This window comes from Pseudoalteromonas sp. T1lg21 (assembly GCF_002964625.1).
Classification (GTDB): domain Bacteria; phylum Pseudomonadota; class Gammaproteobacteria; order Enterobacterales; family Alteromonadaceae; genus Pseudoalteromonas; species Pseudoalteromonas gelatinilytica.
The window spans coordinates 57,672-111,248 of sequence record NZ_PQBX01000001.1 but is presented as its reverse complement, the minus strand read 5'-3'; the positions used below and the strand labels follow the sequence as shown (position 1 = coordinate 111,248).

Genomic DNA, 53,577 nt, shown 5'->3' with positions numbered 1-53,577 from the left:
CTGTTTTGTATGAGCGGAGTGGATTTTCTTAATTTTGTGTCCATGCAATAAGCAAAAAGCCCCGCATTGCTGCGAGGCTTTTTATGTAATGTGGTGAGTCAGCCAATAAGCCGGGTTCTGTCTTGGATAATCATTCGTCTAGGCCATAAATCGCTCTATGGCTCAAGCAACCTACCCGGTTCCAACGTGGGCCACGCCATAAGGAACCCTATTTGGTCTTGCTCCGGGTGGAGTTTACCTTGCAACCAACTGTTACCAGTGGCCCGGTGCGCTCTTACCGCACCCTTTCACCCTTACCAACCGAAGTTGGCGGTCTCCTCTCTGCTGCACTTGTCGTAGGCTCACGCCCCCCAGCCGTTAGCTGGCACCCTGCCCTGTGGAGCCCGGACTTTCCTCCCCCTGCGCATTTTCGTTGCAGGCAGCGATTATCTCGGCTGACTCGGCGCGCAGTATACCTGAGCGCGCACGTCTATGCAGTAAAGAATTAGTCTTTTTCGTCAATAATTGCTTTATAAAGTGCGTTTTTCTTCAAACCAAAATACTCAGCCACAACACCACAGGCTTTTTTCAGTGGCATTTCGGCTTCAAGTAAACCGAGCATGCGGCGCGCATCTTCTGGAATATCGTCACTTTGCTTCGCTTTACCCGGTAGCATCAATACGATTTCACCGCGTTGCTTAGTTGGATCATCCGTTAAAAACTGTTTTAACTCGGCAACCGTACCATTGAAAAAGGTTTCGAAAGTTTTAGTCAGTTCTTTGGCAAACACCACTGGCTGTTCTGCACCGAGTGCTGCTTCTAAATCATCAAGGCTCGCCATGATACGGTGGGTACTTTCATACATGATGCTAGTAATACCTGAGTTTACCGCTTCGATAAAAAAGCTCTGTCTTGCTTTACTCTTTGCTGGTGTAAAACCAATAAACTGAAAACGATCAGTCGGCAAACCAGAACAGCACACAGCGGTAATCGCAGCACATGCTCCCGGCACCGGAGTAACATGCGCGCCTTGTTCACGGCATAAATTAACCACCGCATACCCTGGGTCGCTAATCAGTGGCGTGCCGGCGTCAGATACCAGCGCAATATTCATTCCTTGCTCTAACCAATCAACAATCTGTTGCGCTTTTTGTTTCTCGTTATGGTCATGTAAAGCAAAGGTTTTTGCTTTGATATTAAAATGGCTTAACAACTTTCCTGTGTGACGAGTATCTTCAGCGGCTATTAAGTCAACCTCAGATAGGGTTTGGATGGCACGCTGGCTGATGTCATCAAAGTTACCAATAGGCGTGGCAACAATGTAAAGAGTGCCGATTTTATCTGAATTGTCCTCATTTAACATTGAGGTCTCCTGCGTCAGTCAGTAATATAAGCAAATCGCGTTAACGTATCGGGAAATCATTGTGCGACTTAAACTTGTTAGTCTATTAATTGTATTGTCAGGGTTATCGGCTTGTAGCACAACCGAAAAACCTCGAAATAGTGCAGAAAATCAATCGAGCCAATCGAGTATTGCGCTATCACAGCTAACCGACGCACAATCTATGTACCAAGCGGCGCTAAATCGACAAGGCGCCGATAAAATCCAGCTTTTATACACTGCACGTGATGCAGCAATTAGTGAAGAACGTTGGCCGCTACTCGAAAAAATTTGCCTTGAGCTCGAAGCGACTCCAAGTGTCGACCAAATTCAAAACAAACTTTACATTGCCCTTGCTCAAGAACATCAAGGCAAAAGCGACTTAGCTTTAGCTCAGTTACAACAACTTGAACCACAATTGAGCCAACCTGAGCATCAAGCTTGGCACCAATACTTAACTGCGCGCGTTTATGCCTCGCAAGGTATGCCAAAACAAGCGATGCCTTTTTTCTTTACAGCATCAACCCTTAGCAGCGAAAATAACTTTACTGTTGCAAATTTAAACAAAGATTTATGGCAAAGCTTAACCCAGCTTTCATCTTATGCACTTGAGCGCTTTAATCGTGGTTCTGTAGTGCAGCAAGGTTGGGTTAACCTAGCGCTTTATCATCAAGTGTATTTAGGTGCGCCTGTTGAGCTTCATCAAGCAATGAATAACTGGCTGCGTCGTTATCCAGGCCACCCAGCTGCTGAAGTACTGCCAAAAAAAGTAACTGAGCTAGTTCAGATTGAGCCATTAAATGTAAACCGTTTAGCTGTGCTTATTCCTCAATCTGGCGCTAATGAACGTTTAGGTGATGCCTTAAAAGCCGGTGTGCTTGCGGCCCTAGATGGACAGTCATTAGAGCAAACATTATTTATTGATGAGTCGCTATCAGCCGCTGAAATTTCACTTAAGCTCAGTGAATTTAATGCTGATTTTGTTATTGGCCCACTACTAAAAAGCAATATCGAAAAGCTGACTAGCGCACAAACACTGGTTGATTACCCGGTAATGCATTTAAACACCTTTGATGGTGAGCGTATTTCACAGCAGCACTTTTTCTTCGCTTTAAGTCCTGAACATGAAGTTCAGCAAGCATTAGAGCGATTTTTAACGGCAGGCTATCAAAAGCCGATGCTATTGGCCCCAAATAACAGTAATGGGCAACGCTTAGTTGAATACTTCAATACACAATGGCAACGTTACAGCGAAGTAAAACCGCAAATTGGCTTTTACGCTGGCAAAGAAGATATGCCAAAAACCATTACGGGCTTATTAGAAGTAGACCAAAGTAAAGAGCGCATCAATGTAGTTAAGTCTTTATTTAAGCAAGAAGTTGAAAGCGAAACTCGCTCTCGCAGCGATGTTGATGTGATTTATATTTTAGGTGATGCAACCGAAACGCGCTTAATCAAACCTTATTTAGACGTTAACGTGAGTACTTTTGCTGAGCGTATTCCGCTTTATGCCAGCTCAAAAAGCCACAGTAAACAAATCGATAGAACCGATAAAGGCGATTTAGATGGCCTTTATTTTACGGAACTACCTTGGATGCTAGACGGTCAAATCTCACAACATAATTTACGCCAGCAGTACGAAAGTTTATGGCCTGAGAATGCCGATATAAGTCAACGTTTATTCGCTATGGCATTCGATGCAGCCAGCATGCTCGGTGATGTAAAACAACTGAGCATGGTACAAGGCAAACGCTTTAGCGGTATTAGTGGGCAGTTAAGCATTGCCAGCAATGGTTACGTTACTCGTTCTTTGGATTGGGCGCAGTATAAAGACAAGCAAATCATTGCGGTTGATTTGGCAACGGAGCAGCCAATCCCATTATTTATGCAATCTGCTATTGGCATCAATGCCGCCGAGTAAACAGTTTAGAATGTGGTATTAGCTCAAGGATGAAGCTATGTCGTGGTTTAAGCAATTGTGGCAAAATAGCCGCGAAAAAGGCCTGTATTACGAACATCAGGCAGAACAGTATTTAATACAACATGGCTTAAAAGCCATTGAGCGCAATTACTTATGCAAGTACGGCGAGCTCGACCTAATAATGCGTGACGGGCAAACATTGGTTTTTGTAGAAGTAAAATTTAGAAAAAACGCCCTGCGTGGTGGTGCAAACTATGCGCTCAGCAAACAAAAGCAGCAACGATTAAGGCGTACTATTAGCCATTATCTTGCCGAGAAAAAGATCTCAAACCAGGCAATGCGGATAGATTATGTTGCTATTACAGGAGAGCTTAACAGCACCCTAAACTGGTTTAAAAATGTTTACTAACGCCGTTTGGCGTCGGCTTAATTTGGTAGGTTATGCAAGAAACGATTAAAAAAATCTTTACCGAAAATATTCAGGTTCAAATAGCAGCGGGTGAAGTGTTGCCAAGTGCACTTGAGTCAGCAGCGTTCACCATTGCACAAAGCCTTATTAACGGCAATAAATTGCTCTGTTGTGGCACCCCAAGCTGTCATATGTTGGCACAGCACATGGCAGGGCTATTAATTAACTTTTATGAAACCGAACGCCCTTGCCTACCCGCTGTTGCGCTCGCACAAGAGCAAGTTAACTTAGGTGCAATCGCAAACAATGATGAGCACGAAACTTTTGCAAGACAAATTCGTGCATTTGCACAGCAAGGCGATCTTTTACTAGCAATTGCCGTGAATGGTAATGAAAAGCAAATTATCTCAGCGGTCGAAGCGGCGCTAACCCGTGATATGAAAGTGATTGTGCTTGTTGGCGATGATGGTGGTGAATTAGTTGGCTTACTTGGCCCAAATGACGTTGAAATTCGTGTGCCATCAAAACGCCCAAGCCGCATTGTTGAGTCGCATTTAGTGAATTTACACTGCCTAAGTGAGCTTATCGATTTAACCTTATTCCCACAGGAAGAAAATTAATGTTTAAACAGTCTTTACTAGTATTTGGTACCGTTTTATTGCTGCAAGGCTGTGCAGCTGCTGTTGTCGCCGGTACAGCGGGTGCTGTAACTGCCGCGAATGATCGCCGCACAATTGGCTCGCAAATTGACGATAACAACATCGAAATAAAAAGCTCTATCGCTATTAGTGAAAACGAGCGCCTTCATAAGTACGCCAACGTTAACGTTATCAGCGTTAATGGTATCGTGCTAATGATCGGCCAAGTAGCTAACCAAGAAATGAAAGATGAAGCACAACGTGCTATTGAAGGCGTTGATGGTATTCGTAAAATTCACAACCAAATTCGCATTGGTTCGAATATTGGCATGAGCACGCAAACGCACGACTCTTGGTTAACCTCTAAGGTGAAAACGCAATTACTCACCACAGAGAGCATCAGCAGCAATAACATCAAAGTCGTAACAGAGAATGGCGAAGTCTTTTTAATGGGCTTAGTGAGCGATTCTGAAGCGAATTTAGCGGTTGATGTAGCACGTAACGTATCAGGCGTTGAACGTGTTATTAAAGTGTTTGAATATCTGTAACGCTAAACCGTAATTAATAATAAAAAACCCGCTTAATAGCGGGTTTTCTTTTGTCTGAATAAGGTTACTTAATCACTCGTAAGTGAGCACCTTTTTTCTTCTCTGGCTTAGTTGGTGGTTCATCATCTGGCGTAATATCGTCAGCTGTTTCAACACTTTCTAATACCGGAGCAAAATCGTCTTCGTCCTCGATGAATTCTTCTGCAGTAAATACAGTCCCTTCACCATTCTCACGTGCATAAATTGCGAGCACAGCACCCATAGGTACATACACTTGCATTGGTTGACCACCAAAGCGCGCATTGAAGCTAAGCTGTTGGTTGTCCATTGCAAATTGTGTTACCGCTGATGGGCTAATGTTCAAAACGATCTGACCGTCTTGCACAAACTGTGTTGGTACTTGTACAGCAGGAAAATCAGCGTTCACCACTAAGTGAGGTGTGCACTGATTATCAACAATCCAATCAAAGAAGGCGCGTAGTAAATAAGGACGATTAGGCGTCATTATAAACGGATCTCACGCTCAGCTTCAGTTAGTGAAGCTTGGAATGATTCACGCTCAAATAAACGCAACATGTATTCTTTTAGCTCTTTTGCTCCTGCGCCTGTAAGCTCAATGCCAAGCTCAGGTAAACGCCAAAGTAGCGGTGCTAAATAACAATCAACTAAGCTGAACTCTTCGCTCATGAAGTAAGGTGCTTCAGAGAAGATTGGTGCGATTGCAAGTAACGCTTCTGTCAGCTCTTTACGTGCTTGCGCAGCTTCGCTGCTACCGCTAGTGATTTTGTTAGCTAGGCTATACCAATCCGTATCGATACGATGCATCATCAGACGACTACGGCCACGCATAACCGGATAAACTGGCATTAGTGGAGGATGAGGGAAACGTTCATCAAGGTATTCCATGATGATGTTTGCCTGATATAAACCAAGCTCACGATCGATCAGTGTTGGTACTGTACCGTAAGGGTTAATCTCATGAAGTGCTTCTGGCAGGTTATCCTTTTCAGCCAGGTGAATGTCAACACTTACACCTTTTTCAGCAAGTACGATACGTACTTGGTGGCTATACATACAGTTAGCACCAGAAAACAGGGTCATTACAGGGCGCTTATTGGCAGCTACGGCCATGCCTACCTCCATTATATTACAAAAACAGCAATAGGGGCTTAAGCCCCTATTACAAAATTACCTTTCAAAATGCCCAGGATTAGTGAACATCTCTCCAGTATTCTTTCTTCAGCATGAATGCCAAGATAAATAGAATCACTAGGAAACCAATTACCTTAATACCTATCGCTTCTGACTCTAAACGTGACGGCTCGCCAACGTAAGCTAAGAAGTTAGTTAGGTCGCGAGCAGCGCGATCGTACTCGTCGTCACTCATTTCACCAGAACCATCTGTTTCAGTGCCAACAACTTTAGTCACTGTGTGACCGTGTTCTTCCACTTCTTCAGTGATTGGTGTTGGTAAACCTTGTAGTTCTTGAAGAACGTGTGGCATACCTACCGATGGGAAAACAACGTTGTTTACGCCAAACGGACGAGATTCATCTTTATAGAATGACTTCAGGTAAGTGTAGATCCAGTCAGTACCACGAACTCGCGCTACAAGCGTAAGATCCGGTGGTGCTGCGCCAAACCATTTAGCTGCGTCATCTTTAGCAATCGCATTCTTGATGTGGCTACCTACTTTAGAGCCATCAAAAATTAGCTGCTCTTGACCAATCTCAGTAGGAATACCGATATCGCGGAACGTACGCTCATAACGTTGATACTGCATTTGGTGACAACCAAGACAGTAGTTCATGAACAATTTAGCACCACGTTGTAAAGACGCGTTGTCTTTCAGGTCAATGTTCGCATCCATTAAAGGAACCGAAGGACCTGCTGCCATTGTCAACGATGGCAACAATGCGAATAAACCGATAATTAGCTTTTTCATCATTTCGTCAACCTCGTTGGTAATGGCTTAGTTTTCTCATTCTTGCTGTAAACAAATAACAATACGAAGAACATGAAGTATGTCACAGTCGTGATTTGTGATAACAGCGTTTTGAAATCAGTTTGTGGTGTAGCACCAACCCAACCCAAGATAACGAACGTTACCACGAATTGTGCGATGTTAAGTTTATGGAAACCACAACGATAACGAATAGAGCGAACCGAACCACGGTCAATCCAAGGTAGTAACGCAAGCACTACGATAGATGCACCCATCGCGATAACACCGATTAGTTTATCTGGGATAGCGCGCAGAATCGCATAGAATGGCGTAAAGTACCAAACAGGGAAAATGTGCTCTGGTGTTTTCAGTGGGTTAGCAGCTTCGAAGTTTGGCGCTTCTAAGAAGAAACCATTCATCGCAGGCATAAAGAACACAACCCAACAGAATAAGATTAAGAAACCAACCACACCCACAATATCTTTCACTGTGTAGTAAGGGTGGAACGGGATTGCATCAACAATGTCTTTCTTGTTGGTGTAATACTCGTGGAATTTAAATTTAGGCTTATCTTCTTCAGCAACAGTGCCTTTCTTACGCTTGATTTCAACACCGTCTGGGTTGTTTGAACCCACTTCGTGTAGTGCAACAATGTGTAAGAATACTAAGATAACGATTACTAAAGGTAATGCAATTACGTGTAGTGCAAAGAAGCGGTTTAGCGTTGCACCTGAAATTACGTAGTCACCACGGATCCAAAGCGTTAAGTCATCACCAATTACCGGAATCGCACCGAATAGTGAAATGATTACCTGTGCACCCCAGAAAGACATTTGTCCCCAAGGAAGTAAGTAACCCATGAAAGCTTCAGCCATAAGCGCTAAGAAGATGAACATACCGAATAACCACAGAAGTTCACGTGGTTTTTGGTAAGAACCGTAGATCATGCCACGGAACATGTGCAGATATACAACGATAAAGAACGCTGATGCACCTGTTGAGTGAAGGTAACGTAGTAACCAACCGTATTCAACATCACGCATGATGTATTCTACCGATGCGAAAGCACCTTCAGCAGATGGTACAAAGTTCATTGTTAACCAGATACCAGTTACGATTTGGTTAACAAGTACTAACATGGCTAGTGAGCCAAAGAAGTACCAGAAGTTAAAGTTTTTTGGTGCTGGATACTGTGCAATGTGCATGTTCCAAACACGTGTCATTGGAATACGATCGTCGATCCAACCAATAATTTTACCAAACATTACGCCACTCCTTTTTCTTCACCGACTAGAATAGTCGTGTCATCAAGGAAGGTATACGGAGGGATTTCTAGATTTAATGGTGCAGGTACAGATTGGAATACACGACCAGCCATATCAAATTTAGAACCGTGACACGGACAGAAGAAACCGTCGTCTGTGCCCTCTACTTTTTCACCAAAGCCACCTTGTAGGAAGCTAGGTGAACAACCTAAGTGCGTACAAATACCAACAGCAACGAAGATCTCAGGACGTTGAGAACGGTATTCGTTTGTTGATGATTCAGGTTGTTGAGGCTCTTCAGATGCAGGATCACGAAGTTGACCTTCATGTTCTTTCATCTGTTCAAGCATTTTTGGTGTACGATTAATAACCCAAACAGGTTTTCCTCGCCACTCAACACGTATTAATTGCCCTGGCTCAAGCTTGCTGATATCTACTTCTACAGGCGCACCCGCAGATTTAGCTCGCTCACTTGGATTCCAAGACGCAATAAAAGGAACAGCAGCCCCAGCCGCACCAACACCACCAACAACAGAGGTAGCTATGGTTAAAAAGCGACGTCGGCCATTGTCTACAGGCGCATTGCTCATCCACTTATCTCCACTATGATTCCCAACACTTGCCATATTGAGAACATCAGTTACAGCAGGTTAATTTTTAGAAATTTCAAAATAGACGCGATCATAATTAAAACCCTTGATTAAAACAAGGTTATTCACAGTCTCATGCTCGAATAAACCCGATTTAATGAATTATTAATTTAGGTTAGCTCGAGTATGAAGCCGCTGGTTATGATAACGCATATAAAAAAACAATATACTGACCAAGATCAACCTCACTAAGAGGAAACAGAATTCTGCATTAGCTGTTGTTGAACTCACTCACATTACTTGCCCCCCAATTGTAGCAAAAAATTTCATCAATTAACTGATGGATTTAAGCTAATTTTGCTAAATCTTGAAGTTTTTTTACTGTTATACGTACTAATTATTAACAGTGGTTAAATATCGAACGAAAAAAGGTAGGTTTTTGTACATCTGCGAGATGCGAGATGCGAGATGCGAGATGCGAGATGCGAGATGCGAGAAAGCGTATGGGAATATTATGCCTTGGCAAGAACTTGTTCATTCAAGCAGTAAGCTCACCTCTCATTCAGCTAGAAACTGACGGCTGACAGCTCCAAGAAACAAAAAACCCAGCCGGAGCTGGGTTTTTGGTATTCTGATAAACGTAAATATTAACGTTTTGAGAATTGTGGACGCTTACGTGCTTTCTTAAGACCCACTTTCTTACGCTCAACTTTACGTGCATCACGTGTAACGAAACCTGCTTTACGAAGTGTAGGACGTAGAGACTCGTCAAACTCCATAAGTGCACGAGTGATACCGTGACGGATAGCACCAGCTTGACCAGTAGTACCACCACCAGAAACAGTGATGTGTAGGTCAAACTTTTCAGTCATTTCTACGTGCTCTAATGCTTGACGAACAACCATGCGAGCAGTTTCACGACCGAAGTACTCTTCTAGAGAGCGCTTGTTGATTACGATGTTACCAGTGCCTGGGCGTAAGAATACGCGAGCACTTGAACTTTTACGACGACCTGTACCGTAGTATTGATTTGCCATGATAGTGCTCCTTAAATGTCTAGAACCTGAGGCTGTTGTGCAGCATGGTTGTGCTCAGTACCTGCGTAAACTTTAAGTTTACGGTACATAGCGCGGCCTAAAGGACCACGTGGCAACATGCCTTTAACAGCTTTTTCGATGATCATTTCAGGCTTTGCAGCTTGAAGCTTGTCGAAAGTAGTAGACTTAAGACCACCTGGGAAACCAGTGTGTGCGTGGTACATTTTGTCTTTTGCTTTATTACCAGTAACAGTAACTTTCTCTGCGTTGATAACGATGATGTAATCACCAGTATCTACGTGAGGAGTGTACTCAGCTTTATGCTTACCGCGTAGGCGACGAGCGATTTCAGTAGCGATGCGACCTAAAGTTTTACCTTCAGCGTCAACTACGTACCAGTCACGTTTTACTGTTTCTGGCTTAGCAACAAACGTTTTCATTTATTAAAATCCAATGTTTTTTAATTTAAAACCACAGGTAATTATTATTAATTACCGCTCTAAGTTGAATGCTTTAACCCCTTCGAGTTTAAGACTTTGAGCCGTCAATTAGAGGCTAAACTAATATCTGGCAATAGAACGCAACGTGGCAGACGCGGGAGTATACCAGCACTTAAACCACATTGCTATATGATGGTTGTTTTTTATTCGAGAAAATCAGCTATCAGCTAAGTGCGCGCGAAATAAATTTCACGCCTACATCAATCGTAGGCGTCACGCTTGCTCGGTGCGCCTTACATTCAACACCGTTCGGCTAAAAACTGAAAGCTGACGGCTGGAAGCTGACAGCTCACTAAGCTAGATGCTCTTTAGCTAGATATTCTAGCGATTGCATTTCTTGTAGTCGACTAATACAACGCTTAAATTCAAAATTTAAGTTACCTTCGCTGTACAGCTCAGTAATTGGCTTTTCTGCTGAGATAATCAAGGTTACATGGCGCTCGTAGAATTCATCCACTAATGCGATAAAACGACGTGCCGCATCATCATTGGCTTGACCAAGTGCTTTTACATTCGACAAAATCACCGTGTTATAGAGTCGGCTTATTTCCATGTAATCAACTTGGCTGCGAGCTGTTTCGCACAATTCGCTAAAATCAAACATAGCAATACAGTCTGACACTTTACGGGTTTTGATCATACGCCCTTCAATTTCGATAGCCTTATCGAGCACACCTGGCTCTGGCGACAGCTTATCGAAATAATCAAATAAGTTATCATCAGCTTGCTTATCAAGCGGGCTATGGAAAATTTCTGCTTGCTCAAGGGTACGTAAGCGATAATCAACACCCGAATCCACATTAACAATCTCAGTGTTGGCTTTTACCAATTCAATCGCAGGTAAAAAGCGCGCCCGTTGTAAACCGTTTCGATACAGCTCATCAGGCACAATGTTTGATGTCGCAACCAGCACGATACCGCGCTCAAATAAGGCTTCCATCAAACCACCTAGCAGCATTGCATCTGTGATATCTTGCACAAAAAATTCATCAAAACAGATAATGTCTGTTTCAGATTTAAAGATATCTGCAACCACATTTAATGGGTTACTAGTATTTTTTAACTTTTTAAGCTCATCGTGCACGCGATGCATAAAACGGTGAAAGTGCACACGCATTTTACGGTCAGTGGGTAAAGCTTCGTAGAAAGTATCAACTAAATAGGTCTTACCTCTGCCTACTCCGCCCCAAAAATACAGCCCTTTTATACTCGGCGTGCTATCTTTAGAGAATAGTTTGGCAAACCATCCCTTCGCGGCGGGTTTGTCTGCCGTTAGGTCATCATAGAGTCTTTGCAAATGGCGCACTGCATTTTCTTGCGCTGCATCATGTACGAAGTCTTCACGTTGTAAATCTTGTTGGTATTTCTGCCAAGGAGTCATAGGTCGTTACAATAAAACACAGTTAAATTTGCACAGTATATTAACACGCATCGTATCTCAGGGTATATTAACCCGCAGTATGATTTCACAATCAAATTAAGCATATTTTAATAATGATTGGACTATAAAGTATTTGTTTTTGTTATTTTTTCCCAAAGGGGTAGGTTTATGGGCACAATTACCTGGGTAGGTATTCTAATTATCGTTGCAATTTCAGCATTCTTCATTGGTGCTTTTGTAACCAAAAAACAATTTAAGCAAGACGAACTAGAACAACAAGTCGAGCAAGCAAACAATGCACTTGAGCAATACCGCCAAGATGTAGCTGATCACCTAGCAAGCACAGGTAAACTAGTATCTAAAATGAAAGATAACTACGACCAGCTGCTAAACCATGTAGAAGAAACAAACAAACTATTACTTGCTGATAAAAAACAGCACCCAAATGAGCCGTTCTTTTCTAAAGAAACGACTGAGCAACTACAAAACTCACTGCAAGACCGCAGAGGCGATCGTTCAAGCGCAGAAGCTCAACCTGCTGACTATGTTGTCGGTGAAACAGGCTTATTTACCGGTTCACAGAAAGTTTCAGAACATTCTAAAGCCTCTTGATGAACTTTTTTTTGACCCCATAGTCTTTAGATATAACAGCTTTATATCTAAACCAAGAAAAGGGCTGCTTATGCAGCCCTTTTTAGTTTTTGCTTTATCTCTGAAGTGGAGTAAACCCAGACTATGAAAATGAAATTATCTGTTATCAGTGCTGCTATTTTATCTTCAAGCTTATTATTAAGCCCTGCAATTTCAATGGCAAAACTTCCTGTTGCTGTTAATGGTCAACAATTGCCAACCCTCGCGCCTATGCTTGAGCAAATCACACCAGGTGTGGTGAGTATTCAAGTATCAGGTTCAAAAGAAGTCCGCCGCCGTGCGACACCATTTGATGATTTTTTTGGTGTTCCTCGTGGGGGCAGTCAAAAGCGTGAATTTAGTGGCCTAGGCTCAGGTGTGATCATTGATGCTAAAGAAGGTTACGTGGTAACTAATAACCATGTTATCGAAGATGCCGAAAAAATGGTGGTAACCTTAGAGGATGGCCGAGAATACGAAGCGACCAAAATTGGTAGCGATAAAGAATCAGACATTGCTTTACTACAAATTGACGCTGAAGATTTAACGGCCCTTAAAATTGCCGATTCAGATCAATTACGTGTAGGTGATTTTGCTGTGGCCATTGGTAACCCATTTGGTTTAAGTCACACAGTTACATCAGGTATCGTTAGTGCGCTTGGCCGCAGCGGTTTAAATATAGAAGGTTATGAAGACTTTATTCAAACCGATGCCGCTATCAACCAAGGTAACTCAGGCGGTGCGTTATAAATCTAAATGGTGAGCTTATCGGTATTAACACCGCTATTTTAGGCGCATCTGGCGGTAACGTGGGGATCGGCTTCGCTATTCCTTCTACCATGATGAAAAACCTAGTTGACCAAATTATCGAACACGGTGAAGTGCGTCGTGGCTCGTTAGGTATTTCGGGTCGCCCACTTGACGCTGGCCTTGCTAAAGCACAGCAGCTTGACGTAAAACAAGGCGCTTACGTTATGCAGGTAATGGATGATACAGCAGCAAGCAAAGCGGGTATCAAAGCCGGTGATGTAATTATCAGCGTCGATGGCACTGAAATTAGTGGCTTCCATGAACTGCGCAGTAAAATTGCCACCCTTGGTGAAGGCAAAAAAGTGAAACTTGGCCTTTATCGAGATGGTAAAGTGAAAACCGTTAGTGTCACGCTAGATGGTGCATCAGCAACCACTGCTGCTGGCGAAGAGACACACCCAGCATTCCAAGGTGCAACCCTTGAAAATACACAAAAGAGTGATGGTAAAGGTGTTGAAGTAACCGGTGTTGAAGCACGCTCTCCTGCTGCTCGTGTTGGCCTTGAAGAAGGTGACGTGATCATGCAAGTGAACCGTCAACGTGTTGAAACAATTCGCGACATGAACAAGATCATCGAAAATACCAAAGGTAACATAGTACTAGGTGTTAAACGTGGTAGAGAGCTTGTTTTCGTACTTATTCAGTAAACCTAATTGATAAATCATGAAAAAATAACAGCGGTGCTTGCCGCTGTTATTTTTTTTGTGCCATCATTAAGGGATTGCTCATTGATAATAAGAATACCGTGCTAAAACTTTTTAAATTTATTCTTCCCCCGCTTTTCACTGGTTTAGGCATTGCCTTTTTAGTGGTGTTATTTAACCCAAGTCTTCGTAGCACGCTATTACCGAGTATGAATCTACCCGCAGCGATGTCTTCTGAGCATATGAGCTTTGCTGATGCGGTACAAAAAGCGGCGCCGTCAGTCGTTACTATTTTTTCAGAAAGCATTTCGAATCAACCTCGCTATAAACGTCAAAATACCGTTCAAGCCCTTGGTTCGGGCGTGATCATGACTCAAGACGGTTATATTCTGACTAACTACCATGTGATCAAAAATGCCGATCTCATTATTGTCACGCTGGCTGATGGTCGTCGTTTTTATGATGTACAAGTGATTGGCTTTGATACCCAAACAGATTTAGCACTTTTAAAAATCAGCGCAGAACATTTACCTAAAATACCTGTTAACGATAGCTTCAAGCCCCGTGTTGGCGATGTTGTATTAGCGATTGGTAACCCACTTAATTTAGGTCAAACCATCACTCAAGGTATTATCAGTGCAACAGGGAAGCAAAACTTAATCGACAGCCCTTACAGTAGCCTTTTACAAATGGATGCTGCGATTAACGTAGGTAACTCAGGGGGGGCGCTAGTCAATTCACGAGGTGACTTAGTAGGTATCACTTCGGCACAATTTAAAACCCATGAGAACCTCGATATTCAAGGTATCTTCTTTGCAGTGCCTTACTCGATTGCCAAAGATGTGATGGATAAACTAATAAAGCATGGCCGTGTAGTCCGTGGCTATTTAGGCTTTAGTGGCACAGGCATTGATAGCACAGGTAAAGATGTTAGCGATAACTTTACGCCTGTTGCAGGTATGCGTATCTCGCAGCTTGATCCATTTGGCCCTGCTTGGAAAGCCGGTATTAGAGAAACCGACATTGTGATTAAAATTGGCGGTATTGCTGTTGCAAACCCACAACAAGTACTCGAAAAATTAGCGAATACAGAACCAGGGAAAGAACTCGAATTTGAGATTTACCGCGATGGTAAAATCTTAAAAGTAATGGTGACTGTTGCAGAACTCGAAGACGAGCAGTAGTTACTGGTAATACAGATACAAAAAAGGCCTAACAAATGTTAGGCCTTTTTTATAAGTCTTAGCGATTAGCTTGAACGGCGCTTGATATTAGCACCCAGCGCACTCAGCTTATCTTCAATGCGTTGATAACCACGGTCTACGTGATAGATGCGGTCAACAATAGTCTCACCTTGAGCAACGATGCCAGTAAGAATTAGACTTGCAGATGCACGTAGATCTGTTGCCATTACTTGTGCGCCCGATAAGCGTTCTGTATCACCACAAATTGCCGTATTCCCTTCTAAGCGAATGTTAGCACCCATACGCTGTAATTCAGGCACGTGCATAAAACGGTTTTCGAAAATCGTTTCTGTGATGGTTGCACTGCCCTTCGCTACCACATTCAAAGCTGTAAATTGCGCTTGCATATCGGTAGGGAAACCTGGGTGTGGCATCGTTTTGATATTCACTGCCTTTAACTCACGGCCTCGCATATCAAGGTAAATGCTGTTATCTGTGACTTCAACCAAGGCATTGGTAGCGCGTAGCTTTTCAATCACAGGGTCAAGACTATGGTGGTCTGTATTTTTACAAAGCACTTCACCGCCTGCCATTGCCGCAGCAACCAAGAAAGTACCTGTCTCAATGCGATCTGGAAGAATGCTGTACTCACAACCCGATAGTGACTCAACCCCTTCGATTTCGATACGGCTAGTGCCGGCACCGCTGATCTTCGCACCCATCGCAATTAAGCAATTAGCAAGATCCGTAATTTCAGGTTCGCGAGCTGCATTTTCAAGAACCGTTTTACCGTCAGCCAGCGTTGCAGCCATAAGTAGATTTTCTGTTGCGCCAACACTGACCATCTCCATAAAGATTTCAGCGCCTTTTAAGCGACCATCAACCTTGGCATTGATATAACCATTTTCAACTTTGATGATAGCGCCCATGCGCTCAAGACCTTGAATATGAATATCAACCGGACGAGCACCAATCGCACAACCACCAGGCAGTGATACTTGTGCTTCACCAAAACGAGCAACCAAAGGACCTAAGGCAAGCACAGAGGCACGCATTTGCTTTACTAGCTCGTACGGAGCAAGTGTTTTATCTACCGTCGCGCCATCAATAACGAGCTTGTCTTGCTGCCACTCGACATTCGCGCCCAGCGTTTTTAACAAGGCTTCGGTGGTACCGATATCACGCAAGCGAGGAACATTACTAAAAGTGCTTTTACCTTGCCCTAAAAGCGCAGCAAAAAGAATTGGAAGAGCGGCGTTTTTAGCGCCAGAAATAGTGACTTCACCTGCCAGCGAGGTGCCACCTTGAATAACAAATTGATCCATGAGGAGGCCCTGCGACTATTGAGGTAAAATGAATTTTTGTTCGCGTTTCCATTCAGTCGGTGTGAACGCTTTAATAGATACTGCGTGAATTGTACCGTCTGAGATTGTTGACATTAACGGACCATAAACCAACTGTTGCTTCTTCACGCGAGATAAACCATCAAAACACTCACCAACAGCAATCACTTCGTAGTGGCTACCATTTGCTTTAACAATCACTTCATCTAGTTTTAATTCGTCGCGTAATAACGTTTCGACTTGGCTTGTTTCCATAAATCTCACTCAAATAGGTTTGTGACCTGACCCAACTGCATTAAATTTTGCAATTGTTCAGGGCTATTTTGCAGTTCAAGGTGAATACCTTGCTGCTTTAATTCTGCGAAAGAGTGAATTAACCAAGCTAAGCCCGCTGTGTCAACCCTAGATAGCCCAGAAAGGTCAAAATACCATGTTTTATGTTTAGAATCTGGCTTGACGTTCAGAAGGCGTTCACGGCCAATTGAATTTCGAGTCAGTTCACCACTGACCCGAAACTGGTTATCTTCAAGTTGAGTAATGTCGATTTTACTCATCGCCACCATCGCCTCTAAATTGCACTGGAAGTTGACTCTTTTGCTCTAGTAAGTCACTTACATAATCTAGACCATGCTGACGTAAAATGCCCTGCAATTCACTTTGTTTAGCGTCAAGTAAGCTAATACCTTCTGCAATCATATCGTACGCCCCCCAGTCACCACTGCGGTCTTCTCGTACTTTAAAGTCGATTCTAATATCAGGTTTACCTGCTTCAACTATCTTCGTTTTAACCACCACCACATCTTGACCTTTGAAAGGCTGCGCTGGAGCGAACTCAACGCTTTGGTTAGTGTATTGAGTAAATACACCTGCGTAAGTAGCAATTAAATACTTTTGGAAAACATCAATGAAACGCTGAAGCTCTTTAATCGCTTTCGCTTTTTCGTCTTTGTCTTCGATTGCACGTACCTTTGATACATGATTACCAAGTACGCGCAGTGCTGCATATTTGTAATCAATGTACGGCATCAATTCTTCTTCTACGATAACACGTAAATGTTCTTTATCTTTTGCGATAAGAGGTTGATCTTTAGTAATGCGCGCAAAGGTGTTATCAGACACTGTACGGACCATTTTGTAAGGGTCTTTTAAGTCAACCTTAGGCTCTGCAGCATGTGCGTTTAGGCTAAACAGCACAGCAATACACAATATAAATTTCTTAAACATAATTATTCACCTCCCTGGTTGAATAAGAACTGACCGATTAACTCTTCAAGAACAAGTGCTGATTTGGTATCTGTGATGTAGTCACCATCTGCAAGAGCTTTACTCTCTACACCAAATAAATCATCAAGTCCCGCATCATCGGCACTGGCTGTAACATCTTCACCCATACAACGTTTTTCTGCAGAGTCTGGAGCGATTACAGGGTTAATACCTAAATACTGCTCACCTAAAATACCTGATGTTAAAATTGAGATTGATGTGGTGTCTGAAAACTTACACAGGTAGTTTGCATCTATCGCCATATTGACCACTGGCACAAACTCTTTCGGGTGAATAAAAATAGATTCAACTCGACCAACAACCACACCACCTACTTTAATTGGCGCTCGCGCTTTTAAAGAGCCAATGTTTTCAAACTTTGCGTTTAGCTGGTAGGTTTCGCCGCTACCACTGATGCCGGCATTCGCAACTTTAAATGCTAATAATGCAAATGCAGCAATACCAAGTGCTACAAAAAAGCCAACTAAAATTTCTAATTTCCGTGAATTCATCTTTATACCCTAATTAGCTGGTAAACATTACCGCTGTTAAAATAAAGTCAAAACCTAATACTGCCAATGACGAGTGCACAACGGTCTCTGTTGTCGCTTTACTGATCCCTTCCGAAGTTGGAACACAGTCGTAGCCTTTATAAAGTGCAATCCACGTCACGATCATGGCGAATACAAAACTCTTAATCATGCCGTTCACGATATCTTGTTGAAACGACACCTGCGCTTGCATGATTGACCAGAAGCTTCCTGAGTCAACACCAAGCCAATCAACACCCACTAAATGAGCGCCAATAATAGCAACTGCAGAAAATATTAATGCAAGCAATGGCATACTGATAAAACCAGCCCAAAAACGCGGTGCAATAATGCGTTTAAGTGGATCAATCGCCATCATTTCTAAACTTGATAATTGCTCAGTCGCTTTCATTAAGCCGATTTCAGCGGTAAGTGCACTGCCCGCGCGGCCTGCAAACAGTAATGCGGTTACTACAGGGCCTAACTCACGTAACAAGCTCAATGCCACTAAGGGACCTAAGCTGTCTTCTGCACCATAACCGACCAGCACGGTATAACCTTGCAAGGCAAGCACCATCCCGATAAACAGACCTGATACCATAATGATTAAAAGAGATTGAGAGCCCACCATATATAATTGGCGAATTAGTAAAGGTGTGCCTTTTTTGAAGTTTGGCATATTCACTAATGCACCAAACAACATTTGAGTAGACCGACCAAGCGCTGCAAAGCGCCCTAGTGTCTTGTGACCTAACTTCTGAAATAGATCAAGCATTGTGCACTCCTAGTAATTCATCATCGTACGCAGGAGCTGGGAAATGGAATGGTACAGGACCATCCGATAAACCATTTAAGAATTGTTGAACAAGTTCAGATTCATGGTTTTGCATTTGTTCTGGTGAACCTTCGCCAATCACCCCTTGATCAGCAATAATAATAACGTGATCAGCAATACTCATCACCTCAGTAACATCATGGGTCACGATAAGTGATGATAAACCTAACACTTCATTCAGTGATTTAATCAGCTTAACCAGCACACCCATTGAGATAGGATCTTGGCCCGCAAAAGGTTCATCATACATGATAAGTTCTGGGTCGAGGGCAATTGAACGTGCCAATGCTGCACGGCGAGCCATACCACCTGAAAGCTCAGACGGCATCAAATCTTGTGCACCACGTAAACCGACAGCCTGCAATTTCATTAAAACGACAAGACGAATTAAATCTTCGCTAAGTTGAGTATGTTCGCGCAAAGGAAAAGCGATATTGTCAAACACTGACATATCGGTAAATAACGCGCCACTTTGAAACAGCATACTCATTTTCGTGCGGGCAGCATAAAGTTCCTTGCGAGTCATGCTAGGAATGCTGTTGCCTTCAAATAAAATGTCACCAGAATCAGGCTTAAGCTGACCGCCAATTAAGCGCAACATGGTGGTTTTACCAATGCCGCTCGGTCCCATGATAGCGGTAATCTTGCCTTTCGGAATGTTAAAACTCATATTTTTATATATGATTCTATCGCCCCGTGAAAAGGTTACATCCTTGATTTCTACTATTGATTGCGACAAGTCGCTCTCCATAACGTTTTTCACTAGTTTTGCCATTTTAAGGGTTTTTTAGTCAAGATGGAAAAAACAAATCGTAAAATTTTGTAATATTTCCTTTCAATAAATTCTAAAGCTAGCTGCAAAGAACTTAACCACCGCTGAAATTTAGTTTCCTCATGACAATGGCTTTATGCTCGCCAGCTCATTCTTTTACTTATACTTTCATGCTCGCTTTTGTTACTATTTGCAGTCATCTGTATAAGTAATGTTGGCGTATCACAATGGTGACTTCTTTTGTCATTTTAATTATTGGTTTTGCAGCGCTCGTTTGGAGTGCTGATCGGTTTGTATATGGGGCGGCTGCACTCGCAAAAAATATGGGGATCCCCACCCTAATCATTGGTTTAACCGTTGTTGCTATGGGTTCATCAGCCCCTGAAATGATGGTGTCTGCATCTGCGGCACTTGCCAATAAAACAGATACCGCTGTTGGTAATGCGGTTGGTTCTAACATTACTAATATCTTACTTGTACTTGGCGTCACAGCCTTACTGCGTCCTCTTTCTGTGTCATCAATGACATTAAAACGCGAAATGCCATTAGTGCTGTTAATCTCAGTAGCCGCTTGGTATGTATTCTCAGACAACTACTTCTCATTCGCTGAGGGCATCGCCTTAATGCTTGCGTTTGTGGTGTTTATAGCAGGCCTAGTTATTATTTCTCTGCGTGCCAAAAATCAAGATGACCCCTTTGTTAGCGAAGCATGTGAAGATGTGCCAGACAACGTGAGTACTAAATCTGCCGTGTTTTGGTTAGTCATCGGGATGATTTTATTGCCAATCAGTTCACATTTTTTAGTTGAATCAGCCGTTGATATCGCAAAATACTTTGGCTTATCAGACCTAGTCATTGGTTTAACCATTATTGCTATTGGTACCAGCTTACCTGAGCTGGCAGCCTGTATTGCAGGGGTATTAAAGAACGAAGACGATTTAGCGCTTGGCAACATCGTTGGCTCAAACATATTTAACTTACTCGCCGTATTACCTCTTGCGGGTATTATCAACCCATCAATTATTGACCCTTCTGCGGCAAACCGCGATGCACTGATCATGATTGCAGCAACGATTGTATTGATTGCCATGTCATTGAACTTTAAAGGTGCTCGCCGTATCAATAGAGTAGAAGGTGGCTTATTGTTAGTCGCATTTATTGCATATCAGGGCTATATTTTTAGCCAAATAGGATAATCAATGACACAACCTAGCTTTATCGCGCAGGGTAAGCGCGTACTCGAAATTGAAGCACAAGCTTTACAAGAAATTGAGCAATACATTAACCAAGATTTCGATAATGCTTGCCAGCTAATGTACCAATGCACTGGTCGTACTATCGTTATAGGTATGGGTAAATCTGGCCATGTTGGTAATAAAATTGCGGCGACCCTTGCTAGCACCGGCACACCGGCGTTTTTTGTTCACCCAGGTGAAGCAAGCCACGGTGATTTAGGTATGATCACTCGCGATGATGTGGTGATGTGTATTTCAAACTCAGGTGAGACCAGCGAAGTACTTAGCATTATTCCTGTTATTAAGCGCATTGGCGCAAAGATGATTTCATTAACAGGCAACCCTGATTCAACTATGGCCAAACTGTCTGATGTACATGTATGCATCAAAGTTAGCCAAGAAGCGTGTCCATTAGGTCTAGCACCAACCGCAAGTACTACAGCAACGTTAGTAATGGGTGATGCAATGGCGGTTGCGCTACTTGAAACCCGTGGTTTCACTGCCGACGATTTTGCGCTTTCACACCCTGGTGGTAGCTTAGGTAAGCGTTTATTACTGACATTGAATGATGTCATGCACGCGGGCGATGCCACGCCGATTGTTAGCGAAACACAAAGCATTAAAGATGCACTCATTGAAATGTCTGCCAAAGGCCTTGGTATGACAGCGGTGATTGGTGCGGATGAAAAGTTAGCCGGATTATTCACTGATGGTGACTTACGCCGAATTTTAGAGCAACGTATTGATATTCATAGTACGGCAATTAGCCAAGTAATGACTCGTTCATGCACAACTGCGCGCCCAGATATGCTTGCAGCAGAGGCTTTAAACATTATGGAACGTAAGCGTATCAATGGTTTAATTGTGGTGGATCAAAGCAATACGCCCATTGGTGCCCTTAATATGCAAGACTTATTAAAAGCAGGAGTTCTTTAAGCAATGACATTCGCTGAGCTATACCAGCCACTTAGCCCTGATGTAAGTCAGCGCGCACAAAAAGTAAAATTGCTAATCTGCGATATAGATGGTGTGTTTTCTGATGGTCGCATTTATTTAGGCAATGATGGCGAAGAACTGAAAGCGTTCAATACAAAAGATGGCTTTGGCATCAAAGCGCTTATTAATAGTGGTTTTGACGTCGCGGTGATTACTGGCCGCCATTCACAAATAGTTCAGCAGCGAATGACTAGCCTAACAGTTCAGCACATTTATCAGGGACAAGAAGATAAGCTGATTGCTTATCAAGAGTTAAAAGATAAACTGGCGCTGACAGATGAACAAATTGCCTATATTGGTGATGATGGTCCAGACTTACCAGTAATGGAAAAAGTGGGGTTTGCTGTTGCTGTAAACGATGCACACCCGCTTATTAAAAAGCTGGCTCATTACACCACGTTATTACCGGGTGGCTTTGGAGCCGTGCGTGAATTAACTGATTTACTGATGTTAGAAAACGGCAAGCCGTTAACTAGCGATGGAACCAGCGCATGAATATAGCCCGTATTTTACTGAGTATTGTTTTTGTTTGTTGCATGGTGTGGTTATGGTACCCGTACTTTAATCAATCAACAGACGCAATAAGTAGTGAAGATGAGATCATAGCATCGCCTGATTATACAGCCGTTGCCTTAAAGCAAACTGCGTATGACGAACAAGGCAAAATTAGTCATAAGGTGGCGGCCGCCAAAATGGAGTTGTATCAACAATTAGGGTTTACCTTTTTTGAACAACCAATTTTTACGATTTATGGCGACCAGCAGGTATGGCAAGTAAAAGCCAAAGAAGCCACTTTATACGAAAACGATCAGCTGATTTTTGAAGGGGATGTGGTTGCTAAAAACTTAACCCACAACGGCATGATCGAAGATATTAAAGCTGAAAACATTAATGTCGACATTGATAAAATGACCATGTTTTCTAAGCAACCTGTGACGCTAACAGGACCGAATTTAAAGATTACCGGGAAAGGCTTAAAAGCCGATCTAAAAACCGAAATTGTTGAGTTAACTAACCATACACGAACCATATACTATGACCAATAAACTTAAGAAACTACTCCTGATCCCAAGCTTATTGATCGCGTTTTCAGGCGCGGCTGCTGAGCAAACTGGCGCACAAATTAGCATTAGCTCAGACCGCCAAGTTGGTAAACTAAAAGATGGCGTTGGCATATTCGAAGGTAACGTAGAGATCGTGCATGGTAATCGTCGTATTACAGCTGAGCGTCTTGAAGCACACGGTGGAGACACCGAAGGCACTGTCGAATTAATTATCGCGACAGGTAATCCTGCTTATTTCGAAGAAAAGCAAGCTGATGGCACCGTAATGAGCGCCAGTGCACAAGAAGTACGTTACGATGTTGCGAAACGCTTCTTAACACTCAATGGCGAAGCTGAAGTCACTCAATCGGGTCAAAAAGTAACGGCCAAAAGCATTACCTACGATATGGCTCAACAGCTGATCAGCGCAGAAAAAGACGAAAACTCAACAGATCGCGTACACACGATCCTCGTTCCAGTTGAAAACAAAAAAGATAACAAAGGCCAACCATGAGCACATTAAAAGCAGAGCTTTTAGCTAAGAGCTACAAAGGCCGCCAAGTGGTTAAAAATGTAGGCCTTGAAGTTGAAGCTGGCAGCATTGTTGGTTTACTTGGTCCAAATGGCGCAGGTAAAACGACAACCTTCTATATGATTGTAGGCTTAGTACCTAGCGACAAAGGTAAAATCAGCATTGATGATAACGACATTACGCTTTTACCAATGCATAGCCGCGCACGTTTAGGTATTGGTTATCTGCCGCAAGAGTCGTCAATTTTTAGAAAGTTGACGGTTTATCAAAACTTGATGGCAATTTTAGAAACCCGTAAAGATCTAAATAAAACCACCCGCGAAGAAACGCTAAACAGCTTACTCGACGAATTTAGCATTCAACATATCCGTGACAGCCAAGGTATGGCGCTGTCAGGTGGCGAACGTCGCCGCGTTGAAATTGCTCGCGCATTAGCCGCAAATCCTAAATTTATCCTTTTAGATGAGCCTTTTGCTGGTGTTGATCCAATTTCAGTGTTAGATATAAAGAAAATTATTGAGCACCTAAAAAACCGCGGTATTGGGGTACTCATTACTGACCATAATGTTAGAGAAACCCTTGATGTTTGTGAAAAAGCCTACATTGTTTCTCATGGGGAGCTAATTGCATCAGGCACACCTGAGCACGTATTAGCTGACCAAACTGTACGTGATGTATATCTAGGCGAGCAATTCAGGCTGTAACCATTACGCCACCGACTAGAGCATCTGCTAGACTTATAACAATGACAATAAATCGATAATTTTTTAACTGTCACAGCACAGTCATCGATAACTTAAAAAGGATTGTTAGGGATACATGAGGCAATCATTACAGCTGCGCATGGGCCAGCAACTTACAATGACTCCACAACTGCAACAAGCGATTCGTTTGTTGCAGCTCAGTACATTGGATCTCCAGCAAGAAATTCAAGAAGCGCTTGATAGTAATCCCCTACTTGAAGTGGAAGAGGCTGATTACAACGAAGAAAGTATCGGTAAGAATGAGCAAAAAGCTGAATCTGACGATATGCAACTAAGCGCGTCTGCAGAAGAAGCACCTAGCGAATACGAGCAAGAAAGCAGTGACGCCCTCAATAAAGACACCGTAAGTGATGACTTAGCAATGGACGTCACGTGGGACGAGTACATGAGTGCTGCCCCATCAACATCATCAGGACCTATGCCTGAAGATGAGTCTATTTACCAAGGCGCATCAACTGAAACCCTACAAGAATACCTAATGTGGCAATTACAGCTCACGCCATTTAGCCCAACTGACGAAGCGATTGCCGTAGCCATAGTAGAAGCCATAGACGACTCAGGTATTTTAACGATCAGCTGTGAAGATATTGTCGAAAGCTTTAATCAAAATAACGATGAAGAAGAAATCGAACTTGATGAAGTTGAAGCGGTCTTAAAAAGAATACAATTATTCGATCCTGTTGGTATTGGCGCGCGCAGTTTACAAGAATGCCTGTGTATTCAGCTTCGTCAATTTGACGCTAGCACACCATATTTAGCTGAAACTAAAATGGTTTTATCTGAGCATATCGAATTATTAGCGAGTCGCGACTATCGCACTTTGATGAAAAAGACTAAGCTTAAAGAAAATGAGCTTAAAGAAGTGATGACGCTTATTCACAGCTTAAATCCTAAGCCTGCGGATAGCATAGTACGCGAAGAATCTGAGTACGTTATACCTGATGTATCAGTGAAAAAAGTAAAAGGTCGCTGGGTGGTTGAGTTAAACCCAGATTGTATGCCAAAGATTAGAGTAAACAGCCAATATGCGGCTATGTCTCGCTCAGTAAAATCGAGTAGCGACAGCCAATTTATTCGCTCTCACTTACAAGAGGCAAAGTGGTTTATTAAGAGCTTAGAAAGCCGTAACGATACGTTATTAAAAGTAACCAACTGTATCGTTCAACAACAACAAGCTTTCTTTGAGCACGGCCCTGAAGCGATGAAGCCGATGGTGCTAAATGATGTTGCTGAAATGGTCGAAATGCATGAATCGACAATTTCACGTGTAACAACGCAAAAATATATGCATACCCCGAGGGGTATTTTTGAGTTGAAATATTTCTTCTCAAGCCATGTCAGCACCGAAAATGGTGGTGAGTGTTCTTCTACGGCAATACGCGCTTTAATCAAGAAGTTAGTGGCCGCAGAAAACTCAGCTAAACCATTGAGTGATAGTAAAATTGCAGATATATTGGCTGAGCAAGGAATTAAAGTAGCTAGACGTACAATTGCAAAATATCGTGAGTCTCTAGCAATACCTCCGTCTAATCAGCGCAAGAGTTTGATTTAGACGTTTTACATAGAAGGAAAAATGCTTATGCAACTAAATTTAACTGGTCGTCATGTAGAAATCACTGATTCATTAAGAGACTATGTAAACACCAAGTTTGCGAAACTAGAAAGGCATTTTGACCATATAAATAATGTTCATGTCATTCTAGATGTAGAAAAATTAAGCCAAAAAGCAGAAGCAACTTTACATGTAAACGGAGGCGAATTGTTCGCTTCGACAGAACATCAAGATATGTACGCAGCCATTGACTCACTGATCGATAAGCTTGATCGCCAAGTCATTAAACACAAAGAGAAATTAGCTCGACATTAAATTATGAAACTAAGTTCACTTACTAACCAGGACTGCAGCAAAGCTGCGGTCCTTTTTAATAGCAAAAAAAGAATTCTTGAATATATCAGCGAACTGGCCCACCAGCAGCTTCCTCATTTATCGCAACAAGATATCCTAGATGCTTTGCTCAACCGAGAAAAACTAGGCAGCACCGGCATCGGTCGCGGTATTGCTATTCCCCATGGTCGAATGAGCGGTGCCGATGAACCCCATGCGTTTATCATAGTGAGTGAATCACCCATCAATTTTGATGCTATTGATAACCGCCCGGTTGATATATTTGTGGCACTCATCGTACCAGATGGTGACTGTCAGCTTCACCTAAAGACCTTATCAACAATTGCTGATAGACTTAAAGATAAAGAATTTTGTAAACAGTTACGCAGTGCTACAACCGATCAGCAACTGTTTCAGGTCATATCAGCAGAGGCATAAATGGAATTAATCATTATCAGCGGTCGCTCAGGCTCAGGTAAATCGGTCGCTTTACGAGTACTTGAAGACTTAGGCTATTATTGCGTTGATAATATTCCAGTGAATTTGCTGCCTTCACTCGTACGTAGCGTATCTGATAATTACGATAAAATAGCAGTCAGTATCGACGTACGTAACTTACCGAAAGAGCAGCAAGAATTTAACGATATTCTTGAATACCTACCAGGGTTTGCAAACCCAACGCTATTTTACTTAGATAGTGATGATCAAACCCTGATAAAGCGCTTTTCAGAAACACGCCGCTTACATCCATTATCGATTGATTCTTTGCCACTCGATCTTGCTATTAAACAAGAAAAAATCTTGCTCGATGTACTGATCACTCGTGCTGATTTTATGATTGATACCACTGATTTGAGTGTTCATCAGTTAGCTGAATCAATTCGCGAAAAGATCTTAGGTAAAAAAGATAAAAAGCTGATTATCACCTTTATGTCGTTTGGCTTTAAGCACGGTATACCAAAAGAAGCTGACTACGTATTTGATGCACGCTTTTTACCTAATCCACACTGGGAGCCAGATTTAAAGCCGCTAACAGGCCTTGATCAACCAGTAAAAGATTATCTTGCGAGCCACAGCATAGTGCAAAAGTTCACATGGCAAATACAGACCTTTGTGCAAACATGGTTGCCACATTTAGAGCGCAATAACCGCAGTTACCTAACTATTGCAATTGGTTGTACCGGTGGCCAACACCGCTCTGTTTATTTAGCGCAAACAATTGGTGAAAGCTTTGCGAAAAGCCATGCCAATGTAAAAATTCGTCACCGTGAACAAGACATTTAATTAGGCACCTAGAATGCACGCTGAAGATACTTTTTTAATTCAAAATAAACTTGGTTTACATGCTCGTGCTGCCACTGTTTTGGCGCAATTAGCGCTGCAATTTGATGCCAAAATTACGCTTTATCAAGACGATAAAGAAGCCGAAGGCGACAGCGTGTTAGCGTTAATGCTACTTGAAAGCAGCCAAGGTAAAGAAGTTCGCGTTGTATGCGAAGGCCCGGATGCTGATGCCGCATTAACGGCAATTGGCGAATTAATTGCGCAACGCTTTCACGAGCAAGAATAGCATTTGCTAAGCCTTCGGGGTTTACGGTAAACTTAATTCGGATATTTAAAATTCCCTTTAAATATCCTACTTTTATATCGCTCGCTTCTCTAAATTACAAAACTCTTAATAAATTTATCGCAGTGCGACGATATCTCTGCAAATACACCACAAAGCAACTATGCTGTATTTGCTTAGCCTATTTAAACTTTTTTCAGTTGTAAGGACGCCAATGCCAGAAGCCTTTGAACAAGATTACCCACTACAACAACTCAAACAAGTGACCAAGTCACTCAATAGTGGTCAATTTGTTCAAGTGCGCGGTATGTTAGCTAAAACGGCGCCTTGTGATACAGCCCTTTTACTTGAATCTTCTCCTCATAAAATTCGTCGTATGCTTTGGCAACTGGTTGACCCAGATGTCCGCGGTGATGTTCTAGAAGAACTGTCTGAAGATGTACGTCTTGGCATTATTGCCCAGATGGAGCCTGAGCACATCGCTGCAGCTACAGAAGACATGGACGACGATGACTTAGGTGAAGTCCTACGTAGTCTTCCTGATACTGTATACCAAGACGTAGTTAGCGCGATGGACTCGCAAGATAGAGAAAGGGCAACGCAAGCACTTTCTTATCAAGAGCGCTCAGCTGGTGCCTTGATGAACAGCGATACGGTCACCATTCGTCCAGATGTTACCCTCGATGTAGTACTACGCTATTTACGCTTAAGGGGCGAATTACCAGAGGGCACTGATGATCTGTACGTGGTAGATAAGCATAATTGCTTTTTAGGGGCGCTCTCGTTAACCACCCTACTCACTAATTCATCCGATAAAATTGTCAGAGACTTAATGGATGAAGATTGTGAGTCAATTCCAATTTCGATGGATGAAAGTGATGTCGCGCAACTGTTCGAACGACACAACTGGATTTCAGCCCCTGTTGTTGATGATAACGCCCACTTGCTTGGTCGTATTACCATCGATGATATCGTTGACGTAATCCGTGAAGATGCAGAGCACAGCATGCTAAGCCTCGCGGGTCTAGACGACGAAGAAGATACCTTTGCGCCAGTACTAAAAAGTTCGCAGCGTCGCTCTATTTGGCTTGGTGTTAACTTATTAACCGCATTGCTAGCAGCCATTGTGGCAAGCTTTTTTGAAAACACCTTAGCAATTTTACCTATTTTGGCGGTGCTAAACGGTATCGTCCCTTCAATGGGAGGTGTTGCGGGCAGCCAAACCCTGACACTGGTTATTCGTGGTATAGCCGTAGGTCATATCAACCAAACTAACCAACGCTTCTTACTACTTAAAGAGCTAGCAATTGGTGCGCTTAATGGTGTTATTTGGTCAGTCTTAATTGCTGGCGTGGTTGCTCTATGGCAATGGGACTTTAAGCTCGGTGCGGTCTTAGCGTTTGCAATGTTTATGAACCTTGTCGCTGCCGGTATTGCAGGTGCGAGTATTCCGCTAATCCTCAAAAAAATGAAAATAGACCCAGCCCTTGCAGGGAGCGTGGTGCTGACAACCGTCACTGATATTGTTGGTATCTTTGCCTTTTTAGGCACCGCGACTTGGTTATTGATCTAATACCAATTCGCAATAATACTTAATTAAGCGAATTGGTATAAATAAAAACGGCCCTTTAAGGGCCGTATTTGTTTCTATTTACTTTGCGCGCTGCTTATTTTTACCCACTCTAGGTTTCGTATTGGCCTTTTTAAATTGGCTAAACCCGGTGTGACGCGTCAGTGCCGCACGGCCTTTTCCACCTTTCCCCTGCGCCGCTTTTTCATTACGGCCTTCTTCAGGTACCAAGCAGTTTGGCCCTTTACCAATGAGGTTTGCTTTGCCCATCTTTTTCAGCGCTTCGCGGATCATCGGCCAGCCAGCTGGATCGTGGTAGCGTAAAATCGCTTTATGTAAGCGACGCTGACGCGCACCTTTTGGTACTGGCACTTGTTCAGTATTGTTTTTAATATTGCGCAACGAGTTCATCTCTGTGTGATAAATCGTTGTTGCATTAGCCATCGGCGATGGATAAAAGTTTTGTACTTGATCAAGTTTAAAGTCATGAGCCTTTAGCCACAGCGCCATGTTCACCATGTCTTCGTCTTTTGTTCCTGGGTGAGCAGAAATAAAATACGGGATCAAATACTGCTTTTTACCCGCTTCTTTTGAGTATTTATCAAATAGCTCTTTAAACTTATCGTAAGCACCCATGCCCGGCTTCATCATCTTAGATAATGGTCCATCTTCAGTATGCTCAGGGGCAATTTTTAAGTACCCGCCTACGTGATGGGTAACCAACTCTTTAACGTAGCGTGGATCTTCAACGGCTAAGTCATAGCGTACGCCAGACGCGATCAAAATTTTCTTCACACCTTTTACATCACGGGCTTTTTTATAAAGCTCAATGGTTGGAGTGTGATCCGTGTCCATATGCTTACAGATATCAGGATAAACACATGATAAACGACGACACGTGCTCTCTGCCTTTTTGCTCTTACAGCGTAACTTATACATATTCGCTGTCGGTCCGCCTAAGTCAGAGATAACACCTGTAAATCCCGGCACCTTGTCACGAATTTGCTCAATTTCATCAATAATTGATTGCTCAGAACGGCTTTGAATAATGCGTCCTTCGTGTTCTGTAATCGAACAGAAAGAACAACCACCAAAGCAACCACGCATGATGTTCACCGAGGTTTTAATCATTTCATAGGCTGGGATTTTTTCATCACCGTAACTTGGGTGCGGAATGCGCTGATAAGGCAAACCAAATACGCCATCCATTTCTTCGGTTTCAAGTGGAAATGCTGGCGGGTTAACCCAAATAGAACGGTCGCCATGACGTTGAAATAACGCACGTGCACAACCTGGGTTTGTTTCTTGGTGCAAAATACGCGAGGCATGAGCATAAAGCGGTTTATTCACGCTTACTTGCTCATACGCTGGTAGCTTAACGTAGGTCTTTTCCCAAGGCTTAGGGCGCGCAGGCTGAATAGTGATTGGCTTAGCCGCCTCAGCACTTAAATCGATTCCCGCTTGTTTAAATTCAGACTTACTACAACCCACATCATCTGCGCCATATGGGTTTGGAATTGGATCAATCTTACCGATTTTATCGATAGCAGTTGAGTCACTACCACGCCACCCCGGTAATGGCTCCTTACGAATAACCGCGGTACCACGAATATCTTGGATTGTCTCAACCGACTCACCCGCAGCAATACGATGAGCGACTTCAACAAGTGGGCGCTCAGCGTTTCCGTAAATTAAAATGTCAGCTTTGGCATCAAACAACACACTACGGCGTACTTTTTCTTGCCAATAATCATAATGAGCAATACGGCGTAAACTCGCCTCAATTCCACCAATAATCAGCGGCACATCTTTATAAGCTTCACGACAGCGTTGGCTATATACAACCACCGCACGGTCTGGACGTTTACCACCTATATTACCCGGTGTGTACGCATCATCATGACGCATACGCTTTTCAGCAGTATAACGGTTGATCATCGAGTCCATATTACCCGCTGTAACACCAAAGAATAAGTTAGGCTTGCCTAACGCCATAAAGGCATCTTTTGAGTTCCAATCAGGCTGCGCAATAATACCCACACGAAAACCCTGCGACTCAAGCATACGTCCAATCACAGCCATACCAAAACTTGGGTGGTCAACATACGCATCACCACTAACAATGATCACGTCACAGCTATCCCAACCTAACGCGTCCATTTCTGCACGAGTGGTTGGTAAAAATGGCGCCGTGCCATAGCATTCAGCCCAATACTTAGGGTAAGAAAACAGGCCTCGCTCGGCTTTTAATGCGCTCATAAAGTGTACTCTGCTAACAAAAGGGGCGAATTATACCTCAGTCTTATAGATTATTATAGAAAACAAAACGCCCTACATATTGAAGGGCGCTGTTTAATTAGTATGCTTTTGTCCAAACTAGCTATTGCTTAGCTTGCAGGTAGGTAATTAACTCTTTTTCTGGCATAGGCTTAGCGTACATAAAGCCTTGCACTTCATCACAGCCAAGCTGAGCTAAATAATCTGCTTGCGCTTGGGTTTCGACTCCTTCAGCAATGGTTTTTAAACCTAACCTTGCACCAAGAGAAATAATTAATGCGGCAATCGCCTGACAATCTTGACCCGGTAAGTCTTTAATGAAGGCACGATCAATTTTGAGTCTGTCTAATGGCAGTTTTTGCAAGTAACTCAATGATGAGAAGCCGGTACCAAAGTCATCAATCGCAATCTCGATACCAAACTCTTTGAGCTCTTTTAAAGTTGTGATCACATTCGTAAGCTCATCCATAACCACGCTTTCGGTTACTTCAAGTTCAATATACTGCGGTTCTACATCGTATTTAATAAGCGTGTCTTTTACTTGCTGAGCATAGCCTTTAACTTTAAATTGTGGCACTGAGACGTTTACTGCAATGCTAATTGCAAATCCCATCGCTTCTAGGCGTTTTTGCTGCATACATGCTTGCTCTAGCACCCATTGACCAATTTCAACAATTAAACCAGCATCTTCGGCCATAGGAACGAAAATCGCCGGAGAAATATACTGACCATTTCCTGAGGGCCAACGCAGCAGCGCTTCACAACCTATAATTTCGAGGGTATTTAAATCAAGTTGCGGTTGAAACCACACTTCTAATTTACGTTGCTCAAAATCTTGGCGAAGCTGCCTGATGATCCCCAAACGCCATGCCATCTGCTCTTCCATATCTGGGGTATACGTCACCACCATTTCAGAAGATTGTTTTTTAGCTTGGTTTAACGCAATGTAACCGAGTTTTAAGGTCTCGATCCCGGCTTGTTGGAAATCACCTTGGTAACATAAACCGATTTTAAAGTTGATTGGTAAAATGTGTTCACCAGCATTGAACGGTAAACTTAAATGTTCACGAAGTAACTCAACGTCACATTCGTGAACAGGTAACAACAACCCGAACACGTCGGCACCAATGCGCGAAAGCAGCTCTGCATTTGGGTATTCTTGTTGCAGCCTATCAACAATGGCATTAAGTAATAAGTTACCAATTTCTTGGCCTAAGCCATTGTTAATATCTGAGAATTGCGCAACATCAATTAGTAAAAATACAAAGTCGCTTTTACCCGGCTGATAGTAACGCTCTACTTTGTTCATAAAGTCATTACGATTTGATAAGCCAGTTAAAATATCTTTATATGCAGCATCACGCAAACGGTTGAACAACCTAACATTATCAAGACCAACACTCACATTAGTTAAAAAGATTTCTGCAAATTGTAGTTGCGTAGGACTTGGCGTGTGCTCTGTTTCTATGTAAATCGCTGCTTGGCGATTTTTGCTTTTTAATAAATAGGTACTGTCTACATCAGTATGCTGATGATCGCCTTGGGCTAGGCAATTATTCACTTGCATGATGATACGACCATCATCAAGTTGCTCAATCCCTTGGCCTATAAACTCATTGTATTCAGCGCAGCCGCCTAATACATAAACTTGGTTGTCATCTTCGATTGAGCCACACAGTAACCCCTGCGGTTCGCAATCTAAAATAATTGAGAGCTGTTTAATAACCGCCATCGAAAAAGCTTTAATATCAGTAAAACCCAGGATGGCTTTTGATGCATACAAAATATTATTTAAAGCACGGCTTTGAAATTCGAGCTGACAGACTTGCTCATAAGAGCGAATAGCCGTTACAAGAGCGGTGATAAGCTTACTACGTGTTAGTTCTGTTTTTGTTTTGTAGTCGTTGATATCGTATTCGCGGATCACTTTCTCTTCAGGTGCATAGCCTGGTTGTCCGGTACGTAAAATAATACGTACATTGTGATTATTGAGGCACTCTCTAACCTGCTTTACAACTTGCAAGCCGGCATCATCTGACTCCATAACCACATCAAGGAGAATTACCGAAATCGAATGGTCATTTTTAAGTAATTCGAGCGCTTCTGCACCTGAGTAGGCATGGTGGAATCGCAGCCCTTTATCCCAAAACTCAACGCCTGAAAGAGCAAGCTTAGTAACTGAATGTATTTCTGGATCATCATCGACAATTAATACGTCCCAAAAATCAGAGACAGTTTCATCCACTAACTGTTCGTCATCTTGGTCACTAAACAAAAAGTCGTTACTCTCTGATGCCATTAATAATTCCTTAGAGTGATCCCCGTAATACTGTAACTATGGCGCCACTCCATTTTACAGCGATGCTCAAAATTCTATCACTTATTTAACTATGATACATTAGTGATAGCTTATATAGTATCAAACAGATTATAGTCTATGTTACGTATAATGTTATGAAAGTTATAAAACAATTGCCTGAGGTGAGATTATTAAAATACTCATTTTTACCCTAAAAGCGATTTTTATCAGCATTCTGATCTCACTTGTGATTGGACTCATGCTTTCACCGCAATATACCGTTCACAAATCAATTAAAGTGAATGCGAGCAGTGCTGAGGTTGCGAGCCTTGTTGGCGACTTTAATCAATGGCCAAAATGGCAACCATGGCAGGCTGTCGACCCGAGTATTAAATTTACCATTGCAGAACCTAGCCAAGGTGTAGGTGCACATCAATTTTGGCAAAGTAGCTTTGGCGAAGGTGAAATGACCATCACCCAACTCGACAACAGCCAGCTTTCATTTAATATCTTATTTAATAAAGAACACATTGCCCAAGGCACAATTCGCTATTTACCTGAAGGCGATAACGTTAACATTGAGTGTTCATTAAAAGGTGAGGTCAACACCCCTATTATTGGTGGCTACCTTGCTTTACTAAGTCAGTATATTCTCAATAACACAGTAAAACTGGCGCTTAATAACATCAAAACTCATGCGCAGTTAGCAACAACAGGCAAGGACAGTGTGACCGATGACAGTGAAAGCAGCTCAGGCGAGAGTTAATCTTGCTAATATCATAGAAAACCAGCTTGGCTACCCGATTCATAAGGCATCATCGGCTAGGATCAACCATGCGAGTGATGACAGCTATTCAGCACAAGGTCAACAGCAGTTAGCTTATCAAATTAAAGCGCAAGCAAGCCTTTTAGAGCGCGCTCAAACTCGCCAAGAAATTCAATTCATTAAACGCCAAGAAAATATCGAAACCATTATGGCGATGGCCATGGCTTTTTGCCCGGATGTTACAGGACAACAACAACCGGATTTTGATTGGATAGAGCGTTTTATTAGTTTGTGCGAAGACACAGCAAACTCTTCTATGCAAAAGCTATGGGCAAAAATACTCGCAGGTGAAACCGTGTCACCGGGTACCTTTTCAATTAAAAGCTTGCAAACACTTAAGCACATGACTCAGCGCGAAGCAGATGCCCTTCAGCGTTGTACATCACTGTGTGGCTTTAATGAAAAAGATAACAGCCACCTAATTTTACTCGGCTTTTACAAGAAACCATCGCTATTTGATTTGCTTAGAAAAGGTAACAAGGTGTCATTTAACCTAGGGAAAACCCCAGTGAGCTTTCCTGACATTCTTACCCTGATGGATATTAACTTGCTGTATCGAAAAGAAATCGAATCAGCAGTTTTAAAAGCAGGCCAAGAGCTGGTACTGAGCTTTATGAATCAACGCTTGGTTTTAAAAGCAAAAAGCAATGACTTAGTACTCAGTTATTATAAATTTACTCAAACGGGTGACGAGTTAAGAAAGCTAATCGCATCGCCCATAAATAAAGCTTATAAACAGATACTTTCAACATCATTAGAAGATGAATTTGAAGTTAGCTGGCAAACTCTAAAATAAAGCTGCCAGCTAAATATAAATCGAAAGACTCGATTAGAAGTGGATTTGAATACCCGCAAATGGGCCTGACGCATCTAAATCTGTGTAGATGTCATCAATATCATCAAGCTCTAAGGTCATTGAGCGGTAGCCCGCTTTAATGTCCATATCAATTGCTAAGTTATCAAGTAAAGCGTATGCGATACCTGCTTGGTAATCTTGAATTTTGCTATCATCGATAGCCAGTAAACTACCTTCAAAGAATACGCTTAAACCAGTAAATGGTAAGCCAACTTCAGCACGGCCATACACTAACGGTACAAAACCAGAAAAATCAACGCGCTCAGTGGTATTTTGGCCACCGTCTTGCGATGTACCAGTTACAACAATTTCACCATCAAATTGTTTAGCATTCACACCTAAATCAATAGAAACCAAATCATTATCAAAGATTTCGTAATATAGGATGTAGTCGATGTGTGATAAATCACTTACTGTGCCTACTTGTGTGCCCACCACATAATCTGAACCACCAAAGCTAAACGTTTCATCAAGTGTAGTGTCACCATTTAACTCAAGTTCAGTGTATTTTAGTTTAAGGTTTGGTACTAACGGCACTGGGTGCTCAAGTGCTGCGTAGTAGCTCGTAAACGTTTCATCATCAAATTTAAAGCTTTGTAGATTTCCGTCTTGAGCAAAACTACCGCTGTTATCTGATTGCCAGCCATCAACACCTAGGTATAAGCCTAATAATGTATCAGCTTGCGCTGTTGGAGCTAAACAGGCCATTGAAAGGGCAGCTGCTAAACAGTACTTTTTCATCATTTTATCCTTGCGCTAAAAGTTCGCTAAGTTCAATTAGAGCCGCATTGGCTCGAGAAATATAATTCGCCATGACCAATGAGTGGTTAGCTACAAAGCCAAAGCCACTGCCATTTAAGATCATTGGGCTCCACACAGTTTCTTGCGTGGCCTCTAATTCACGAATAATTTGTTGCAGACTAACACGGGCATTTTTCTTTTCTAAGACATCGGCAAAATCATATTCAACCGCTTGTAAAAAGTGCAGTAATGCCCACGTTGCACCACGCGATTCATAAAACACATCGTCAATTTGCCACCAAGATGTTTTCACTTGGTTTTGCAAAGGTGCATAAGTTGCTTGATGAGCCGCAGTATCACCTGCTAAATCAGTGTTTAAACGATCTTGACCAACACTTGCGCTTAAACGCTGACTTAAACTACCAAGGCGTTTTTCTGCTTCTTTTAGCCAGCCACGTAAGTTATCTGCGCGGGCATAAAATTGGCTATCACGATCGTTCTGATCAGCAATTTGAGTACGGTATACGATAAGTAAATCAATACCCTTTTGATACTCAGTTTCAGCGCTTGGCCACGCCCATGCTACCGAGCTAATATTAAATTGCGGCTGGGCTTTTTTAAGTGCTTCGTGTTCAGTTGATTGAGACTGTGAACGGCTGAAATCTTTACGCATCGACAACACCAAATCACGGGTCATCTCAAGCGCGCCATATTCCCATGCCGGCATGTTATCCATCATCACACTTGGTGGCATCATATCGTTAGATAAATAGCCGCCAGGTTTATTTAATAATGTACTTGCTACATTGATTAACGTCGTTGTTGTTGTGTAGCCGGTGACAAATTTTTCGCCGCGCATTTGCGCTTCTTGTTTTGCCTTGCCAACAACATCCATACGAGCTGGTTCACTACTCCAGTAAACAGCAATCGCGTAAAAAACAATTAGTATAATAAGTAATGCACTGGCTATTTTTCCTTTATGCTCAGACATGATACCTCCTAGTGATGTGAGTGCTCTTTACTTTTTTGTGATACCTGTTCAGACATCTCTTGCAAAGACACAACCTTGGCTTGAGTAAAAACTCGATTGCCATCATTAAAATATAGCGTGAGTTTTCGTTCTTGCCCTGCTTTTAGTTGATCTTCAGGTTCAAACACCATCAAGTGATAACCACCGGGTTTAAACTCAACACTGCTATGACCATCAATCTTTAATGATAAAACCTGTTCCATTTTCATCATGCCATCTACATGAGTGTGCTGATGAATTTCAACGCGTCCTAAACCATCAAGCTCAGCTTTAGTTAATACTGTTGCCTGCTCACTTGGGTTGGTAATAGTTAAATAAGCCACGCTGGCTTTACTGGCTGGTAAAAACTCACGTACCTGCGCGTTGCTTACAGTGACTTCGGCAACATCGCTATGGTCATGACCACTATGGGCAGATGAAAAAGTACTAAAGAATAAGCTTGCGGTTAGAAAAGAGAATGCGGGCCACAGTTTCATTATGTTTTAATCCTTGTTAAGACATTAACTTACCCGCTAAATTTAGCATATTTTATGTATTAAGGCAGTTTATTAGTACCTTAAGCTGGCGATTTTTTGTTATCAGCAATCAACCAACACAATGCTGCGATTAGTAATAGTGGCCATGCAATCATTATTGAGCCGAATAAAAACGCAAGCACAACACCAATCAGAGCAACAACACCTGCGCCAAGCAGCCCAATAGTGAATAGCGCAACACCCGCCACAACAGCAATCACAGCCACTATTGCTCCGATGACTTCAAGTCCAGCCCAACTCATATCAGCAATTGATAAAGGTAACTGCCATGAGTCGAACGAGACAAAAGAAACCGCATCAGTACACAGTAAAAGCATTGCCAAGACGATGATAGCTAACGTTTTCATAATCGACTCCTAGTAACCTTTCACTGGTAAAGTGCAATGAGCCACTAAATAACCCACGCCAATTAACAGTGGCATTTGAATAAGCAATATGATCATGACTAAACGTGTTGACCATACAGGGAAGCCCAAGCGCGCAGCCAATCCGCTACACACACCCGAGATCTTTTTATTACTCAGATCACGGTACCAACGTGTCGATGTGTGATAAGTATTCATCATTAACCTCCTAAGCCGACTGCTTCATCGTTGCTTTTAAATCAGCAAGCTCTTTATCGATTGCATCATTTTTCTCAAGAGCCGCAATTTGTGCTGCTGTTGAATTTGCTGCATCGCTTTGCGTAAGCTCGTACGCTTCAACTTGTGATTCAATGTTTTCAACGCGCTGCTCTAAGTAGTCAAAACGTGCTAATGCATCTGCAACTTTGCTGCTATGTAGCTGCTCTTTTACTTTTAAGCGTGCTGTAACAACGCGCTCTTTTTGCATATAAGTCAGCTGTTTAGCTTTTGCATCTGCAAGCTTATTTTGTAAACGCTGACAATCTTCAGTCAATTTTGCGAGTGACTCTGCCACTTTATCCATTTCAGCTTGTTGCGCTTCGATTTCTGTCGTTATGCGCTGCTTTTCAATCAGTGCAGCTTTGGCAAGATCATCACGATCTTTACTGAGTGCTTTTTCTGCTTTCGCTTGCCAGTCAGCTACTTTTGCTTGTTTGGCTGCAACTTCGCGCTTCATTTGCTTTTCTTGCGTTAAAAATGTCGCAGCGGTTGCACGGCATTCAGTCAGTGCATCCTGCATTTCTTGCACGAGTAGATTAAGTAACTTTTCAGGATCTTCAGCTTTATCTAGTGCTGCAGAAAGGTTTGCCTGAATAATGTCATTTACGCGATTTAATACACCCATGTGACTCTCCTGTTGATTATTGGGTTAATACAGCTAGGAGATTCCAATTCTTGTGCCAACTAACAAATAAAATAAATTTATTAATTAAATACAACAAGTTGAATGAATAGAATTAAAATATTGACTGACTAATGGCTGAATGAGAAATAACTAATTTGACTAAAAAATTAACTTTTTCACCAAATTTTAGGATCAAAAAAAGCCACAATATGTGGCTTTTTTAATAGGCTTTTTGATTAGGCTTCTGGGACAAAACTCAAGGCTTTATCCATAACAGATAAGTCAGCCGTTTTACCATGACCTTTTTCTGAAAGATGGCGTCTAAAACCACGCGCGCCAGGTTGGCCTTGGAAAATCCCCAACATATGGCGAGCAATATGCCAAAAGTTAGCGCCTTTGCTCATTTCATCTTCAATATAGTCATACATCGAGCGTACAACCTGATGACGACTTAGCGTAAAGGCGTCATCACCATAAATGTTTTCGTCGACCTCAGACAAAATAAACGGATTACTATACGCCTCACGACCAATCATAATGCCATCAACATAATCAAGGTGAGCCACGCTATCAGCAATTGTTTTCACACCACCGTTTAAGCTTAGGTGCAGTTGCGGATAATCTTTTTTCAACTGGTAAACGCGCGGGTAATCCAGAGGTGGGATCTCACGATTTTCTTTCGGGCTTAAGCCATTTAACCACGCTTTACGCGCATGAATAATAAAGTCATCACAACCAACATCATGACTCGCTTCAATTAAAGCACATAAAAACTCATACGAGTCTTGCTCATCAATACCAATGCGCGTTTTAACTGTAACAGGAATAGTCACTTCGGCCTTCATTGCAGCAACGCAGTCAGCAACCAGTTTAGGCTCTGCCATTAAACAAGCACCAAAGCGGCCATTTTGCACGCGATCAGACGGACAGCCGACATTTAAATTTACTTCATGATAGCCACGCTCTGCTGCTAATTTTGCACACTTAGCCAACGCTTCAGGATCTGAGCCACCAAGTTGCAATGCCACAGGGCCTTCATGCTCATTAAAGTGTAGGTAATCGCCTTTACCAAATAAAATAGCGCCGGTTGTCACCATCTCAGTGTACAGCACAGCATGCTTAGTCATTTTGCGGTGAAAGGTTCGACAGTGACGATCAGTCCAATCTAACATGGGTGCCACTGAAAAACGGCGGTTTAATGTCGTCGTGCTCATAACATGGCCCCTTTAAAGATCAATGCGTTTACTTGCAACTTAAATTACCTAATACGATTAACGCTAATCAATAGCGCTGACACATCAAAAGTTAGCTATGTGTCGGAATGAAAAATTGGGCTTATTATACCACCGAAGCACGCTCACGGCATGGCTTAATCGAAGATCAAATGATGAAAAGAGGTGAAGAAGTGTACTGCAAACTCACTTCTGTGATTGATACGCTAAAAGTGAAAAGACTAAATTTTCACTTCATTCAATAAATTTTCTAGATTTTGTCCTGTGAGTTCAAAAATAATTATTTCTAATTCTTTGAAATCTTTATCTTTTAAGTTAACTAATTTAGCACCTACTGCAATGCGGGCAACTTCTTCTACGGGGTCAATTTCAACAATTTCGACCGATACATGGGTGTCGTGATCTTTGGATTGCACATAATATTCACTAAAGAATGTCGCGTCAGCTCTCACATTAGGATTACTGTCAGACACTGATTGTAATAACGTGCCCTTTTTAAGATCGCTTTTACGAATTGAAAAACTGTATTCAGCAACATGGCCTCGACCAATAATTAATGTCACAGCACTCTCACCGTTAATTTTAAACTCATGGTCTGTGACTTCAATCACTCGAAGTTTACCGGTATCTTCCGGTGGTGGCTCCGTACAAGCGCCCAAACTAAAAATCAGAAATACTGATATAACTACATTTTTGATTAGCATTCTTTGTTCCTTAAATTTTATATTGCCTTCTTTTAAGTTAGATAAAAGAAGGCAATAATTCAAAGTTTAAATCACTGAAAATGCACTTTAAATTAAACTAAGCAACAACACTCAAACCAAAGTAGTGAGCAATACCACCTAAGATATTGTTAACCGCGACTGACGATAAAATTAAACCCATCACCCGACTAATAATACTCGCGCCACTATCACCAATTAACTTATGAACATGTGTCGCCAGTAGCAATAACAGTAATACAATCACTAATACTGAGAGCATGATTGATGAAGTGATAAGTTGCTCATACCACGTGTATTCAGTATTTCGAGTCATCAAAACTGCCGCAAGCATGGCACCGGGGCTGGCAATAGAAGGAATTGCTAATGGAAAAATTGCGGTTTCGGTACTGTTACGAACACTTTTAATCTCAGTTTCTGGCTTACTTTCACCGAAAATCATCGATAAAGCGAAAAGTAATAATACGATCCCCCCGGCAATTTGAAACGCAGAAAGCGGAATATTGATCACGTTTAAAAGTACTTCACCCGCAAGCACAAAAAATAATAAAACTAATGCCGAAACGCCAACCGCTTTTAGCGCGACTTTACGTTTGAATTTGGCATCATCTCCGCGTGTAACGGCAATAAAGACAGGCACGGTACCGATAGGATCAATGACAGCGAAAAAGAAAATGAATGCAGCTAGCAATTCACTCATTAAGAAAACTCCCTTGAAAACGTGTTAGCGAATAAAAACACTGCAACTACAATACAGTATGTTAGTATATCACGGTAGCGTAAGGATAAGAGAAGATGAACATAGAATCACTCGTCAGTAAAGCAAAACAAGTATGCGATAATCGTGGTGCACGTTTCACACCTATCCGTGAAAAAGTATTCCGCCTGCTCGCTAGTGCGCAAGGTGGTGTAGGTGCTTATGACTTATTAGAACAACTCAAATTAACTGAGTCAGGCGCAAAACCAGCAACCATTTATCGCGCGCTCGATTTCTTATCGGAACTTGGCTTTATTCACAAAATTGAAAGCACTAACTCATTTATGTTGTGCCATCATTTTGATCACATTCACCCTGTACAATTATTAATTTGTGACAGCTGTGGTTATGTAAAAGAATTACATTCAACAGTAATTTCTCATGAACTTAATAACTTAGCTGCAGAAAGTGGATTTATTGTCTCTGGACAAACAATTGAAGCGCACGGCAAGTGCGAAAAATGCAAAGATTAAGTGCGGTGTTTGAAACAACCACTACACTTAAAGTATGATTAACGGCATTTCTGCAAACCTAAGGGAAAGAAAATAATGAATGTGGAGTTCATCAACCCTTTTTTATCATCATTATTAAATGTATTGAGCACGATGGCTCAAACAGAATTAAAACCGGGCAAACCTAGCTTAAAGAAAGACGAACTAGCCCGTGGCGATGTATCGGGTTTAATTGGTATGGTTGGCCCACAAACTAAAGGTTCACTTTCAATCTCATTCGATGAAAGCCTAGCACTGACGATTATGGAAAGAATGCTCGGTGAGCGTCCAGACTCCGTCAATGAAGAAGTCACTGATATGGTAGGCGAAATTACCAATATGGTAACAGGTGGTGCTAAAAACTTACTCGGCGAAAAAGGCTACGAGTTTGATATGGCAACGCCAGTTGTGGTGTCTGGTAAGGGACATACAATTGCCCATAAATGTGAAGGCGCTAAGGTGTTAATTCCATTCACGTCTGCTGATGGTAACGCCAATATTGAAGTTAGCTTTGATAAACTATGAGCTGGCAGCAAAAAACCATTCAATTGAAGCCTCGCTCACGAGGCTTTCACATCATTGATGACGAGCTACTTCGTCAACTTCCAGAAATAACGCAATACAAAGTCGGTTTATTACACCTGTTCATTCAGCATACGTCTGCAAGCTTAACAATTAACGAAAATGCCGATCCCACTGTGCGAATGGATATGGAAAGTCACTTCAATCACTTTGTACCAGAACGACAAAGTTATTATCGTCATGATTATGAAGGTGATGACGACATGCCAGCCCACATAAAAAGCAGTACATTAGGTGCTGAACTCACCATACCTATTAACCAAGGCCGCTTAATGCTTGGCACATGGCAAGGCATCTATTTAGGTGAACACCGTGATCATGGTGGCGCTAGACGCATTGTCGCGACGATCCAAGGTCAGATCTAAAACTAACTTTAAGCTGTAAGCAAAACTTGGCTTTAACTAAATTATTTAAGAAAGTGTTTTTGGGATTTTTTAGAGATTGGAGCGGCACACGAGGCTCGAACTCGTGACCTCAACCTTGGCAAGGTTGCGCTCTACCAACTGAGCTAGTGCCGCACAATAAGTTACTAGTTTTAAGTTACAAGCTTCAAGTTAGTTACTTTCCCCTTGAAACTTATATCAATTTCTTTTGGTGAGAAATTGGAGCGGCACACGAGGCTCGAACTCGTGACCTCAACCTTGGCAAGGTTGCGCTCTACCAACTGAGCTAGTGCCGCATAAATAAGTTGTAAGCTGCAAGTTTCTAGTTTCAAGCTAATGCTTTCAACTTTTCCCTTGAAACTTAAGCCAATTTCTTTTGGTGAGAAATTGGAGCGGCACACGAGGCTCGAACTCGTGACCTCAACCTTGGCAAGGTTGCGCTCTACCAACTGAGCTAGTGCCGCATCAAATAGTTTCTAGTTACAAGATTCAAGTTACAAGTTTGAATAGCTTGGAGCTTTCAACTTTCCCCTTGAAACTTATATCAATTTCTTTTGGTGAAGAAATTGGAGCGGCACACGAGGCTCGAACTCGTGACCTCAACCTTGGCAAGGTTGCGCTCTACCAACTGAGCTAGTGCCGCATTCAAAAGTAGTCAGTAATTTGTCCGTTGGTGCACAACCTTGAAGGTTGCGGTAAAACGTTCTGGCAACTGAGCTAGTGCCGCATTCAAAAGTAGTCAGTAATTTGTCCGTTGTCGCACAACCTGAAGGTTGCGGTAAAACGTTCTGACAACTGAGCTAGTGCCGCATTCAATTACTTAGAGACATACCAACCCCGCGGGGGTTAACGTCTTAAGCGGGGCAGGATTCTACAATAATCCGATGTGTTTGCAAATGTTTTTTACAAATTAAAGAATTTTTCTTGGTAAACCTTTAATTCCATGATCGAATCTTTGATATCGTCGAGGGCTAGATGTGAACCTTTTTTGTTCACTTGTGCTAACACGTCAGGTTTCCAGCGACGCGCAAGTTCTTTAACTGTGCTTACATCAAGGTTACGGTAGTGGAAGTAGTTTTCCAATTCAGGCATGTACTTATTCATAAAGCGGCGGTCTTGGCCGATAGAATTACCACACATAGGCGATGTACCCGCTGGCACCCATTGCTTTAAAAATGCCAATGTTTGATCAATAGCATCTTGTTCAGTGAAAGTACTTGATTTACAGCGAGCTGTTAGACCAGATTGACCGTGCTGAGTTGTACACCACTCGTCCATGCCATCAAGCAGTTCATCACTTTGATGAATAGCAATAACAGGGCCTTCAGCCAAGATGTTTAAATCACTGTCGGTGACAACAGTGGCAATTTCGAGTATTTTATCTGTTGCTGGTTCGAGGCCAGTCATTTCCAGGTCGAGCCAGATAAGATTTGATTTATGAAAAGACATAGTTACCTTAGCGGTGCTTTCCTTTAGATCCAACGCATTTAGATATATCATATTAGTATCATCAGTCGACCTAAAGCTTTTTTTTCAAAAAGCCCGACATTTACTCAAGTTATAGGCCAAAAGTGGCAAAACAAAAGAAATTAAGTAAAGGCCAATCGCGTCGAATTAAGGCCAATCATCAAAAACGCCTCTCTAATGCAGACAAAAAGCAAGAGAAAGGGGCAACTGTGCAATGGCAAAATGACAATTTAGGCCCTGCCGAAAATGCGGTTGTGATCAGTCGATTTGGCCAACACGCCGATATCGAAACCGAATCAGGCGAAGTACTGCGCTGTAATATACGCAGAACCGTATCGAGCCTTGTGTGTGGTGATGAAGTTATTTTTCGCCGAGCAAAAGTTAGCGAGGGCGACTTAGCTGGCGTTATTGAAGCAACCCATGAACGTCGCTCACAATTAACGCGCCCTGATTTTTATGACGGGGTAAAAGTCGTCGCTGCCAATATCGACCAAATTTTAATGGTTTCTGCGGTATTGCCTGAGTTTACACCAAACATTATCGACCGCTATTTAGTTGCCTGTGAAGACATGGGTATTGAGCCTATTTTAGTGCTTAACAAAATAGATTTAATTGACGATGAAGGCCTTGCTTTTATTGATGAAATTCTCGATATCTATCGTGAGCTAGGTTATCAAGTACTGTTAGTCAGTAATAAAACCGGTCAAGGCATTGATGAGCTTAAACAAAAACTGGTTGGTAAAAACAGCATTTTTGTTGGTCAAAGTGGTGTGGGTAAATCAACCTTAGTAAACACTGTACTGCCAGATGCAGACATCCTAACCCAAGAAGTCTCTGAGAATAGCGGCCTTGGTCAACACACAACAACCGTATCGCGATTACACCATTTACCAAGTGGTGGTAACCTAATCGACTCACCGGGAATTCGTGAGTTTGGCTTATGGCATTTAGAGGTTGAGCGCGTTACTTGGTGCTTTAAAGAGTTCCGTGATTTTATTGGTGGCTGTCGTTTTCGCGATTGTAAGCATTTAAACGATCCTGGCTGTATAATTCGCCAAGCTGTTGATGATGGTGAAATTTCAGAACTCGCTTTGACAGTTACCACCGAATTTTAGAAACTATGGCCGACGGCCGTGCTGGTGCACGCGCTCCTCGCGTATAACTATTTAGGAAATAACAAGTGAGTTTAGATAAATTCAAAATTGCTATGCAATATGCCATGCCAAAACATTTCATTTCGCGCATGGTTGGCAAGTTAGCAGCAGCAAAAGCGGGTGGCTTAACAACGGCCTTAATTAAATTGTTTATCAAACAATACAAAATTGATATGAGTGAGGCTAAATACCCAGATCCAGCTCATTACAAAACTTTTAATGAGTTTTTCACTCGCCCATTAAAAGAAGGTATTCGTCCACTTGCTGAAGAAAGCGACATTATTGCTCACCCAGTTGATGGTGCAATTAGCCAATTAGGCGATGTAGTCGACGGTCAAATCATCCAAGCAAAAGGCCATGACTACAGCTTACAAGCACTCCTTGGTGGCAAAGAAGAAGACACTGCACCGTTTTTAGGCGGTAAGTTTGCAACGATTTATTTAGCGCCTAAAGATTATCACCGTATTCACATGCCTGTTGATGGCACGCTGAGCAAAATGATCTACGTACCGGGTGATTTATTTTCGGTAAACCCGTTAACAGCGCAAAATGTACCTAACCTATTTGCTCGTAACGAGCGTGTTGTAGCTATCTTTGAAACTGAAATTGGCCCGCTAGCCATGGTGCTTGTAGGTGCGACAATTGTTGCTAGCATCGAGACTATTTGGGCAGGCACAGTAACGCCACCAGCAGGTAAAGATGTATTTAGTTGGAATTACCCAACCACAGGTGACAACGCGATTACTCTGAAGAAAGGTGAAGAAATGGGTCGCTTTAAGTTAGGCTCTACCGTTATTTTAGCCTGGGGTGCAAATCAAGCTGAGTTCTTATCAGATCAACACCCAGAAACAGTGACGCGCATGGGCACACCATTTGCGAAAATTAACGACTAATAAGTTCAATTAAGCAAACCACTTGAGCAAAAGTGGTTTGCTTAAAATTCACTATAAATCGCGCCTACACCCCACGATTACACTCTGAGCACTCACTATCTTTTTGAATATTAAATCGCTGCTGCTGTAGTGTTAGCCCGTCAAATTGAATAAACTCGCTGCCCGTTTTATGGCCAAGCAATATATTGATAGCCAATAAACTTTGCATGCTCCCCATAACACCCAGTAACGGGCTCAATACCCCAGCATTGCCACAATTAAGTGCTGTTTGCTCCTCCGTTTGCGGGAATATACAACCATAGCAAGGGCTCTGTTCATCACGAAAATCAAAACTCATAACCTGCCCCTGCGTTGCAATAGCTGCAGCTGATACAAGTGGGATAGATTTAGCTAAACAATAGCGATTAACCAAATAGCGGGTAGCAAAGTTATCACTGCAATCGAGGATGATGTCAGCACCTTCAAGTAGCTCAGCACAGTTACTTTCATCAAGCTTTTGGCATAGAGGTTTAACCGTTATTTGATTATTTAAACTACTTAACACCTTAGCAGCCGCCTGTGTTTTTGCCTGCCCCATGTGGTTTACTTTATAGAGTATTTGTCGCTGTAGATTTGAAAGCTCAACTTTATCGTCGTCAATCAAAGTGAGCGTTCCGACTCCTGCAGCCGCTAAATAAAACAGTGCTGGTGAGCCAAGCCCACCCGCCCCGACAACCACAATATGTGCAGACTTTAACTTTTGCTGCCCCGCATGCCCTACCTCTTTTAACAGTAAATGGCGGCTATAACGAATTTGCTCTTTGTCGCTTAACGCGCTCATATTAAGACTGACCTTCGACCAGCTTTTTTAACTTGGCAATAGCTGCTTGATAGTCTTCGGCTTCTGTGATCGCACGTACAACAGCAACACTGCCAACACCTGTGCTCGCAACTTGCTCAGCACGAGATAAGTCAATTCCACCAATCGCGACCGTTGGATAATCGGCCATCAACGGCACAAATTTTTCGAGCTTTTCTAAGCCCTGAATTTGCCCAGTCATGTCTTTAGTGGTGGTTGGATAAATAGCACCAAACGCCATATAACTTGGTCTGTAATTATGTGCACGCAGCATCTCATAAAAGCCATGAGTCGATACACCTAAGCGTAACCCCGCCTCTTTTATGGCAATTAAATTAGCGGTTTGTAAGTCTTCTTGTCCTAAATGCACACCATAAGCACCGTGCTTAATCGCCAACTGCCAATAATCATTGATATACACCTGCGCATCGTACTTCTGCCCCAGCATAACCGCACTTGCAATCGACTCATCAAGTGCTGCATCGTCTGCATTTTTCATTCTTAATTGAACTGTTTTAACCCCTTCGGCTAAACACTTCTCTAACCAATCAACCGTATCTACAACGGCATACAGCCCAAGCTGTTTAGAGTCGCACTCGGCAAAGCCTGCTGCCATGGTAAAATCAACCGGGCAATCAAAGTCGAGCTCATCACCGAGCCAACTTCCCGCCTCGATGACTTGTGGGTAATCTGCTAGATTTGTTGGAAAGCAAGTGTGTGCAACAGGTCCAATCCCTTCACCATATCGAATGGCTGCTTTTAAACCTTGGTTTATATAGGCTTTCGCTAAAATAAAGGCATCTTTGAGTGGATACTGTTTGGCTAAACACGCAGCAATCACAGAGGCCATACTGCATCCAGTACCATGACAATGCGGAGTTTGAATTTTTTCGTTACCAAGCCAATATTCCTGCTCACCTTGCACGCAGTAATCAATGCAATAGCCACTTGGGTAATCCCAATGACCTCCTTTGATGATCACCGCTTTTGCACCATAGCCTGTTAACTTCTCGGCGGCTTCTTTCACTGCGCTTGGGCCAATCAGGTAAACACCGGTTAATAGCTGTGTTTCGTGGGTGTTCGGTGTTACAACATCGACTAATGGCAATAAACACTCTTTGATAGCACTAACAGTATCTTCTTCTGTTAATAAATCACCACTGGAGGCAATGGCAACCGGATCATAAACAACCAAAGGCGGCTCTGCCCAAGTTGCTTTGTAATGTTTTAAATGCTCACTAATAAGCTGTATTTGCTGCACATTGGCAAGCATGCCAATTTTAATCACGCTGGCAGGCATATCACTGGCTAAGGCTAATAGTTGCGACTCAATCACTTCTGTTGATATCGGGTTCAGCGCTTCTACACCTAAACTATTTTGTGCCGTTAAAGCAGTAATAACCGTACAGCCATGTACATTAAAACTTTGCATTGCCTTGATGTCGGCTTGAATTCCTGCACCGCCGCCCGAATCTGAGCCAGCTATGGTCCATACAACCTGATTCATGTTATTCCTCACATTTTATTCTTGATGCCAAAATGGCATTCCGAGCGTCGGCGTTGACGGGCTTGCGACGTCTTTTTCTGGCATCGCTTTAGCCACATAGCTATATCGCCCCGCCTCTACAGCACTCTTAAACGCTTTACTCATCGTCACTGGGCAACCTGCACCCGCAATTGCCGAATTTAATAATACGGCATCATACCCTAATTCAAGCGCTTGGCAGGCATGAGATGGTAAACCTAAGCCCGCATCAACAATTAACGTATGGTTTGGCAAGCGCTCACGGATCATTTTTAAGTTGTAAGGATTCAGCAAGCCTTTACCCGTGCCAATCGGTGCGCCCCAAGGCATTAGTACTTCGCAGCCTAAATCAGCGAGGTGCTGACACAGCACTAAATCATCTGTGCAATAAGGTAAAACTTTAAAGCCATCGGCCAATAAAATTTTAGTGGCTTCGAGCAGTGCGAATGGATCTGGCTGTAAATTATATTCATCACCAATCAACTCTAACTTGATCCAATCAGTGGCAAACACTTCGCGACACATTTGTGCCAACGTCACCGCTTCTTTCACGCTATGACAACCCGCCGTATTTGGCAGCACCTTTAGCCCGGTGTTTTTTATCAATTGCCAAAAATCATCACCCGCAGCAGCGCTTTGCTGACGTCTCAATGAAACAGTGACAATTTCAGCCTGTGAGGCCACTATCGACTGAGTCATAACACTTGGCGAAGGGTACAGTGCTGAGCCAATCAGTAAACGACTCGTAAACTGCTCACCATAAACCGAAAAACTATCCATCTTAGCCTCCTTGAATTGGCGACAATAGCTCAATGCTGTCGCCTTCGTTGAGGGGTTTAGCATCGCATTGGCTGCGAGGTACAAAGTCACCATTAACGGCAACGGCAAATGGAGGTCTTGCACCAAACTGGCTCAACGCCTGAGTAAGCGATATATTTTCGTTCACTGTAACTGACTGACCATTAATTAAAATATTCATTTTTATCCTTAAGCAATTAAGCTCACTGCATCATCAACCACCTGAGGCGCAAGTAGATAGCCATGACGATACAAGCCATTAATACTGATCACTCGACCTTGTTTTGTGACTTTCGGGCGGTTGTCTGCAAACGCTGGACGAAGCCCCGATTGCAAGCTCTCGATACGCCCTTCAGCAAAGCCGCTATGCACCGTATAAGCAGCAGACAATAACTCCAGCGCCGAGCGCACGGTGACTTTACCGCGGTCTTGCGATTCGATTTCAGTCGCACCAATCACAAATTGATGGTTTGGCTTAGGAGCAATATAAATTGGATAACGCGGATGCATCAGTCGTATCGGTCTGGTTAGGTTCACCTCTGGTGCATATAAACGCGCCACCTCCCCTCTTACTCCACGCAGTAAGGGTTCAGCCTGTTTTGCACCTAAGCCGCGGCAATCAAATACATAATCAAAGCTTTGGCCATTCACTTGATGAGCGTTCAATTCAACTTTACAGCCAAAGTTAAATTGCACTCCTTGCAAGGTAAGCTTTTTAAAACTAGCGCTATAAAATGCTTGGTTATCGAGTTGCCCTTCACAAGGTAAATACACACCTTGGTGGAACCGCCCAGCAAGTTCTGGCTCAAGGTTTGCGATTTGAGTGCCCACCAATGTCTGTGCCTGGTAGCTTTCAAGCGGTTTCAAGCGGCTCACAAAACTTTGCAAATCGCCCTTATCTTGCTGATGAGCAACCACTAAGCTGCCTGTTTGTTGAAAATACACAGCGTCATCGAGCTCACTTAGAATTTGCTGCCAACGCGTGATGCTATTAAGCCCTTGTAGGGCTAAATCCTGTTCACACAGGACTGATTCTGCAAGGGGGGCTAACATCGCTGCAGCAACGCTGCCGGCACTGTTGCTAGCATGTTCATCATCTTGCTCAAACACACTTAACTGATGCTCTTTAGCAAGTGCCAATGCAGTTAAACGGCCAGTTAAACCAAAACCCAGTATCGCTATCTTTAAAGACATAAACTTTCTAGGCGCTAGGCTCTAGGCCCTAGGTATAAACCCAGAGCCCATCGCTGATGCCTAGCTCCATCAATTAAACTGCTTTGTGGTAAATCTCAGAGCCTGTTTTTTTGAACTCGTCTGATTTCGCTTTCATTTCGGCTTCAACATCAACCATTTTGATTTCGATAGCATCGCCTACGTTATTTGGATCGATACCTCTTGCTTCAAGATCTTTGGCGTAATCACGTACTTCTTGAGTGATCTTCATCGAGCAGAACTTAGGGCCACACATAGAGCAGAAATGTGCAATCTTGCCAGATTCTTGTGGCAGTGTTTCGTCGTGATATTCGCGGGCGCGTTCTGGGTCTAAACCTAGGTTAAATTGGTCGTGCCAACGGAACTCAAAGCGTGCTTTTGATAATGCGTTGTCACGCTCTTGCGCACCTGGGTGGCCTTTTGCTAAATCGGCAGCATGGGCAGCAATTTTGTAAGTGATTAAACCTTCTTTAACGTCTTCTTTGTTTGGTAAGCCTAAATGCTCTTTAGGGGTTACATAACAAAGCATAGCGCAGCCGTACCAAGCAATTTGCGCAGCGCCAATACCTGATGTGAAATGATCGTACCCCGGTGCAATATCCGTGGTTAATGGACCAAGCGTGTAAAACGGTGCTTCTTCACAGTGTTTAAGCTGCTCTTCCATGTTCTCTTTGATCATATGCATTGGCACATGGCCAGGGCCTTCAATGAACACTTGCACATCATGTTTCCAAGCAAGTTTTGTCAGCTCACCTAAAGTACGTAATTCGCTGAACTGGGCTTCGTCATTAGCGTCAGCAATAGAGCCCGGACGCAAGCCATCACCTAATGAGAAACACACATCATACTGTTTTAAAATTTCACAGATTTCTTCAAAGTGCGTGTATAAGAAGTTTTCTTTATGGTGCGCTAAACACCATTTCGCCATGATAGAGCCACCACGCGAAACAATACCGGTAACACGCTTTGCCGTCATCGGCACGTAACGCAGTAATACCCCAGCGTGAATAGTAAAGTAATCAACACCTTGCTCTGCTTGTTCAATCAAGGTATCGCGGAAAATCTCCCACGTTAGGTCTTCAGCCACACCATTAACTTTTTCAAGCGCTTGGTAAATTGGTACGGTACCAATTGGCACTGGCGAATTACGTACCACCCATTCACGGGTTTCGTGAATATAGCGACCCGTTGATAAGTCCATTACCGTGTCGGCGCCCCAACGAGTCGACCACACCATTTTTTCGACTTCTTCTTCGATTGATGATGTGACCGACGAATTACCAATATTCGCGTTCACCTTAACTAAGAAGTTTCGGCCGATGATCATCGGCTCAGTTTCTGGATGGTTGATGTTGTTAGGAAGCACGGCGCGGCCACGGGCAATTTCATCACGCACAAATTCAGGGGTAATAAAATCAGGAATACTAGCGCCAAACGATTCGCCTTTGTGCTGGGCCGCAAGTAACTCTTCACGAACTTTAGCGCGTCCCATGTTTTCACGGATCGCCACATATTCCATTTCAGGCGTCACAATGCCTTGTCGCGCATAATGCATTTGCGTGACGTTTTTACCTGCTTTTGCACGGCGGATTTTTGGTAAGTGCTCAAAGCGGATATGATCTAATCCTTCATCCGCCATACGCTGTTGAGAAAATTGTGAAGTCACCGAGTCTAAAATTTCAGTATCGCCGCGGCTTTCAATCCACTTTTCACGGTATTTCTCAAGACCCTTGCGCACATCGAGTTTAAAATCCGGATCAGTGTATGGGCCTGATGTATCGTAAACACGAATTGGCGCGTTAGGCTCAAATACGGGATTCTCTTCAGTACCACCAATGAAGGTATCGCTGAGGGTGATTTCACGCATCCCTACTCGTACATTGTCTTGTGTACCTTCTACATAAACTTTATGAGAATTAGGAAACGGTTGCCCCGTTAAGTTATAAATATAATCTGATGCAGCCGCACGAACTTCGCGGCGAGATGGTTTAGTTGTTGTGTTTGACATGACTTACCTCATTGCTTTAAGGGTTGTCTTGTCAGATATTGCAAATGCAATAGAGAGTGGCAAACGCCATTGGATCGTCAATAAGCTAAGTGCTTACTAGTGCAGCCTGTACCGCTTATGCCCCAAAAATTTGGCGCACAAGCGCCCAGTGAGGCAGCTTGTTCCCTACGCAGGTGTTAGCCTGATCAGGTTCACGGATCCCGCTTTCGCGATCTCAGCCTTATTAAAGGCACTCCGACAAGTATAAATTCGTTTCTTTTAAAACGCCCTGAGTGTACGTCAGTTAAAAATTTGCTGCAAGCTCAGCTACTTTAGTTTTTTGCAATGAAGGTAAAGTGGTGCTGACCTTGCAAGGTCAGTTGCTCAGCAGTTAAAGTAATGGCCGCACCTTCTTTTAGCGTTGACAGTAATTGCTGCTCAAGCGCATCAACTTGCTCACCACAAGATTTACGCGTCATACCTAACTTATTTACTGTTAGCGTATCTTCGCTGAGCGCACCTTCAC

59 protein-coding genes, 4 tRNA genes, 1 other RNA gene, 2 pseudogenes and 1 riboswitch (1 of these 67 cut by a window edge) are annotated in these 53,577 nt (G+C 42.7%); of the genes and pseudogenes, 26 read left to right on the top strand and 40 right to left on the bottom strand.

The genetic code is table 11. The features are described from left to right. Nucleotides 1-90: 90 nt before the first annotated feature. Both rnpB and rsmI read right to left on the bottom strand, forming a co-directional pair. Nucleotides 91-442, bottom strand: an RNA gene (rnpB, locus tag C2M25_RS00575) — RNase P RNA component class A. Nucleotides 443-484: 42 nt separating this feature from the next. Further along, a complete protein-coding gene (rsmI, locus tag C2M25_RS00570; RefSeq protein WP_058585920.1) occupies nt 485-1,342 on the bottom strand; it encodes a 16S rRNA (cytidine(1402)-2'-O)-methyltransferase in 858 nt (285 codons plus the stop codon). Between the two features lie 61 nt (nt 1,343-1,403). On the opposite strand from rsmI, the gene C2M25_RS00565 reads away from it, so the two are divergent. The 4 genes from C2M25_RS00565 to dolP are packed head-to-tail and all read left to right on the top strand — an operon-like array spanning nt 1,404 to nt 4,876. Further along, a complete protein-coding gene (locus tag C2M25_RS00565) occupies nt 1,404-3,281 on the top strand; it encodes a penicillin-binding protein activator (RefSeq protein ID WP_105180125.1) in 1,878 nt (625 codons plus the stop codon). A gap of 37 nt (nt 3,282-3,318) precedes the next feature. After that, nucleotides 3,319-3,690, top strand: a complete 372-nt coding sequence (locus C2M25_RS00560; protein ID WP_063702677.1) for a YraN family protein — start codon at nt 3,319-3,321, stop codon at nt 3,688-3,690. A gap of 32 nt (nt 3,691-3,722) precedes the next feature. Beyond that, entirely contained in the window at nt 3,723-4,310 is a 588-nt protein-coding gene (locus tag C2M25_RS00555; protein WP_063702679.1) for an SIS domain-containing protein, read from the top strand. After that, a complete protein-coding gene (gene dolP / locus C2M25_RS00550) occupies nt 4,310-4,876 on the top strand; it encodes a division/outer membrane stress-associated lipid-binding lipoprotein (RefSeq protein WP_063702681.1) in 567 nt (188 codons plus the stop codon). The genes C2M25_RS00555 and dolP overlap by 1 nt, the downstream gene beginning before the upstream one ends. A 64-nt stretch (nt 4,877-4,940) precedes the next feature. Here dolP and C2M25_RS00545 read toward each other — a convergent pair whose 3' ends face one another. From C2M25_RS00545 to zapE, 8 genes are all read right to left on the bottom strand, one after another. After that, complete coding sequence (locus tag C2M25_RS00545) at nt 4,941-5,381, bottom strand: ClpXP protease specificity-enhancing factor (protein WP_063702684.1); 441 nt, start codon at nt 5,379-5,381, stop codon at nt 4,941-4,943. Next, on the bottom strand, nt 5,381-6,007 hold the full coding sequence (gene sspA, locus C2M25_RS00540; RefSeq protein ID WP_063702686.1) for a stringent starvation protein SspA: 627 nt from the start codon (nt 6,005-6,007) through the stop codon (nt 5,381-5,383). Before sspA ends, C2M25_RS00545 begins: the two co-directional genes overlap by 1 nt. A gap of 79 nt (nt 6,008-6,086) precedes the next feature. Further along, a complete protein-coding gene (locus C2M25_RS00535) occupies nt 6,087-6,824 on the bottom strand; it encodes a cytochrome c1 (protein ID WP_105180124.1) in 738 nt (245 codons plus the stop codon). Further along, nucleotides 6,821-8,086 carry a cytochrome b gene (locus C2M25_RS00530; RefSeq protein WP_063702690.1) on the bottom strand — a complete coding sequence of 422 codons (1,266 nt, stop codon included), beginning with the start codon at nt 8,084-8,086 and terminating at the stop codon, nt 6,821-6,823. The genes C2M25_RS00535 and C2M25_RS00530 overlap by 4 nt, the downstream gene beginning before the upstream one ends. Then, entirely contained in the window at nt 8,086-8,676 is a 591-nt protein-coding gene (gene petA, locus C2M25_RS00525; protein WP_063702692.1) for a ubiquinol-cytochrome c reductase iron-sulfur subunit, read from the bottom strand. Before petA ends, C2M25_RS00530 begins: the two co-directional genes overlap by 1 nt. Nucleotides 8,677-9,323: 647 nt before the next feature. Beyond that, nucleotides 9,324-9,716 carry a 30S ribosomal protein S9 gene (gene rpsI / locus C2M25_RS00520; RefSeq protein ID WP_095209788.1) on the bottom strand — a complete coding sequence of 131 codons (393 nt, stop codon included), beginning with the start codon at nt 9,714-9,716 and terminating at the stop codon, nt 9,324-9,326. An 8-nt stretch (nt 9,717-9,724) separates the two neighbouring features. Beyond that, nucleotides 9,725-10,153: a 50S ribosomal protein L13 gene (gene rplM / locus C2M25_RS00515; RefSeq protein WP_062568574.1), complete on the bottom strand. Its 429-nt coding sequence runs from the start codon at nt 10,151-10,153 to the stop codon at nt 9,725-9,727. 352 nt (nt 10,154-10,505) lie between these two features. Further along, nucleotides 10,506-11,594 (bottom strand): cell division protein ZapE, encoded by a 1,089-nt coding sequence (zapE, locus tag C2M25_RS00510; RefSeq protein ID WP_105174487.1) that lies wholly within the window; start codon nt 11,592-11,594, stop codon nt 10,506-10,508. 168 nt (nt 11,595-11,762) lie between these two features. On the opposite strand from zapE, the gene C2M25_RS00505 reads away from it, so the two are divergent. The 3 genes and pseudogenes from C2M25_RS00505 to C2M25_RS00495 all read left to right on the top strand — a co-directional run bounded on the left by C2M25_RS00505 (nt 11,763) and on the right by C2M25_RS00495 (nt 14,862). Continuing rightward, entirely contained in the window at nt 11,763-12,206 is a 444-nt protein-coding gene (locus C2M25_RS00505) for a YhcB family protein (RefSeq protein WP_063702694.1), read from the top strand. A 123-nt stretch (nt 12,207-12,329) separates the two neighbouring features. Continuing rightward, nucleotides 12,330-13,681, top strand: a pseudogene (locus C2M25_RS00500) (Do family serine endopeptidase). Between the two features lie 98 nt (nt 13,682-13,779). Next, complete coding sequence (locus tag C2M25_RS00495; protein WP_063702698.1) at nt 13,780-14,862, top strand: trypsin-like peptidase domain-containing protein; 1,083 nt, start codon at nt 13,780-13,782, stop codon at nt 14,860-14,862. Nucleotides 14,863-14,927: 65 nt separating this feature from the next. Here C2M25_RS00495 and murA read toward each other — a convergent pair whose 3' ends face one another. From murA to C2M25_RS00460, 7 genes are read right to left on the bottom strand one after another with little or no spacing between them, the layout of a single operon-like run. After that, nucleotides 14,928-16,187 (bottom strand): UDP-N-acetylglucosamine 1-carboxyvinyltransferase, encoded by a 1,260-nt coding sequence (murA, locus tag C2M25_RS00490; RefSeq protein ID WP_063702700.1) that lies wholly within the window; start codon nt 16,185-16,187, stop codon nt 14,928-14,930. 15 nt (nt 16,188-16,202) lie between these two features. Next, nucleotides 16,203-16,460: a BolA family protein gene (locus C2M25_RS00485; protein ID WP_063702702.1), complete on the bottom strand. Its 258-nt coding sequence runs from the start codon at nt 16,458-16,460 to the stop codon at nt 16,203-16,205. Nucleotides 16,461-16,465: 5 nt separating this feature from the next. Then, nucleotides 16,466-16,759, bottom strand: a complete 294-nt coding sequence (locus tag C2M25_RS00480; RefSeq protein ID WP_063702704.1) for an STAS domain-containing protein — start codon at nt 16,757-16,759, stop codon at nt 16,466-16,468. Then, nucleotides 16,752-17,429 (bottom strand): MlaC/ttg2D family ABC transporter substrate-binding protein, encoded by a 678-nt coding sequence (locus C2M25_RS00475; RefSeq protein WP_063702706.1) that lies wholly within the window; start codon nt 17,427-17,429, stop codon nt 16,752-16,754. Before C2M25_RS00475 ends, C2M25_RS00480 begins: the two co-directional genes overlap by 8 nt. Before the next feature lie 2 nt (nt 17,430-17,431). Further along, nucleotides 17,432-17,980, bottom strand: coding sequence for an outer membrane lipid asymmetry maintenance protein MlaD (mlaD, locus tag C2M25_RS00470; protein WP_063702708.1), 549 nt, complete (start codon nt 17,978-17,980; stop codon nt 17,432-17,434). Nucleotides 17,981-17,993: 13 nt separating this feature from the next. Next, nucleotides 17,994-18,773: a lipid asymmetry maintenance ABC transporter permease subunit MlaE gene (gene mlaE / locus C2M25_RS00465; RefSeq protein ID WP_063702710.1), complete on the bottom strand. Its 780-nt coding sequence runs from the start codon at nt 18,771-18,773 to the stop codon at nt 17,994-17,996. Beyond that, nucleotides 18,766-19,584, bottom strand: coding sequence for an ATP-binding cassette domain-containing protein (locus tag C2M25_RS00460; protein WP_105174568.1), 819 nt, complete (start codon nt 19,582-19,584; stop codon nt 18,766-18,768). The genes mlaE and C2M25_RS00460 overlap by 8 nt, the downstream gene beginning before the upstream one ends. A 248-nt stretch (nt 19,585-19,832) precedes the next feature. On the opposite strand from C2M25_RS00460, the gene C2M25_RS00455 reads away from it, so the two are divergent. The 12 genes from C2M25_RS00455 (at nt 19,833) to mgtE (ending at nt 29,200) form a co-directional block, all read left to right on the top strand. Continuing rightward, nucleotides 19,833-20,801, top strand: a complete 969-nt coding sequence (locus tag C2M25_RS00455) for a calcium/sodium antiporter (RefSeq protein WP_105180123.1) — start codon at nt 19,833-19,835, stop codon at nt 20,799-20,801. Between the two features lie 3 nt (nt 20,802-20,804). After that, nucleotides 20,805-21,776: a KpsF/GutQ family sugar-phosphate isomerase gene (locus C2M25_RS00450; RefSeq protein WP_105180122.1), complete on the top strand. Its 972-nt coding sequence runs from the start codon at nt 20,805-20,807 to the stop codon at nt 21,774-21,776. Between the two features lie 3 nt (nt 21,777-21,779). Beyond that, entirely contained in the window at nt 21,780-22,331 is a 552-nt protein-coding gene (gene kdsC / locus C2M25_RS00445; RefSeq protein WP_063702715.1) for a 3-deoxy-manno-octulosonate-8-phosphatase KdsC, read from the top strand. After that, nucleotides 22,328-22,882 (top strand): LPS export ABC transporter periplasmic protein LptC, encoded by a 555-nt coding sequence (gene lptC, locus C2M25_RS00440; protein WP_063702717.1) that lies wholly within the window; start codon nt 22,328-22,330, stop codon nt 22,880-22,882. The genes kdsC and lptC overlap by 4 nt, the downstream gene beginning before the upstream one ends. Beyond that, entirely contained in the window at nt 22,872-23,393 is a 522-nt protein-coding gene (lptA, locus tag C2M25_RS00435) for a lipopolysaccharide transport periplasmic protein LptA (protein WP_063702719.1), read from the top strand. The genes lptC and lptA overlap by 11 nt, the downstream gene beginning before the upstream one ends. Continuing rightward, complete coding sequence (gene lptB, locus C2M25_RS00430) at nt 23,390-24,115, top strand: LPS export ABC transporter ATP-binding protein (RefSeq protein ID WP_062566533.1); 726 nt, start codon at nt 23,390-23,392, stop codon at nt 24,113-24,115. Before lptA ends, lptB begins: the two co-directional genes overlap by 4 nt. A 115-nt stretch (nt 24,116-24,230) precedes the next feature. After that, nucleotides 24,231-25,727 carry an RNA polymerase factor sigma-54 gene (locus C2M25_RS00425; protein WP_063702721.1) on the top strand — a complete coding sequence of 499 codons (1,497 nt, stop codon included), beginning with the start codon at nt 24,231-24,233 and terminating at the stop codon, nt 25,725-25,727. 27 nt (nt 25,728-25,754) lie between these two features. Beyond that, nucleotides 25,755-26,042, top strand: a complete 288-nt coding sequence (gene hpf, locus C2M25_RS00420) for a ribosome hibernation promoting factor (RefSeq protein WP_036971325.1) — start codon at nt 25,755-25,757, stop codon at nt 26,040-26,042. 3 nt (nt 26,043-26,045) lie between these two features. Beyond that, complete coding sequence (ptsN, locus tag C2M25_RS00415) at nt 26,046-26,498, top strand: PTS IIA-like nitrogen regulatory protein PtsN (RefSeq protein WP_063702723.1); 453 nt, start codon at nt 26,046-26,048, stop codon at nt 26,496-26,498. Further along, a complete protein-coding gene (rapZ, locus tag C2M25_RS00410; RefSeq protein ID WP_054561107.1) occupies nt 26,499-27,344 on the top strand; it encodes an RNase adapter RapZ in 846 nt (281 codons plus the stop codon). A gap of 13 nt (nt 27,345-27,357) precedes the next feature. Next, nucleotides 27,358-27,630 (top strand): HPr family phosphocarrier protein, encoded by a 273-nt coding sequence (locus C2M25_RS00405; RefSeq protein ID WP_054561108.1) that lies wholly within the window; start codon nt 27,358-27,360, stop codon nt 27,628-27,630. A gap of 211 nt (nt 27,631-27,841) precedes the next feature. Next, nucleotides 27,842-29,200 carry a magnesium transporter gene (gene mgtE, locus C2M25_RS00400; protein ID WP_105180121.1) on the top strand — a complete coding sequence of 453 codons (1,359 nt, stop codon included), beginning with the start codon at nt 27,842-27,844 and terminating at the stop codon, nt 29,198-29,200. Between the two features lie 78 nt (nt 29,201-29,278). On the opposite strand, the gene C2M25_RS00395 is transcribed toward mgtE, so the two are convergent. Both C2M25_RS00395 and C2M25_RS00390 read right to left on the bottom strand, forming a co-directional pair. Further along, nucleotides 29,279-31,456 (bottom strand): YgiQ family radical SAM protein, encoded by a 2,178-nt coding sequence (locus C2M25_RS00395; RefSeq protein ID WP_063702727.1) that lies wholly within the window; start codon nt 31,454-31,456, stop codon nt 29,279-29,281. A gap of 121 nt (nt 31,457-31,577) precedes the next feature. Then, nucleotides 31,578-33,773, bottom strand: a complete 2,196-nt coding sequence (locus C2M25_RS00390) for a bifunctional diguanylate cyclase/phosphodiesterase (RefSeq protein WP_105174482.1) — start codon at nt 33,771-33,773, stop codon at nt 31,578-31,580. A 259-nt stretch (nt 33,774-34,032) separates the two neighbouring features. On the opposite strand from C2M25_RS00390, the gene C2M25_RS00385 reads away from it, so the two are divergent. Further along, nucleotides 34,033-34,539: an SRPBCC family protein gene (locus tag C2M25_RS00385; protein WP_234003507.1), complete on the top strand. Its 507-nt coding sequence runs from the start codon at nt 34,033-34,035 to the stop codon at nt 34,537-34,539. Further along, nucleotides 34,508-35,395, top strand: a complete 888-nt coding sequence (locus C2M25_RS00380) for a TIGR03899 family protein (RefSeq protein ID WP_105180119.1) — start codon at nt 34,508-34,510, stop codon at nt 35,393-35,395. Before C2M25_RS00385 ends, C2M25_RS00380 begins: the two co-directional genes overlap by 32 nt. A 33-nt stretch (nt 35,396-35,428) precedes the next feature. On the opposite strand, the gene C2M25_RS00375 is transcribed toward C2M25_RS00380, so the two are convergent. The 9 genes from C2M25_RS00375 to C2M25_RS00335 all read right to left on the bottom strand — a co-directional run bounded on the left by C2M25_RS00375 (nt 35,429) and on the right by C2M25_RS00335 (nt 41,664). Beyond that, nucleotides 35,429-36,196: a TIGR04219 family outer membrane beta-barrel protein gene (locus C2M25_RS00375; RefSeq protein WP_063702733.1), complete on the bottom strand. Its 768-nt coding sequence runs from the start codon at nt 36,194-36,196 to the stop codon at nt 35,429-35,431. A 4-nt stretch (nt 36,197-36,200) separates the two neighbouring features. Then, on the bottom strand, nt 36,201-37,187 hold the full coding sequence (locus C2M25_RS00370; protein WP_063702735.1) for a DUF2333 family protein: 987 nt from the start codon (nt 37,185-37,187) through the stop codon (nt 36,201-36,203). Nucleotides 37,188-37,195: 8 nt separating this feature from the next. Continuing rightward, nucleotides 37,196-37,702, bottom strand: coding sequence for a copper chaperone PCu(A)C (locus C2M25_RS00365; RefSeq protein WP_105180118.1), 507 nt, complete (start codon nt 37,700-37,702; stop codon nt 37,196-37,198). A gap of 80 nt (nt 37,703-37,782) precedes the next feature. Continuing rightward, complete coding sequence (locus C2M25_RS00360; RefSeq protein ID WP_063702739.1) at nt 37,783-38,109, bottom strand: hypothetical protein; 327 nt, start codon at nt 38,107-38,109, stop codon at nt 37,783-37,785. A 9-nt stretch (nt 38,110-38,118) separates the two neighbouring features. Next, the gene (locus C2M25_RS00355; protein ID WP_054554145.1) at nt 38,119-38,325 is read right to left on the bottom strand and encodes a PspC domain-containing protein; all 207 of its coding nucleotides are present in this window, start codon (nt 38,323-38,325) and stop codon (nt 38,119-38,121) included. Between the two features lie 10 nt (nt 38,326-38,335). Further along, nucleotides 38,336-39,010, bottom strand: coding sequence for a PspA/IM30 family protein (locus C2M25_RS00350; protein WP_105180117.1), 675 nt, complete (start codon nt 39,008-39,010; stop codon nt 38,336-38,338). A 236-nt stretch (nt 39,011-39,246) separates the two neighbouring features. Then, nucleotides 39,247-40,224, bottom strand: a complete 978-nt coding sequence (gene dusA / locus C2M25_RS00345) for a tRNA dihydrouridine(20/20a) synthase DusA (protein ID WP_082874018.1) — start codon at nt 40,222-40,224, stop codon at nt 39,247-39,249. Nucleotides 40,225-40,463: 239 nt separating this feature from the next. Continuing rightward, nucleotides 40,464-40,946 (bottom strand): hypothetical protein, encoded by a 483-nt coding sequence (locus C2M25_RS00340; RefSeq protein WP_063702743.1) that lies wholly within the window; start codon nt 40,944-40,946, stop codon nt 40,464-40,466. A 97-nt stretch (nt 40,947-41,043) separates the two neighbouring features. Then, the gene (locus tag C2M25_RS00335) at nt 41,044-41,664 is read right to left on the bottom strand and encodes a MarC family protein (protein WP_105180116.1); all 621 of its coding nucleotides are present in this window, start codon (nt 41,662-41,664) and stop codon (nt 41,044-41,046) included. Nucleotides 41,665-41,759: 95 nt separating this feature from the next. Here C2M25_RS00335 and C2M25_RS00330 point away from each other — a divergent pair, with 95 nt between their 5' ends. The 3 genes from C2M25_RS00330 to C2M25_RS00320 all read left to right on the top strand — a co-directional run bounded on the left by C2M25_RS00330 (nt 41,760) and on the right by C2M25_RS00320 (nt 43,159). Beyond that, nucleotides 41,760-42,194, top strand: coding sequence for a transcriptional repressor (locus C2M25_RS00330; RefSeq protein WP_063702748.1), 435 nt, complete (start codon nt 41,760-41,762; stop codon nt 42,192-42,194). 75 nt (nt 42,195-42,269) lie between these two features. Then, a complete protein-coding gene (locus tag C2M25_RS00325; RefSeq protein WP_063702750.1) occupies nt 42,270-42,737 on the top strand; it encodes a chemotaxis protein CheX in 468 nt (155 codons plus the stop codon). Continuing rightward, a complete protein-coding gene (locus tag C2M25_RS00320; protein ID WP_063702752.1) occupies nt 42,734-43,159 on the top strand; it encodes a secondary thiamine-phosphate synthase enzyme YjbQ in 426 nt (141 codons plus the stop codon). Before C2M25_RS00325 ends, C2M25_RS00320 begins: the two co-directional genes overlap by 4 nt. 77 nt (nt 43,160-43,236) lie before the next feature. On the opposite strand, the gene C2M25_RS00315 is transcribed toward C2M25_RS00320, so the two are convergent. From C2M25_RS00315 to orn, 5 genes are all read right to left on the bottom strand, one after another. Beyond that, nucleotides 43,237-43,312 (bottom strand) — tRNA-Gly (locus C2M25_RS00315). Nucleotides 43,313-43,397: 85 nt separating this feature from the next. Beyond that, nucleotides 43,398-43,473: transfer RNA gene (locus C2M25_RS00310), tRNA-Gly, on the bottom strand. A 92-nt stretch (nt 43,474-43,565) separates the two neighbouring features. Then, nucleotides 43,566-43,641 (bottom strand) — tRNA-Gly (locus tag C2M25_RS00305). 103 nt (nt 43,642-43,744) lie between these two features. After that, a tRNA-Gly gene (locus tag C2M25_RS00300) sits at nt 43,745-43,820 on the bottom strand. Between the two features lie 260 nt (nt 43,821-44,080). Then, on the bottom strand, nt 44,081-44,626 hold the full coding sequence (gene orn, locus C2M25_RS00295; protein ID WP_105180115.1) for an oligoribonuclease: 546 nt from the start codon (nt 44,624-44,626) through the stop codon (nt 44,081-44,083). Between the two features lie 122 nt (nt 44,627-44,748). Between orn and rsgA the strand changes: the two are divergent. Continuing rightward, nucleotides 44,749-45,806 (top strand): annotated as a pseudogene (gene rsgA / locus C2M25_RS00290) (small ribosomal subunit biogenesis GTPase RsgA). A gap of 18 nt (nt 45,807-45,824) precedes the next feature. Next, nucleotides 45,825-46,691: an archaetidylserine decarboxylase gene (asd, locus tag C2M25_RS00285; protein WP_175083551.1), complete on the top strand. Its 867-nt coding sequence runs from the start codon at nt 45,825-45,827 to the stop codon at nt 46,689-46,691. A 64-nt stretch (nt 46,692-46,755) separates the two neighbouring features. Here the strand turns inward: asd and C2M25_RS00280 are convergent, their stop codons facing one another. The 7 genes from C2M25_RS00280 to C2M25_RS00250 all read right to left on the bottom strand — a co-directional run. Next, nucleotides 46,756-47,511 carry a HesA/MoeB/ThiF family protein gene (locus C2M25_RS00280; protein WP_105180114.1) on the bottom strand — a complete coding sequence of 252 codons (756 nt, stop codon included), beginning with the start codon at nt 47,509-47,511 and terminating at the stop codon, nt 46,756-46,758. A gap of 1 nt (nt 47,512) precedes the next feature. Continuing rightward, nucleotides 47,513-49,036, bottom strand: coding sequence for a thiamine phosphate synthase (gene thiE, locus C2M25_RS00275; RefSeq protein ID WP_105180113.1), 1,524 nt, complete (start codon nt 49,034-49,036; stop codon nt 47,513-47,515). A 15-nt stretch (nt 49,037-49,051) separates the two neighbouring features. Further along, complete coding sequence (locus tag C2M25_RS00270) at nt 49,052-49,834, bottom strand: thiazole synthase (protein ID WP_105180112.1); 783 nt, start codon at nt 49,832-49,834, stop codon at nt 49,052-49,054. Between the two features lies 1 nt (nt 49,835). After that, nucleotides 49,836-50,033 (bottom strand): sulfur carrier protein ThiS, encoded by a 198-nt coding sequence (thiS, locus tag C2M25_RS00265; RefSeq protein ID WP_105180111.1) that lies wholly within the window; start codon nt 50,031-50,033, stop codon nt 49,836-49,838. 8 nt (nt 50,034-50,041) lie between these two features. Beyond that, entirely contained in the window at nt 50,042-51,046 is a 1,005-nt protein-coding gene (locus C2M25_RS00260; protein ID WP_105180110.1) for an FAD-dependent oxidoreductase, read from the bottom strand. A 73-nt stretch (nt 51,047-51,119) separates the two neighbouring features. Further along, a complete protein-coding gene (thiC, locus tag C2M25_RS00255; RefSeq protein WP_105180109.1) occupies nt 51,120-53,072 on the bottom strand; it encodes a phosphomethylpyrimidine synthase ThiC in 1,953 nt (650 codons plus the stop codon). 145 nt (nt 53,073-53,217) lie between these two features. After that, nucleotides 53,218-53,319: riboswitch (TPP riboswitch) on the bottom strand. Nucleotides 53,320-53,383: 64 nt separating this feature from the next. Further along, nucleotides 53,384-53,577, bottom strand: the 3' portion of a protein-coding gene (locus C2M25_RS00250) for an META domain-containing protein (RefSeq protein WP_325051014.1). 166 nt of this gene lie beyond the right edge of the window; only the last 194 of its 360 coding nucleotides appear in the window; the start codon falls outside the window, past its right edge; it ends in the stop codon at nt 53,384-53,386.

Coding starts and splice junctions, on each gene's coding strand:
- rsmI (WP_058585920.1), bottom strand. CDS start 1,342: ATGTTAAATGAGGACAATTCAGATAAAATCGGCACTCTTTACATTGTT.
- C2M25_RS00425 (WP_063702721.1), top strand. CDS start 24,231: ATGAGGCAATCATTACAGCTGCGCATGGGCCAGCAACTTACAATGACT.
- mlaD (WP_063702708.1), bottom strand. CDS start 17,980: ATGAATTCACGGAAATTAGAAATTTTAGTTGGCTTTTTTGTAGCACTT.
- C2M25_RS00365 (WP_105180118.1), bottom strand. CDS start 37,702: ATGAAACTGTGGCCCGCATTCTCTTTTCTAACCGCAAGCTTATTCTTT.
- kdsC (WP_063702715.1), top strand. CDS start 21,780: ATGACATTCGCTGAGCTATACCAGCCACTTAGCCCTGATGTAAGTCAG.
- rapZ (WP_054561107.1), top strand. CDS start 26,499: ATGGAATTAATCATTATCAGCGGTCGCTCAGGCTCAGGTAAATCGGTC.
- murA (WP_063702700.1), bottom strand. CDS start 16,187: ATGGATCAATTTGTTATTCAAGGTGGCACCTCGCTGGCAGGTGAAGTC.
- C2M25_RS00535 (WP_105180124.1), bottom strand. CDS start 6,824: ATGATGAAAAAGCTAATTATCGGTTTATTCGCATTGTTGCCATCGTTG.
- thiE (WP_105180113.1), bottom strand. CDS start 49,036: ATGAATCAGGTTGTATGGACCATAGCTGGCTCAGATTCGGGCGGCGGT.
- petA (WP_063702692.1), bottom strand. CDS start 8,676: ATGAGCAATGCGCCTGTAGACAATGGCCGACGTCGCTTTTTAACCATA.
- C2M25_RS00280 (WP_105180114.1), bottom strand. CDS start 47,511: ATGAGCGCGTTAAGCGACAAAGAGCAAATTCGTTATAGCCGCCATTTA.
- C2M25_RS00475 (WP_063702706.1), bottom strand. CDS start 17,429: ATGTTTAAGAAATTTATATTGTGTATTGCTGTGCTGTTTAGCCTAAAC.
- lptB (WP_062566533.1), top strand. CDS start 23,390: ATGAGCACATTAAAAGCAGAGCTTTTAGCTAAGAGCTACAAAGGCCGC.
- C2M25_RS00450 (WP_105180122.1), top strand. CDS start 20,805: ATGACACAACCTAGCTTTATCGCGCAGGGTAAGCGCGTACTCGAAATT.
- C2M25_RS00485 (WP_063702702.1), bottom strand. CDS start 16,460: ATGGAAACAAGCCAAGTCGAAACGTTATTACGCGACGAATTAAAACTA.
- lptC (WP_063702717.1), top strand. CDS start 22,328: ATGAATATAGCCCGTATTTTACTGAGTATTGTTTTTGTTTGTTGCATG.
- C2M25_RS00480 (WP_063702704.1), bottom strand. CDS start 16,759: ATGAGTAAAATCGACATTACTCAACTTGAAGATAACCAGTTTCGGGTC.
- dolP (WP_063702681.1), top strand. CDS start 4,310: ATGTTTAAACAGTCTTTACTAGTATTTGGTACCGTTTTATTGCTGCAA.
- C2M25_RS00385 (WP_234003507.1), top strand. CDS start 34,033: ATGCTTTCACCGCAATATACCGTTCACAAATCAATTAAAGTGAATGCG.
- C2M25_RS00335 (WP_105180116.1), bottom strand. CDS start 41,664: ATGAGTGAATTGCTAGCTGCATTCATTTTCTTTTTCGCTGTCATTGAT.
- mlaE (WP_063702710.1), bottom strand. CDS start 18,773: ATGCTTGATCTATTTCAGAAGTTAGGTCACAAGACACTAGGGCGCTTT.
- C2M25_RS00270 (WP_105180112.1), bottom strand. CDS start 49,834: ATGGATAGTTTTTCGGTTTATGGTGAGCAGTTTACGAGTCGTTTACTG.
- thiC (WP_105180109.1), bottom strand. CDS start 53,072: ATGTCAAACACAACAACTAAACCATCTCGCCGCGAAGTTCGTGCGGCT.
- C2M25_RS00375 (WP_063702733.1), bottom strand. CDS start 36,196: ATGAAAAAGTACTGTTTAGCAGCTGCCCTTTCAATGGCCTGTTTAGCT.
- C2M25_RS00370 (WP_063702735.1), bottom strand. CDS start 37,187: ATGTCTGAGCATAAAGGAAAAATAGCCAGTGCATTACTTATTATACTA.
- C2M25_RS00325 (WP_063702750.1), top strand. CDS start 42,270: ATGAATGTGGAGTTCATCAACCCTTTTTTATCATCATTATTAAATGTA.
- zapE (WP_105174487.1), bottom strand. CDS start 11,594: ATGACTCCTTGGCAGAAATACCAACAAGATTTACAACGTGAAGACTTC.
- thiS (WP_105180111.1), bottom strand. CDS start 50,033: ATGAATATTTTAATTAATGGTCAGTCAGTTACAGTGAACGAAAATATA.
- C2M25_RS00395 (WP_063702727.1), bottom strand. CDS start 31,456: ATGAGCGCATTAAAAGCCGAGCGAGGCCTGTTTTCTTACCCTAAGTAT.
- hpf (WP_036971325.1), top strand. CDS start 25,755: ATGCAACTAAATTTAACTGGTCGTCATGTAGAAATCACTGATTCATTA.
- C2M25_RS00560 (WP_063702677.1), top strand. CDS start 3,319: ATGTCGTGGTTTAAGCAATTGTGGCAAAATAGCCGCGAAAAAGGCCTG.
- rplM (WP_062568574.1), bottom strand. CDS start 10,153: ATGAAAACGTTTGTTGCTAAGCCAGAAACAGTAAAACGTGACTGGTAC.
- C2M25_RS00460 (WP_105174568.1), bottom strand. CDS start 19,584: ATGGAGAGCGACTTGTCGCAATCAATAGTAGAAATCAAGGATGTAACC.
- C2M25_RS00350 (WP_105180117.1), bottom strand. CDS start 39,010: ATGGGTGTATTAAATCGCGTAAATGACATTATTCAGGCAAACCTTTCT.
- C2M25_RS00260 (WP_105180110.1), bottom strand. CDS start 51,046: ATGTCTTTAAAGATAGCGATACTGGGTTTTGGTTTAACTGGCCGTTTA.
- C2M25_RS00320 (WP_063702752.1), top strand. CDS start 42,734: ATGAGCTGGCAGCAAAAAACCATTCAATTGAAGCCTCGCTCACGAGGC.
- dusA (WP_082874018.1), bottom strand. CDS start 40,224: ATGAGCACGACGACATTAAACCGCCGTTTTTCAGTGGCACCCATGTTA.
- C2M25_RS00545 (WP_063702684.1), bottom strand. CDS start 5,381: ATGACGCCTAATCGTCCTTATTTACTACGCGCCTTCTTTGATTGGATT.
- sspA (WP_063702686.1), bottom strand. CDS start 6,007: ATGGCCGTAGCTGCCAATAAGCGCCCTGTAATGACCCTGTTTTCTGGT.
- C2M25_RS00405 (WP_054561108.1), top strand. CDS start 27,358: ATGCACGCTGAAGATACTTTTTTAATTCAAAATAAACTTGGTTTACAT.
- C2M25_RS00330 (WP_063702748.1), top strand. CDS start 41,760: ATGAACATAGAATCACTCGTCAGTAAAGCAAAACAAGTATGCGATAAT.
- C2M25_RS00340 (WP_063702743.1), bottom strand. CDS start 40,946: ATGCTAATCAAAAATGTAGTTATATCAGTATTTCTGATTTTTAGTTTG.
- C2M25_RS00455 (WP_105180123.1), top strand. CDS start 19,833: ATGGTGACTTCTTTTGTCATTTTAATTATTGGTTTTGCAGCGCTCGTT.
- C2M25_RS00390 (WP_105174482.1), bottom strand. CDS start 33,773: ATGGCATCAGAGAGTAACGACTTTTTGTTTAGTGACCAAGATGACGAA.
- ptsN (WP_063702723.1), top strand. CDS start 26,046: ATGAAACTAAGTTCACTTACTAACCAGGACTGCAGCAAAGCTGCGGTC.
- C2M25_RS00505 (WP_063702694.1), top strand. CDS start 11,763: ATGGGCACAATTACCTGGGTAGGTATTCTAATTATCGTTGCAATTTCA.
- C2M25_RS00530 (WP_063702690.1), bottom strand. CDS start 8,086: ATGTTTGGTAAAATTATTGGTTGGATCGACGATCGTATTCCAATGACA.
- lptA (WP_063702719.1), top strand. CDS start 22,872: ATGACCAATAAACTTAAGAAACTACTCCTGATCCCAAGCTTATTGATC.
- C2M25_RS00355 (WP_054554145.1), bottom strand. CDS start 38,325: ATGAATACTTATCACACATCGACACGTTGGTACCGTGATCTGAGTAAT.
- C2M25_RS00360 (WP_063702739.1), bottom strand. CDS start 38,109: ATGAAAACGTTAGCTATCATCGTCTTGGCAATGCTTTTACTGTGTACT.
- C2M25_RS00380 (WP_105180119.1), top strand. CDS start 34,508: ATGACAGTGAAAGCAGCTCAGGCGAGAGTTAATCTTGCTAATATCATA.
- orn (WP_105180115.1), bottom strand. CDS start 44,626: ATGTCTTTTCATAAATCAAATCTTATCTGGCTCGACCTGGAAATGACT.
- mgtE (WP_105180121.1), top strand. CDS start 27,842: ATGCCAGAAGCCTTTGAACAAGATTACCCACTACAACAACTCAAACAA.
- C2M25_RS00555 (WP_063702679.1), top strand. CDS start 3,723: ATGCAAGAAACGATTAAAAAAATCTTTACCGAAAATATTCAGGTTCAA.